The sequence below is a fragment of the bacterium genome (genome assembly GCA_021372615.1).
In the GTDB taxonomy this organism is placed as follows: domain Bacteria; phylum Armatimonadota; class Zipacnadia; order Zipacnadales; family UBA11051; genus JAJFUB01.
In genome coordinates this window covers 1-45,238 of record JAJFUB010000069.1, presented here as the reverse complement: position 1 = coordinate 45,238, position 45,238 = coordinate 1, and the positions used below count along the sequence as shown (strand labels likewise).

General features: G+C 67.3%; 36 protein-coding genes and 1 pseudogene. 18 read left to right on the top strand and 19 right to left on the bottom strand.

Translation table 11 applies throughout. The features are described from left to right. Nucleotides 1-361 precede the first annotated feature (361 nt). On the top strand, nt 362-1,759 hold the full coding sequence (locus LLH23_10335; GenBank protein ID MCE5238875.1) for a TldD/PmbA family protein: 1,398 nt from the start codon (nt 362-364) through the stop codon (nt 1,757-1,759). A gap of 7 nt (nt 1,760-1,766) precedes the next feature. Beyond that, the gene (locus LLH23_10330) at nt 1,767-3,131 is read left to right on the top strand and encodes a TldD/PmbA family protein (GenBank protein ID MCE5238874.1); all 1,365 of its coding nucleotides are present in this window, start codon (nt 1,767-1,769) and stop codon (nt 3,129-3,131) included. Between the two features lie 180 nt (nt 3,132-3,311). On the opposite strand, the gene LLH23_10325 is transcribed toward LLH23_10330, so the two are convergent. Next, nucleotides 3,312-4,628 (bottom strand): pilus assembly protein TadG-related protein, encoded by a 1,317-nt coding sequence (locus tag LLH23_10325; GenBank protein MCE5238873.1) that lies wholly within the window; start codon nt 4,626-4,628, stop codon nt 3,312-3,314. A gap of 208 nt (nt 4,629-4,836) precedes the next feature. On the opposite strand from LLH23_10325, the gene LLH23_10320 reads away from it, so the two are divergent. Both LLH23_10320 and LLH23_10315 read left to right on the top strand, forming a co-directional pair. Then, nucleotides 4,837-6,873, top strand: a complete 2,037-nt coding sequence (locus LLH23_10320) for a hypothetical protein (GenBank protein MCE5238872.1) — start codon at nt 4,837-4,839, stop codon at nt 6,871-6,873. A gap of 62 nt (nt 6,874-6,935) precedes the next feature. Continuing rightward, nucleotides 6,936-7,472, top strand: a complete 537-nt coding sequence (locus LLH23_10315; protein ID MCE5238871.1) for a CDP-alcohol phosphatidyltransferase family protein — start codon at nt 6,936-6,938, stop codon at nt 7,470-7,472. Nucleotides 7,473-7,659: 187 nt separating this feature from the next. Here LLH23_10315 and LLH23_10310 read toward each other — a convergent pair whose 3' ends face one another. From LLH23_10310 to LLH23_10295, 4 genes are all read right to left on the bottom strand, one after another. Beyond that, on the bottom strand, nt 7,660-10,551 hold the full coding sequence (locus LLH23_10310; GenBank protein MCE5238870.1) for a hypothetical protein: 2,892 nt from the start codon (nt 10,549-10,551) through the stop codon (nt 7,660-7,662). A gap of 243 nt (nt 10,552-10,794) precedes the next feature. Next, entirely contained in the window at nt 10,795-11,886 is a 1,092-nt protein-coding gene (locus LLH23_10305; protein MCE5238869.1) for a DUF2961 domain-containing protein, read from the bottom strand. Between the two features lie 132 nt (nt 11,887-12,018). Continuing rightward, a complete protein-coding gene (locus LLH23_10300) occupies nt 12,019-13,038 on the bottom strand; it encodes an alpha/beta fold hydrolase (protein ID MCE5238868.1) in 1,020 nt (339 codons plus the stop codon). A 127-nt stretch (nt 13,039-13,165) separates the two neighbouring features. Further along, nucleotides 13,166-13,408, bottom strand: coding sequence for a DUF2442 domain-containing protein (locus tag LLH23_10295; protein ID MCE5238867.1), 243 nt, complete (start codon nt 13,406-13,408; stop codon nt 13,166-13,168). A gap of 369 nt (nt 13,409-13,777) precedes the next feature. Here LLH23_10295 and LLH23_10290 point away from each other — a divergent pair, with 369 nt between their 5' ends. Then, on the top strand, nt 13,778-14,995 hold the full coding sequence (locus tag LLH23_10290) for a hypothetical protein (protein ID MCE5238866.1): 1,218 nt from the start codon (nt 13,778-13,780) through the stop codon (nt 14,993-14,995). 86 nt (nt 14,996-15,081) lie between these two features. Here the strand turns inward: LLH23_10290 and LLH23_10285 are convergent, their stop codons facing one another. The 3 genes from LLH23_10285 to LLH23_10275 form a co-directional block, all read right to left on the bottom strand. Continuing rightward, nucleotides 15,082-16,329 carry a DegT/DnrJ/EryC1/StrS family aminotransferase gene (locus LLH23_10285; GenBank protein MCE5238865.1) on the bottom strand — a complete coding sequence of 416 codons (1,248 nt, stop codon included), beginning with the start codon at nt 16,327-16,329 and terminating at the stop codon, nt 15,082-15,084. Nucleotides 16,330-16,472: 143 nt separating this feature from the next. Beyond that, complete coding sequence (locus tag LLH23_10280) at nt 16,473-17,159, bottom strand: DUF1559 domain-containing protein (protein ID MCE5238864.1); 687 nt, start codon at nt 17,157-17,159, stop codon at nt 16,473-16,475. 207 nt (nt 17,160-17,366) lie between these two features. After that, nucleotides 17,367-18,059 (bottom strand): DUF1559 domain-containing protein, encoded by a 693-nt coding sequence (locus tag LLH23_10275; GenBank protein ID MCE5238863.1) that lies wholly within the window; start codon nt 18,057-18,059, stop codon nt 17,367-17,369. 127 nt (nt 18,060-18,186) lie between these two features. Here LLH23_10275 and LLH23_10270 point away from each other — a divergent pair, with 127 nt between their 5' ends. From LLH23_10270 to LLH23_10255, 4 genes and pseudogenes are all read left to right on the top strand, one after another. Beyond that, on the top strand, nt 18,187-19,206 hold the full coding sequence (locus tag LLH23_10270) for a glycoside hydrolase (GenBank protein MCE5238862.1): 1,020 nt from the start codon (nt 18,187-18,189) through the stop codon (nt 19,204-19,206). 242 nt (nt 19,207-19,448) lie between these two features. Continuing rightward, nucleotides 19,449-19,760 (top strand): hypothetical protein, encoded by a 312-nt coding sequence (locus LLH23_10265; GenBank protein ID MCE5238861.1) that lies wholly within the window; start codon nt 19,449-19,451, stop codon nt 19,758-19,760. Further along, a pseudogene (locus LLH23_10260) lies at nt 19,741-20,283 on the top strand (site-specific DNA-methyltransferase). The gene LLH23_10265 and the pseudogene LLH23_10260 overlap by 20 nt, the downstream one beginning before the upstream one ends. 153 nt (nt 20,284-20,436) lie before the next feature. Further along, the gene (locus LLH23_10255) at nt 20,437-21,465 is read left to right on the top strand and encodes a hypothetical protein (GenBank protein ID MCE5238860.1); all 1,029 of its coding nucleotides are present in this window, start codon (nt 20,437-20,439) and stop codon (nt 21,463-21,465) included. On the opposite strand, the gene LLH23_10250 is transcribed toward LLH23_10255, so the two are convergent. Continuing rightward, entirely contained in the window at nt 21,455-22,366 is a 912-nt protein-coding gene (locus LLH23_10250) for a hypothetical protein (protein ID MCE5238859.1), read from the bottom strand. The genes LLH23_10255 and LLH23_10250 overlap by 11 nt on opposite strands. Nucleotides 22,367-22,615: 249 nt before the next feature. Between LLH23_10250 and LLH23_10245 the strand changes: the two genes are divergently transcribed. Genes LLH23_10245 through LLH23_10220 form a run of 6 tightly spaced genes read left to right on the top strand, consistent with a single transcriptional unit; the run spans nt 22,616 to nt 30,795 of the window. Beyond that, nucleotides 22,616-24,748: an Ig-like domain-containing protein gene (locus LLH23_10245; GenBank protein ID MCE5238858.1), complete on the top strand. Its 2,133-nt coding sequence runs from the start codon at nt 22,616-22,618 to the stop codon at nt 24,746-24,748. An 11-nt stretch (nt 24,749-24,759) separates the two neighbouring features. Next, on the top strand, nt 24,760-27,567 hold the full coding sequence (locus tag LLH23_10240) for a hypothetical protein (GenBank protein MCE5238857.1): 2,808 nt from the start codon (nt 24,760-24,762) through the stop codon (nt 27,565-27,567). Further along, nucleotides 27,548-28,006, top strand: a complete 459-nt coding sequence (locus LLH23_10235) for a hypothetical protein (protein MCE5238856.1) — start codon at nt 27,548-27,550, stop codon at nt 28,004-28,006. The genes LLH23_10240 and LLH23_10235 overlap by 20 nt, the downstream gene beginning before the upstream one ends. A gap of 30 nt (nt 28,007-28,036) precedes the next feature. After that, a complete protein-coding gene (locus LLH23_10230; GenBank protein ID MCE5238855.1) occupies nt 28,037-28,882 on the top strand; it encodes a sugar phosphate isomerase/epimerase in 846 nt (281 codons plus the stop codon). A gap of 4 nt (nt 28,883-28,886) precedes the next feature. Then, the gene (locus LLH23_10225) at nt 28,887-30,023 is read left to right on the top strand and encodes a uroporphyrinogen decarboxylase family protein (protein MCE5238854.1); all 1,137 of its coding nucleotides are present in this window, start codon (nt 28,887-28,889) and stop codon (nt 30,021-30,023) included. Continuing rightward, the gene (locus LLH23_10220) at nt 30,010-30,795 is read left to right on the top strand and encodes a class I SAM-dependent methyltransferase (GenBank protein ID MCE5238853.1); all 786 of its coding nucleotides are present in this window, start codon (nt 30,010-30,012) and stop codon (nt 30,793-30,795) included. Before LLH23_10225 ends, LLH23_10220 begins: the two co-directional genes overlap by 14 nt. A gap of 2 nt (nt 30,796-30,797) precedes the next feature. Here LLH23_10220 and LLH23_10215 read toward each other — a convergent pair whose 3' ends face one another. Continuing rightward, on the bottom strand, nt 30,798-32,591 hold the full coding sequence (locus tag LLH23_10215; protein MCE5238852.1) for a hypothetical protein: 1,794 nt from the start codon (nt 32,589-32,591) through the stop codon (nt 30,798-30,800). A gap of 110 nt (nt 32,592-32,701) precedes the next feature. On the opposite strand from LLH23_10215, the gene LLH23_10210 reads away from it, so the two are divergent. Next, on the top strand, nt 32,702-33,568 hold the full coding sequence (locus tag LLH23_10210; protein MCE5238851.1) for a hypothetical protein: 867 nt from the start codon (nt 32,702-32,704) through the stop codon (nt 33,566-33,568). Nucleotides 33,569-33,697: 129 nt separating this feature from the next. On the opposite strand, the gene LLH23_10205 is transcribed toward LLH23_10210, so the two are convergent. The 6 genes from LLH23_10205 to LLH23_10180 form a co-directional block, all read right to left on the bottom strand. Continuing rightward, the gene (locus LLH23_10205; GenBank protein MCE5238850.1) at nt 33,698-34,516 is read right to left on the bottom strand and encodes a sugar phosphate isomerase/epimerase; all 819 of its coding nucleotides are present in this window, start codon (nt 34,514-34,516) and stop codon (nt 33,698-33,700) included. A gap of 111 nt (nt 34,517-34,627) precedes the next feature. Continuing rightward, complete coding sequence (locus LLH23_10200) at nt 34,628-36,544, bottom strand: VCBS repeat-containing protein (GenBank protein ID MCE5238849.1); 1,917 nt, start codon at nt 36,542-36,544, stop codon at nt 34,628-34,630. A gap of 93 nt (nt 36,545-36,637) precedes the next feature. Then, complete coding sequence (locus LLH23_10195; protein MCE5238848.1) at nt 36,638-37,714, bottom strand: Gfo/Idh/MocA family oxidoreductase; 1,077 nt, start codon at nt 37,712-37,714, stop codon at nt 36,638-36,640. Between the two features lie 56 nt (nt 37,715-37,770). Then, nucleotides 37,771-38,316: a GrpB family protein gene (locus LLH23_10190; GenBank protein ID MCE5238847.1), complete on the bottom strand. Its 546-nt coding sequence runs from the start codon at nt 38,314-38,316 to the stop codon at nt 37,771-37,773. Further along, nucleotides 38,316-38,795 carry an NUDIX domain-containing protein gene (locus tag LLH23_10185; GenBank protein MCE5238846.1) on the bottom strand — a complete coding sequence of 160 codons (480 nt, stop codon included), beginning with the start codon at nt 38,793-38,795 and terminating at the stop codon, nt 38,316-38,318. Before LLH23_10185 ends, LLH23_10190 begins: the two co-directional genes overlap by 1 nt. Beyond that, entirely contained in the window at nt 38,795-39,595 is an 801-nt protein-coding gene (locus LLH23_10180; GenBank protein MCE5238845.1) for a M55 family metallopeptidase, read from the bottom strand. The genes LLH23_10185 and LLH23_10180 overlap by 1 nt, the downstream gene beginning before the upstream one ends. A 97-nt stretch (nt 39,596-39,692) precedes the next feature. On the opposite strand from LLH23_10180, the gene LLH23_10175 reads away from it, so the two are divergent. After that, nucleotides 39,693-40,064: a DUF6504 family protein gene (locus LLH23_10175; GenBank protein ID MCE5238844.1), complete on the top strand. Its 372-nt coding sequence runs from the start codon at nt 39,693-39,695 to the stop codon at nt 40,062-40,064. Nucleotides 40,065-40,176: 112 nt separating this feature from the next. Here the strand turns inward: LLH23_10175 and LLH23_10170 are convergent, their stop codons facing one another. From LLH23_10170 to LLH23_10160, 3 genes are all read right to left on the bottom strand, one after another. Next, the gene (locus tag LLH23_10170) at nt 40,177-40,845 is read right to left on the bottom strand and encodes a DUF1559 domain-containing protein (protein MCE5238843.1); all 669 of its coding nucleotides are present in this window, start codon (nt 40,843-40,845) and stop codon (nt 40,177-40,179) included. A 162-nt stretch (nt 40,846-41,007) separates the two neighbouring features. After that, nucleotides 41,008-41,730, bottom strand: coding sequence for a DUF1559 domain-containing protein (locus tag LLH23_10165; protein MCE5238842.1), 723 nt, complete (start codon nt 41,728-41,730; stop codon nt 41,008-41,010). Nucleotides 41,731-42,011: 281 nt separating this feature from the next. Continuing rightward, nucleotides 42,012-43,694: a hypothetical protein gene (locus tag LLH23_10160; protein ID MCE5238841.1), complete on the bottom strand. Its 1,683-nt coding sequence runs from the start codon at nt 43,692-43,694 to the stop codon at nt 42,012-42,014. 146 nt (nt 43,695-43,840) lie between these two features. On the opposite strand from LLH23_10160, the gene LLH23_10155 reads away from it, so the two are divergent. Next, nucleotides 43,841-45,238 (top strand): hypothetical protein (locus LLH23_10155; protein ID MCE5238840.1); only part of this gene is annotated, 1,398 nt, incomplete at its 3' end.

Genomic DNA, 45,238 nt, shown 5'->3' with positions numbered 1-45,238 from the left:
GCCGCTGCGCCGGCTGTCCCGACCGAGGCGGCTCCCGCCGCCCCGCCGCAGCGGCTGGTGGCCGCACCCCGGCGCCTCGATACGCCTCTGGACACCGCGGTCAATGCCCTGGTCAACGCTGCGGTGAAGTCGGCCGTGACGGCGCTGACGAAGCGGTTGCAGGGGTAGGGGCAGGTCGCGGTCGGTGACCGCTCCCACAGACGTTGGTGGGAGCCGGGGTCGCGGTCGGTGACCGCTCGTACATTCGCATTTGCACAGATGGTAGTGTGTGGGAGGAAATGGTGGTGTGTGGGAGCGGTCACCGACCGCGACCTCCGTTCCGTTGCCCATCCACGGTGGATGCTTTTCTCTGGAGTGCCTGATGCGCGAAGTGATTGAGGAAGCCCTGGCCGCCGCAAGGCGGGCAGGGGCGATGTTTGCCGACCTGCGCTATAGCGAGGGCGCCGGCACGACCGTCCTGGTCCAGGATGGGCGGGCCGACAAGATTGGCGCCGGCCGGGCGCGCGGCGCGGGCGTGCGTGTGCTCGTGGACGGTGCGTGGGGCTTCGCGCCCACCAACAACCCCACGCGCGACGAGCTGCAGCGCTGCGCGGAGGATGCGGTGCGGATGGCGCGAGCCGCTGCCCCGGCCGTGACCGACCCGGGCATGGTGGCCGAAGTGGAGCCGGTGCAGGCCCGCGTGGTGGGGGAGATGGCGACCGACCCGCGCGGTGTGCCGCTGGGAGAGCGCGTCAAGCGCCTCCACGCCCTGGAGCGCGTGGCCGCCTCGCGCGACGGCATCGTCAACTCCGTCGTCCAGTATGCCGACGCCGTGGGTCGCAGCATCGTGGCCAACAGCTTCGGGACGTACCTGGAGAGCGAGGGGGCGCGCTGCCAGGTCGGAGTGCGCGTCACCGCCTCCGACGGGGCGGAGCGCCAGAGCACCGGCAAGGGCCGGGCCTCGCGCGGCGGCTTTGAGCTGATCGAGCGGCTCGACCCGGAGGCCTTCGCCGGCGCGACAGCCGACCGTGCCGTGGCGCTGCTCAGCGCCCAACAGGCGCCGGCCGGCAAGTTCAACGTCATCATTGACCCGCTGATCTGCGGCCTGCTGGTCCATGAGGCCTTCGGTCACAACTCCGAGGCCGACGCCGTCTGGACCGGCAACTCGATCCTGGCCGGCAAGCTGGGGCAGCCGGTCGCGGCCGACGGCGTCACGATCGTTGACGACCCGACGCTCCCGGGGCTGAACGGCTCGTTCGAGTACGACCACGAGGGCGTGCCCGCCCGGCGGCATGTCATCGTGGACAGAGGCGTGCTGGTCGGCTATCTGCACAGCCTCGAGACCGCCGCGCGGATGGGCATGGAGCCCAACGGCGCCGCGCGCGCCCAGGGCCACCAGGATGTGCCGATCGTGCGCATGAGCAACACGGCCATCGAGCCCGGCGACTGCGGCTTTGACGAGATGCTGGCCCAGGTGGGGGACGGGCTCTACCTGTCCGGCGGGGCGTGGGGCTATGTCTACACCGCCGCCGGGCAGTTCACCTGCAATGTCGAGCAGGCGTTCCGCATCGAGCGGGGCGAGCTGACGACGCGCTACCGCAATGTGTGCATCTCCGGCATGACGCTGGAGACGCTGGGGAACGTCATCGCCGTCGGGCGCGACGTGAAGTTCGAGCTGGGCGGCACGTGCGGCAAGGAAGGCCAGGCCGCGCCGGTGGACAGCGGCGGCCCACACGTGGCGATTGCCGGGGTCGTCGTCGGGGGACAGGGGGAGTTGTGAGTCAATAGTGAAGAGTGAAGAGGAGATCGTGAGTAGCCCGACCATCCTGGAACTTGCCCAACATGCCGTCGCCGCCGCCATGCAGGCAGGGGCGGACTTCGCCGACGCCTACTGCGGGGCGGTGCGTCACGCCGATGTCGCCGTGGACAACTCCAGTGTACTGGATTGCCATATCGTGCGCGACTACGGCATCGGCGTGCGCGCCTTCGTGAAGGGGGGCATGGGCCTGTGCACCGTGCAGAGCCTCGAGCCGGACGAAGTCGCCCGCTGCGGAGCGGACGCAGCGGCCATGGCCCGGGTCGCCCATCCGGATCCCGACTTCGTGGCCCTGCCCGAGCCCTCCACCGCGCCCCAGATTGATGGGCTATTCGATGAGCAGGTGGCCGGCCTGCCCGCTGAAGCGGTCGTGCAGTGGTGCAAGGAGGCCATTGCCGAGGCGTTGGAGGTCGAGCCGGAGGCGCGCATCAGCGGCGGGGCGGGCTTCTCGGTGGGCGAAGGCGCCATTGCCAGCTCCACCGGCATCGCTCTCACGCGCCCGGGCACGAATGTTGAACTCTCTGTCGAGGCCATCATCCAGCGCGGCGACGAGGTGGGGTTCTACTTCGACTATGACGTGGCACGTCGGATGAGCGAGTTCGCCCCTGCCGGGGTCGGCGCCAAGGCCTGCCGGGAGGCACTGCGGTTCCTGGGGGCGCGGCCGGTGGAGACGAAGCGCACTTCGCTGGTGCTGGGGCCGCTGGCCGTGGCTGAGATGCTCGGAGCGGTGATCGAGGCGGCCAATGCCGACCATGTGCAGCGGCAGCGCTCGTTCCTGATGGGCCGCGAGGGGACGCCGATCGCGGCCGACTGCCTGACGGTCCGCGAAGTGCCCTTCTGGCCCGCCGGGATCGCCTCCTCATCGCACGACGCCGAGGGGGTGGCGAAGCAGGAGATGCTGCTGCTGGACCGGGGCGTGCTCACGAGCTACCTGCACAACTCGTACACGGCGCACAAGGCGGGCGTGCCGAACAACGCGCACGCCGTCCGGGGCGGCTACGGCGGCAGCGTCGGTATCGGGCCGTCGAACCTGCAGGTGGCGCTCGGCAGCCGGCCCGAGGCCGAGTTGATCGCCGACCTCGACGACGGCCTGTACATCAACTTCGCCGGCCTGGCGCCCAATCCCGCCTCGGGCGAGGTCTCGGCGACCGTGGACTTCGGCTTCCGCATCATCAAGGGGGAGTTGGCCTATCCGGTGAAGATGGCGATGGTGGGGAGCGACGCCTTCACGATGCTGGGGGCCATTGATGCCGTCTCCAGCGACTACCGCGAAGAGCCGGGAACGATTGTGCCCAGCCTGCGGCTGCACGACATCCAGGTGGCCGGAGCGGAGTAGGGGAGAGGCAAGAGAGAAGACGGAAGAGAGAAGAGGGAAGACAGGCGAACGGGGACGTGAGCGCCGGAGGCGCGGCTCAGCCTAGGCGGGGGCGGCAGCCCCCGTCACACGGCCGTCCCTTCCTCCTCCCGCCCCTTGGTGTTGCCCCGGTGCACGTCTGCCCCTCCCCGCTGCTGCGCCTCAGTAGATCAGCGATAGACTCACGCCGCCGCCGGTTACGGTGGTGCCGTTGGCGGTGAAGCCGCTGCCGTTGATCACGATCGTCTCCGCGAGCAAGCTCCCATCACGCAGACACTGGTCCGAGCCGTTATACGTGATCTGGCCCGTCGGGGCATAGATCATCCCCTCGCTCTTCTCCCCCGAGCCGTTGGCGATGATGGAGCCCCCGGTGGAGAAGAAGAGCGTGTCGTCTGTGTACGGTGTGGCGAAGTCCAGGCAGGTGCCATTGGCGGTGATGCTGCCCTGGGCGACGAACGTGCAGTTGGTCAACTGGTGGCCGCTGCCGTTGATGGTGATGCTGCCATCCACCACGTAGATGGAGTCATGGGCGGTCATCTTCGACCCGTTGAACACCACGTTGCCGGTGATGTGGATGAAGCCAACCGGGGCCGTTTGCCCCGACCCGTTGAGCGTGATGCTGGACACGGTCTGGGTGCAGTAGGCCAGGAAGTGGTCGTACGTGAGGTCTACCGGATAATCCTCGATCTCGCCCTCTTCGTCGTGGGCGATGTAGTTGCCCGAACCGTTCACCGTCAGGCGGTTGCGCCACTCCACGGTGCCGTTGACCGTCTGGCTGGAGCCGTTGATGACCACCCGCGTGTTGGAGTGGATGTCCCCGTCCACGGTCATGCCCGAGCCGTTGATGGTGACGCCCGTCTGCGATGTGCCACTGGCATGGGCGAAGATGAAGGGCAGGACGAGGTCGCTGGTGGTCTGCCGCGCCACGGCCCGGCAGGTCAGGTTCTCGGTATCCAGGCCCATGACGCGCAGGAACAGGTACGGCGTGGGGGCGTGGCAGCGCACCTCCACCGCCTCAGCGTCGGCCTCCAGCACTCCGTAGCCCTCGATCGTGTCGCCGCTGTGGTAGAGCGTGACATCGGTCGCCGTGTCCACCGCGATCTGGTAGGTCTGGCTCTCATTGATGGCCGCGATCATGCGGGTGACCTGTGTGCGCGCCGCGTCGGCATCGGGCAGGTCGGCGGCGGCAGCCAGAGCGGCGGAGTCGGCAGCATCCTGCACGCGCTGTGACGTTGTCCACATCACTCCCATGTCTATGGTCATGCCCGCGAACAGCAGCAGGACCACCAGACAGAGGGCCACAATGATGATGATCGCGCCGCGCCGCCTCGAGTGTCGGCCCGGCCCATGGATAATGCCCCAGCGCGCGGGACAGGCGCCCCCCCGCAGCTGTGGTGTCCCTCCGAGTGACCGGAGGAGGGTGCGTCTCCCGTAGGTCACTTCACTTCGCCTCGGTCCCAGGCTGAATCGGCTGTTCATGCATTGCCAATAGTCGTACTTTTACTTCAAGGCGCGTTCTATTACAAGGCAAAATCGTGACAATGACGTGCATTCCGGCAACTGGCGGCACCCGCGCAAAGTCACATTGCGGGAGACGGGGCGGAAACGTTATACTGTATGCGCTTTCGTGCGGGGCGGCACGGCCAGGCCGAGCGTGCCTCGCAGCTTCCCAGATCAGGACAGGCCCATGGCACTCGAGCAGCAGCAGACCCCCGCCTCTCACATCATCCCCCCCGCCGGCACCGTGGCCGGGGTGACCGTGCGCGCTGTTGTGTTGGCGATCATCTTCACCCTCATTGCCAGCTACTGGATTGACATGGCGGAAGTCGTCACGTTCTTCTGCCAGATCACCGAGGCCGTACCGGCCGTGCCGGCTGTGGCCTTCCTCATCGCCCTGGTCGTCATCACCCCCCTGGTCCGGCGGCTGTCGAAGCGGTGGGCGCTCAAGCGTGTGGAGATCCTGAGCATCTACGTCTTCCTGACCGTGGCCACCAGCATGGCCGGGCCGGGCATCGCGCGCTTCTTCATCAACACGATCCCGGTCTTGTTCTACTTCGATACGCCCGAGAACGACTTCGCCTCCTACCAGCGGTACATGCCCGACTGGATGGTGCCGCACGACCGCGAGACCATCCGCCAGCTCTATGAGGGTGCGCCCGAGCCGGAGGGCGGCGCCAACTTCCTGACGCGGCAGTTCGGCCTGATCCCCTGGCACGCCTGGGCCAAGCCCATCGCCATGTGGGGGCTCCTGTTCGTAGCCCTGTGGATCCTGCTCATGTGCATGACCGTCGTCTTCCGGCGGCAGTGGTCGGAGAAAGAGAAGCTCATCTATCCCCTGCTGTACCTGCCGATGGAGGTCACCGACGACATCGATGGGTCGTCCCTGGTCGGAGCCTTCTTCCGCAACCGCATCATGTGGATCGGCTTCGGCATCGCCTTTCTTTGCAATGTCGGCAACATTGCCAACGCCTACAACCCGCAGATTCTGGCGCTGGGCAAGTACTACGACATCGGGCGGCTGTTCACCGAGCGCCCGCTGTCGGCGCTGCGCCCCATGCAGATTCACTATCGCCCCGAGATGATCGGCTTCGGCTACCTGATGAGCACCGAGGTCGCCATGAGCGTGTGGGTGTTCTACCTGGTGCTCAAGCTCGAAAGCCTGGTCACGGCCGTCATGGGCGTCCAGCTCGCCGGTTTCCCCTACGCCCAGGAGCAGTCCATGGGGGCGTATGTGGCGATGGCCTTCACACTCCTGTTTGTGGCCCGGCACCATCTGTGGGACGTAGTCCGCAAGGCCTTCAGCAGCGCCCCGGATGTGGACGACACCGGTGAGCCGATGAGCTACCGTACGGCGGTGATCGGGGGCCTGATCGCTCTGGCGGTCACTGTGGGGTGGATGCTGCTTGCGGGGATGTCCCTGTGGCTTACGGTGGTGTACCTGGGGCTCATCTTGATGACCGCCCTGGTCTACACCCGCATCCGCGCCGAGATCGGCGTGCCGCTGGTGTGGATGTTCCCGTACTACCAGCAGTACCGGGTCATCAAGTACTTCACGAACTCGCGCGTGCTGATGGATGGCGGGCAGTGGCGCAGCGCCACGATCTTCACCACGCTGGTCTTCCTGTCGCGCGGCTACTTCCCGTCGCTCATGGGCTACCAGGCGGAGGGCTTCCGGCTCTCGCACGAAGCGGGCATGAAGTCGCGGCCCATGGCCTGGAACCTCCTGCTCGCCCTGATCGTGGGGCTGTTCGTGGCGATCTGGCTGCACCTGCGGTCATACTACGCCTACGGCGCCGGCGGTGTCGGGGCGCTCGAGGGCTGGGGCGCGGGCATCTCGAAGGCCGAATACACCGCCCTGACCGGCTACGCCAAGGCCGCCACACCCGCGGATGTCCCGCGCATCATCGCCACCCTCGCTGGGTTCGTCGTGGCGGCAGGCCTCATGGGCGCGCGCATGGTGTTCCTGAAGTTCCCGCTGCACCCGCTGGCCTTCTGCATGACCACCTCGTATGGCGAGCTGATCTGGGGCACGTTCTTCCTGGTGTGGCTCATCAAGACGCTCGTGTTCCGCCTCGGCGGCATGAAGGCCTACCGCCAACTCATCCCGGGCTTCATCGGGCTGGCGCTGGGGCACTACTTCACGGCGGGCATCGTCTACAGCCTCATCGGCAGCTCCGGCAGCGCGCCGGACTGGGTGCGACGGTACGGGGTGTGGTTCGGCTAGAGCGAGGGGCGCACAGAGGCACGACACTGCCGTCCAGACCACGGACGTCGGGGAGCTTGCCCATGCACCTGAGAGACCTGCCCAATGCCCTGACAAGCCTGCGGATCGGTCTGGTGGGGGTGCTGTGGGTGCTGGCCCTGGTGCACTCGCCCGTGGCGTTCGTCATCGTGCTCGCCGTGGCCTGGCTCACCGACGCCATTGACGGCGCCATCGCCCGCACGTACCACCTGGAGAGCAAGCAGGGGGCGATGCTCGACAGCATCGCCGACAACGCGATCCAGATCTCCCAGCCGTTCTGGCTGTGGCTGCTGCGCCCCGGGATCTACACCCACTACTGGGGCCTGGTCGTCATTCTGCTGGTGCTGTTCATCACGGGGATGGTCCTGCAGTGGCTGCGCCACGCGCCGCTGCACACGTGGGCCAACAAGATCACCGCGTGGCTCGTGGCGCTCTTCCTGCTCGTGACGTACGCCTTCGGTCTGTGCGTGCCCTTCATGTGGGTGACGTTCCTGGGGCTGGCGTACGCGATGGGCGAGGGGATTCTCATCCTGTTGTTCAAGGACGAGGTCAGCGAGAACACGCGGTCGTGGTGGACGTAGAAGGGGACGCCCGACAGGAGTGTCGGGCGTACACCCGCTCCGACAGCTAACGGAGGACAGGTCGTGGGTGTCGCGGTGAGGTCGCGTAGCGACCTCCGTGCGACGGGCCCCACGACCGGCAGCGGGGCCCGTCGCACACGACGCGACACCCGCTGCCTGTTCGCACGCGAGTTCCCGCAAGTGAGTACTACAACGGGCGCAGGGGCAGGTCGCAGCTCCGTCCCTCGCGGCATGTTACCTCGACCACCGTCTGTCCCCCCGACTGCCCGACGACGCGGCAGTCCGGCCCCGGCGTGTCAAGGCCGAACGCCCCCGCCAGCGTCACGCGCACCGGCCGGGGTTGGCTGAGGCCATCCTGCAGGTTCAGGTCGGGGTCGGCCACGCTCAGGTGTGCTAGGCCGTCGGCACCCGCCGGCTCGAACATCGCCAGGAGGGGGCGGTCCACGGCGCGCAGCGGCAGCCCCGGCTTCAGCTCCCCCGCCGCAAACAGCACGAACCCCCACAGCCCCGTGGCGCGGTCGCGGACGATGTGAGCCTGCACGTCCTTCTGCAGGACCTCGTACGGCCGCTCAAGCGTCTGCATGGCCGCGGCGAACTGCGCCATGCGCTCGGGCGTGGCGCGCACCACGACGGCGTACTCGTACGTGCCCGCCGCCGGCGCGGCGCCATGGCCGATCCACGCCACCGCGAAGTCCCCCTCGTTGTCCTGCTTGTTCGCCTGATCGCGCGAGCGCTGGTGCTGCCGAACGACGTGAACCTGCTGGCCGGCGGGCAGGAAGTAGCCGGTGCCCTGCGGGTCAATCAGCCAGTTGGCCCGGTCCTCGGGCAGGGCTTGGTCGGCGGGGACGGCGGTCAGTGACTGCCCGTTGACCCATACGGGAGCGGCCGTGTCGGGCAGGTGCTTCTGGAACAGCGTGGTCTCCGTCTCGTGCGCCGCGTCGGCATTGACGATGTCCGAGCCCAGGCAGAGGATGCGGTCCTCGCAGAGGAAGTACGTCTTGCGGCCGCGGAAGGTGGGCTCGTGGCGTTGGCCGCCCTGCAGTTGCATGACGAACAGGCCCTGTCGCCCCCGGTGTGACAGGCCACCCACGAAGGCCTGGTCCGAGCCGATGCCCTCGGTCCCGCTGCTGACGGCCACGAGCTTGTCCAGCGGCAGGTGGATGGTCGTCGTGCCGTCGAGGCGGTTCCAGTCCCAGCCCTCCGGCGTGCAACCGCTCCCGGCGCGGCTGATCGGCTGGCCGCTGCCGAGGATGTCCAGATAGCCGTTGCTCAGGTAGCGCCCGAAGCGGTTGTCCGTCGCGTAGATCTCCCCAAAGGCCACGTACTTCCCATAGCCCTTGACCGTCGCCAGCCAGTCGCCGCGCCGATGGGCCATGAGCCCGGCATAGGGCATCGTCATGTTCCCCTGCGGCGGAGGTTCGGGCTTGAGGCCCTGGGCCTTGAAGGGCTCCGTATCTGCCTTCGCCGGGTCGAAGCGCAAGTAGGCCGCGGCCAACCCGGGGTCGAGCTTGCCCTCCGTCCCCGCCGCGCGGGCGAGGGTCAGCAGCGTGCCCGGGCCCAGGCTCTGGCTGAACGGGTGGCGCCCCGACAGCGACAGCGGCAGGTCACGCTCATTGCAGTAGAAGCGCATCGCGAGCACGACTTGCTTCAGGCGCGCCGTGGCCGCGGGAGAGAGGCGGAAGGGCGTGTCGTTCAGCGCCGCTACCGTGTTGACCAGCGTGTTGACGCAGTACGAGGCATACGCGAAGTAGTGCATCCCGTGGTGGAAGGCCGAGCCGTCGGGCTTGAAGCCATTGCCCTTCTCGTTGAGGATGTCGAGGTTCAGTCGGCGGGTGAAGGCGCGGAGCCAGCGGACCTGCTCGGCCGGGGTGGATTGCATGAGCGCCCCGCACAGCTTCGGCCGCAGGTCGTTGCCGAAGTAGTCCATGTTCGGCGCGATGGTCGCGTCACTGAAGATGTCGCTGGAGCCGTAGTTGTAGTCCAGGTAGGCGCCGGCCCAATCGAGCAGGCCCCGCTCGCGCAGCGGCTCCCGCATCAGGTAGTTGGCGTCGGCCAACTCGCGTCCCTCGTACCAACTCCACGAGAAGCCGCTGCCCGCGGTCATGCCCTGGTCGCGCAGGTGTTCGGCCAGCAGGGCATAGGCATCGCCTAGCCGCCGGCGCAGCGCGGGGTCAGTGGTCCCGTGGTACGCGCGGGCCAGGCGCAGCATGAACGTGGCGAGCTTGCCGCAGGGCACGACGCCCGGCACACCGGCGTAGAACTCCAGTTGGCGGCTGTGGACGACGGGCACGCCCCGTATGCCCTGTGCCTCCCGCACGATCTGCCACTGCGCCATCTCCTTCTCCAGCGCGGCCACGGTCGCTTCCGTGACCGTGCCGCCGCCTTTGACCATGGTGTCCACGTTCTTGCCGAGCGTGGCGATGCCGGCCAACTCCTCGGGCGTGACGGTGGCGGGCAGGGGGAACCTCGCGGGGTCCGGCGTGTCGGGCTGCCAGGGCTTGGCAGACGGCACGTATTGCTGCCGGTAGTCCAGCACGCCGTTGTAGACGACGAGGTCAATGAAGACGGTCCCGCGCGGGACGGTCGCCGGAGCGGTGAGCAGGAGGTTGTCGGTCTCGGGCGCTACACGGCCCTGGAAGTCGTTGCCGAAGCTGTACTTGAGGTGTGCGCGCCGCCAGCCAGCGAAGCTCAGCGGGAACTCGAACCAGCCCCCGACCTTCTCCCCGGTGCGGAACTGCACGCGCAGCTTGTCCGCCACCGGCTGCTCGCAGTACACCCACAGGCCGAAGGTGGCCTTCGAGTAGCTCCCGCCGTAGCCGCCAGTGCGGCCGATGTTGCCGAGGGTCTGGCCGACGCGGATCGTGTCCCCAGCCTGCCAGTCCCAGCGCAGGCAGTGCGTCCCGTGCTTGGCATGGCGGTCGCTGACCTGCAGCGTCCCGGACCGGGCGGGCGCCCAACTGGCCGGCACGCCGTCCTCGAAGGAGTCATACAGCGCCGGAGCCTGACCCCAGGCCAGGCCCATGGCCGTTGCGAGCACAGCCAGGATGGAAGCGACCCACGCGCGCTGCTGTCTGGCCATACCGTCACCTCACGCGACCCGTCTGGGTGTCGTGTCTCCGGAGTGCTCCTCCCGCACCCGTAACGCGGGCATCCAGCACCGCCTCGACCGTGCCGACGCCGACGTGCCCTCCCCGCATCCGTAGCGCGGGCGGCCTCGCCCGCGCGTGGAAGGATGGGCGGCCTCGCCCGCGCGTCGCGCCCGGCGGGCAGGCGAGGCCGCCTGCCCTACGGGGGGACGGTCCATCCCGTCTGGCGGCTGTCTTCAGATGATCTCCAGGCCGTCATTGTCCGGAAGCTGCGGGAACGGGGCCGTGGGCAGCGTCTGGTACCAGTAGGCCACCGACGAGATGTCATCCTGCAGGGGCAGGTAGCGACCCCCGTTGCGCCAGCCGAGCGCCTGGATCGTCACCCGCAGGTCCTGCTCGAAGCGGATCGGATCCATCACATGCCAGCGGTACATCGCGAAGCGCTGCTGGGACTGGTAGAGGCCGTCCGGCCGGGGCATCGGCGTCATGCCCAGGAACGGGGTCGTGTACGCGACGTACTGGCCGTTGACATCCCAGTCATAGGCGCCGCCGAAGTAGTCCTCGGTGCCGGTGCCGCAGATGGTGGGGAAGTCGGTGTCGCCGTCCATGTAGAACTTGATCTCCCCCTCGCCCCACCAGCCGCAGTTGTTCACGCCCCAGCCCATCGAGGTGCCCACATAGTGCCCCCAGCCGCGCACGCCGTCGAGGATCGTGTGGACGTCCATGTACGGCAGGGGGTTCGCGCGGCGGCACTGGGCGTGGAAGTAGGCGGCGTCCTCGGGCACGTCGGTCAGCGTGTAGTTGACCTGGTAGTAGTGGACCAGGGGGTCGGCGTCGCGGTTCTCGAGCGTGATCCGGCAGTGCTGCCGGAAGGGCATCTCCCAGAAGCAGTTGAAGGCGCGGTTGGGGTTCACCGCGACTGGGAGCGAGTTGATCTGAAAGAACGGCCCCCACGGCGAGGCGAAGAAGTCGCCGATGGGGCACTCGACCGAGGGCTGGGCCTGGCCATCCCAGTAGATGCGCAGGATGTAGCGCCGGCTGCCGGGGCCCTTGAGCGAGACCTGCCCGGACAGCCACATGGACTGAATGGCGCCGGGGCCGTCGAGGTCGGCCAGCGTGTAGGTGTCACCGGGCGCGATGCGCACGCTGGGCGAGACCTTCCAGCCCTGCCCCAGGTCGCGCGCACAGCCCGCGCCGGTGCCCTCCGTGGCCATCCCGCCCCGACCCTTCTCGCCGGCGGGGTTCTCGGCCGACAGCGAGCGCGTCTGCGCCCGCGACAGCCGCGACAGGTTCCCCAGGTTCATGCCAAGTCCGCTGAAGCTGCTCACGATGGATGCCCTCCCGTGTTGGTCGTGCGGTCCTCTTCTCTCCGCGCCCGGCCATCCCTCCGTGCCGCAGCCAGACGGCCCGCCTCGGGGGAGGCGGGCCGTTCGTGGGTCTGGGATGCCCCATGGCCCGGCCTACTGCACCGTCATGTCGGTGACGGGTGTCCCGTCCGGCCAGGCGCCCATGTAGCGCTGTGCGTCGGTGTCGCCGAGGGCATACTCCCGGTTCGTCCCCCGGAAGGCGGCGTCCAGCAGGGCGTCGCCGATCTTCCACAGCGCATAGTAGTCCAGCGCGTCCACGTTGGCGCCGTCCACGGAGGCCAACGGGAAGAGGTGGTTGGCCGTCAGGGCCGGAGTGCCGTGGCTGTCGGAGTGCACGGTCAGGAGGTTCTTGTTGGCCGCCGGGACCGTGGTGCTTTCTTGGTATATCTGCCGGGCCAGCGTGTCGCCGACGAGGAGGTCATCTTCGCCCAGCAGGGAGATCAGGAGTGTCGCGGCGGCGATCTGCGAGAAGTCGGAGATGGTCACATCATTGGCGACCGTCACGCCGGTGGCCGAACTGACCGTCCCGGGCTCGACGGAGAAGCAGGCCAGCGGTTGGGGGATCGAGAGCGTGGCCCAGGCGGCCGCCATGTCCGCCGCGAGCACGCCCCCGATGGAGTGGCCGAACACGGCGACCTGCGTGCGGTCGGGCGTGACGGGGCCGCTGGTCTCCAGCCGCGTGAGCGCCGCGCGGACGGCTGTGGCGGCGTTGGGCAGGAACGATGAGCCGTTCAGGTCGCCGACATACGACTGCCAGCGGGGGAAGATGACGATGTTGCCCTTGCGGACGAGATGGATGATCCACGCCTCGTAGTACGAGGGCGTCAGGGCGCTCCAGCCGTGGTTGAAGATGACGACCGGCGCCGTCGCGGGGACGGGGCCGGTGGGTGTGTAGAGCCAGTAGTCGGTCGCGGTGCTGCCGGACTGGTACACAGCAACGCCTGTGTGGTCATAGACGGCGCTGCCGGGGCCGGTGGCGGGCTGCGTCCAGCCGTCGCCGTCGTCGTCGTCGTCATCTCCCCCCGTACTCCCGCCCCCGCCGCCGCAGCCGCCGAGCATCAGCCCGACAGCGATCGCCAGCAGCGCCATGCCAAGAGCCGTGGTTCCGCGCATCGTGTCCTCCCATGCGGCACTGATCGCGTCTGTCATGCGACTCAGGCACGGCGCCAGAGGTTCCCTACCCCAACGCAGCGGCCCGCCTCATGGGAGGCGGGCCGTCAGGTCGTCCAGCGCGCGCGGCCTAGTGGCGCAGGAGTCCGGCCACAGATATGTCCTCGTCCACGTCTTCCCAGTGAATGCCGACGCCGCGCCCGATGAGCCGCCAGTTGCTGCGCTGCTCGTCGGTGGCGTCGCGCAGACGCGGGTACCACTCAGTCGGTGCGGCCACGACGCGGCCATCAGCGAGCAGGACATGGAGCATGTCATCCGCAAACCAGACTCGCACGGCCACTGCGGGTGTGGCCTCAACTGCCGAAGTACTCATTCCACTTGTCCTCGATCAGCTGGCGGTGCTGCTCAACCAGCTTCCGCAATTGCCCAAGTTCATGGGCAGTATACCCGACTGATGCCGCGAGAGCAACGGGACGGAGCCGTCGTTGTGGGCTACACCTACTGGGCCGACGCCGGGTTGGCGCACCCGCGACAGGGGCTCCCCTAGGTAGGCGAACACGTGGTACTACGCATGGCGATCACGTAGGCATGCGTATTTCCCCTGCGGAGGGCTGGTGGTACTGTGGTGTCGCTTACGACAGGCAATCCCCTGTCGGTCATACCACCGACGGCCAGGGGCGCTGGCCGACGCCCGATCGCCGGCCCTGAACGCGTACGTCGGGAAGTAAGGATGGGTGCCGCCATGAAGAGGATAGGAAGCGCAGTCCTTTTCGTCTGCTGTCTCTTGTGTCTGGCCTGTACGCGTTGTCCCGTATCTGCCGATGGTGCCAAGGGGCAGGTTGCAGCCGGCATGTATCAGAGTTCCGAGAAGACCGCGGCCGTCGTGCCTGGAGATGGCTATATCAGCATCCGTCTCGCCTACGCCCAGTTCACCGGATCAGGTAGCAACTGGCTGAGGCAGCTTGTCGGTGACTCTGGTGACAAGGAGATCGCGGTCAACGTTACATATGACTACTTGGGAAGGAAAGGGGGCGGCCCTGTTGCGTGGGGTCTGGTGACGGGGCGCGACCGCGCGATGCAGCTCGTAGGGGAAGGTATATCGTGTCTACCGTGGGCACCCGTGCAGACGAACCTGGGTCCCCCCCCCGAGCTGCTGCTTGCCGTAGACATCATTGTGGATGACGTGCGACAGGGCGGCATCGTGGACATACTGGGGAGTCTGGCGGGAATCGTCCCCGCGGCCCAAGGCGTCTTTGGCAACGTCACGTCTGGTCGTCTTCAGACGTTTCAGACGACTGCCAATACCCTGTCTTCCACGCTATGGCCAGCCAAGAGACGCAACCTAGCGCAACGCAAGTCCCTGGTACCGAAGGAGGACGGGAAGGGGGCGTATCTGTATCCCCACTACATCGTCATCTACGACCAGAATAACGTCACCAAGTACCCCGCCACCGACGCGAACGGCAAGACATACACCTATGCGGCCAGTTGGAGCAACCTGGAGAACTTTGCTCGGTTCCCCAGCGCGAACGATCCCAACTCATACTTGTGCTGGAACTACGGCCCGACCGCCGCTGGTGACGCGGCCGCCCGGCCAGATCCCACAGGGGGGCAGGGCGACAAGATGGAGCAGGGGAGCTACATCCTACTGGCTATCGAGACCCACCCGGCCTTCCTGAAGGATGCCGCGGCCGTCCGTCACGACAGCGCATTTGCCGGTGCGGTTGGTCTCTCGCTCGTCCAGCCCACTGCGGAGGCACTTCGAGATGTAGCCTCCGATGCCGCGAAGGTCAAGTCCATACGGAGCTCCCACTGCACGCGGGCTGCGGAGTGGGTGAAGCAGAACTACGGCGAGATCCTGAACGTCGCTGACAGGGAGAAGATGGTCACAGCGTCCTGGACCATGGCGTGCGAAGCTGCCGGGGTGGCTGATCCCACAGCTCCCGCCAAACCCAAATAGACGGGGGCATGACGGCCCCAGCAGCGCGAGGAACACGCCAGATGTCGTGCTCCTCGCGCTACCTCTGTCGGGGCCCCTACACGCCTCTACCCCAACTCCCCCACATTCTCCCGTACCTTCCGGATCGCCGCCAGCATCAGGTCCATGTCGTCCTTGCCGCCCAGGAACATGGAATGGCCCATGCTAATGCCCTCTTCGGCCAGGATGCGCTCGGCGACCGGCGTGGCGAGCTGCTCATAGTCCGGGGCGTCCACACCCGACGGCCAGCAGACCGGGCCGAAGTGGCGGTTCGTGAACAGCGGGTTCTTCTGGATCGGGTGCAGGTGGCCTGAGCCGGTGCCCAGGCCCTCGGCCGCCAGGGCCTCCTGGAAGCGCGCCTTGGTGATCCCACCGAACTGCGCCGACTGGAACTTGAAGTGGTAGAAGTAGAAGCCCCAGCGCGTAACCTCCGGGCGGCGCTCCATCGGGGCGACGCCGTCAATCTCGCGTAGCCCGGCCTCGAAGTACTTCGCGTTGCTCTCGCGCCGGAAGGTCTGCTCCAGCAGACGCTGGGCCTGGGTGTAGGCGATGGCGCCCTGCCACTCGGTCATGCGCAGGTTGCTGGCCACGAGGTGGTGCTCGTAGAACGGGCGGCCGGGGAAGCGGCCGATGTGGTGGTACGCGAAGGCCTTGCCCGCCAGGTCGGCGTCGTTGGTGGTGACGATCCCGCCCTCGCCGCTCGTGAGCGTCTTGCCCATCTGCAGCGAGAAGCTGCCCATGTTGCCCAGCGAGCCGCAGCCCTTGCCCTTCCACTGTGAGCCGTGGGCGTGGGCACAGTCCTCGATCACGAACAGGCCGTGCTGGGCCGCGATGGCGTTGATGCGGTCCATGTCCGCCGGGTAGCCGCCGTAGTGGACCGGGATGATCCCGACGGTGCGCGGGGTGATGGCTGCCTCGATGGCCGCGGGGTCAATCTGGTAGTAGTCCGGCTCGATGTCCACGATGATGGGGATGGCGTTGACGAGAATGACCGCGGTGGCGGTGGCGACGAACGTGCTGGCCGGACAGATGACCTCATCGCCAGGCTTGATGCCGATGGCCTTGAGGGCCAGTTCGATGGCCTGGGTGCCATTGGTGCAGGACACGCCATAGTCGCAGTCCTGGAACCGAGCGAAGAAGTTCTCGAACTTGCCGACCCAGGAGTCCTCGGGCTGCTTGTAGCCGCCGCGCCACCAGATACGCGACTCCAGCACGGCATTGAGCGCCTCGCGCTCGGCCGTGCCGAACTCGGGCCAGGGCCGGCCGAGCGGCCGATCTATCGTCTTGGGTCCGCCATTGATTGCCAGGTTTGCCATGGGTTGCTCCTCCGGGGCTTCGTGGCGGCCGGGTGCCGCCCGCTTGGGCAAAGGTTCGCAGTCTCCGCCGAGGGACCTCCCGCGGGGCGAGACAAACAGGGCACTCCCGAAGGAGTGCCCTGAGGGTGAGACCGCACGAACGTCTACCAGACGTTCGAGATGTTCTCCAGCGGGGGGTGGTACTGTGGATAGCCGGCGTCCGGCGCGGTCCATCCGGGGATTGGGCCCCAGCCAAACCGTGCCCACTTGGCGTGGCCGTCCATGAGCGCCATGTTGGCGCCCCCGTTGTGTGGCGCGGCGCAGCAGTAGTACTGCCACGACAGCACGTAGCAGTCACCGCCGCCGCCGCCGGACTCGGTGATCATCAGGCTCTCGGACGGGCGCTGTAGCTGACCGAGCTTGATGGCGTTGTTGCTGAAGTAGCTTACCATGGTGCCCGAGGAGTTCAGCGCGGCGTCCGGCACGCCGTAGTTGAGGCCGCAGTTGTCGAAGGTGTTGCTAGGGCACTTGTAGATCTGCGTGTTCTTGACGTACGGCAGGATGCAGGTACCCCAACCGTGCCAGTGCACATTGAGCGTGGTGTGGTAGTTGAACGTGCCCAGCGACGCGTCGTAGAAGCCGACGCCGCTGCGGCGGGGGAACGTCTCGTCGTAGTCCTGGGCATACTGCAGCATCCCGAGCGCGAGTTGCTTCAGGTTGCTCAGACACGACGTCTGCCTTGCCTTCTCACGGGCTTTGGCGAAAACGGGGAAGAGGATCGCCGCCAGGATGGCGATGATCGCAATGACGACCAGCAGTTCAATGAGCGTGAAGCCACGACGTGTAGGCATTACGACCTCCTTGAGATGATGGTAAGGCCAGCATGGCTGATGACACTTCGCTGGCGTGCTGCGACATCCCTCCGCCGAGCACGAGCCCCGTCCGAGGCGTCCGGTGCCCGCTCGTGCGACGCGACTCGCGCCCTGCGGCGCGTTCTCACAGCGGACAGGGCACTCCCGGGGGAGTGCCCTGTCCGCCGCGTTGGCTTGTCGCCACGGTCACGGCTCGAAACAGATGTCAGCGGGGTCCGAGGGGGTGACGTAGTTCGTGCCCGCCGGGAACTGGTTGTAGGGGTATACGCCGTACCCGGCGTTCGGCGGCAGCCCCGTGATCACGCCCTGGGTGGTCTTGCACCACTTGGCATGTCCGTCGGCAAACACCACATTGGCGCCCCCATTGTGTCGGTCACTGCACATGTAGTAGCCCCCGGACATGACGTACGGCCCGCCGCCGCTGCCCTTGTCCGTCAGGAACATCAGCCCTGCCGGGTTCTGGATCGAGCCCATGGACTTGCCGCCCCCGCCGAAGACGTTGTGGTTCCAGCCGTAGTCATTGCCGTAGGAGATGGGGCTGCTAGTGCTCGGGCAGCGCCAGATCTGCATGTTCTTGATGTAGGGAACCATCGGGGCGTCCCACCAGTGGTAGTTCAGGCCGTCGGCCGAGTCGTACCCGAGGGGGTTGATGGCCGGGTCGGCCCACTTACCGAGGTAGTAGAGGGGGTACTTCTCGTCGTAGTCCTGGACGTAGGCCATGGCGGCGATGCCCAGCTGCTTACAGTTGTTCAGACACGACGTCTGCCGGGCTTTCTCGCGGGCCTTGGCGAAAACCGGGAACAGGATCGCCGCCAGAATGGCGATGATCGCGATCACAACTAACAGCTCGATGAGCGTAAAGCCGCGTTGCGTGCGCATGGTGTCATCCCTCATGTATTGGTCTGTTGTCACCACTGAGAATAGATTCACCGGCAGGTCTGTCGCCTCCTGCTCGCGAAGGCTACCTTCCCAAAGATGTGCTCCCGCGAGGCTGGAGGTGCCGACCATGTGCCACCGCCTGCTGACGTTCGGTGTGTTGCTGGTATCCTGCCTGCCCCTCGCCCGGGCGCAAACGGAGGCCCAGGCCATGCCCTACCATTGGGAGTTGGTCACAATGACAGCCCCCTTCGCCCCGCGCGACGGGGCCGGGGCCCTGACGCTGGACGGCAAGATGTGGCTGCTCGGGGGCTGGAACCCGGGGGACAAGGTCAACTTCCCACGGATCTGCAACAGTGAAGTGTGGTCCTCGCCCGATGGCCTGCATTGGACCGAAGTGAATGAGCAGGCCCCATGGGAGGGACGGCACACCGCCGGGTGGGTCGTGCACCAGGGGAAGCTGTGGGTCGTGGGCGGGGACTGCAACCAGCACCACTACCAGAACGACGTCTGGAACAGCAGCGACGGCGTAACCTGGACGAGGGTGTGCGACAACGTGCCCTGGGGCAGCCGGGCGCTGCAGTTCGCGTACTCGTTTCGCGGGAAGATCTGGGTGATGGGCGGGCAGACCATGCCGGCCTTCGCCCCGGGCCCGCCCGAGACGTTCTACAACGACGTGTGGTGCTCGGAGGACGGCGCCAACTGGACGCTGGTGCTGGAGCACGCTCCGTGGAGCCCGCGCGGCATGAGCTCGGGCCAGGTCATCTTCGAAGACCGCATGTGGATCCTGGGCGGCGGGACCTACGACACGCCGACGACACCGACGCGACAGTTCTACAACGATGTCTGGAGCACACCCGACGGCGTCACCTGGACCTGCCACACCGAGCACGCCCCCTTCCCGCCGCGCCAGTACCACGAGGTCGCGGCGTGGGATGGCAAGATGTGGGTGATGGAGGGCTACCACAAGGACGGCGGCAACCGCAAGGACGTGTGGTACTCCGGCGACGGGGTGACCTGGACGGAGTTGCCGAACACCCCCTGGAAACCCCGCCACGCCGCCAGCCTGTTCGCATTCGACGACGCGCTGTGGATGGTGGTGGGGAACAACATGCAGCCGGATGTGTGGAAGCTGGTGCGGGGGGAGTAACGGCAAGTGGCGAGTGGCAAGTGGCAAGTGAACGGCGGGGCCGTGGCCGTTGTCGTTTCCCCCCTCCCTTCAGGGAGGGGGTACGGGGTGGGACGCCGTTGACCCTCACCCCGCCCTTCGGGCACCCCTCTCCCAGAGGGAGAGGGGGCGGCAGCCGCAGCCGTGTGCCTCCTCCGCTGCTTGATACCCGCCCCTCTCTCAGCCTATAGAGCTTGCGCCAGATGCGAAGGAGGCGCAACAGGATGGTTGAGATCGAGTTGACCGTGACGGAAGAGCAGGCCGAGGAGCTGCGCCAGTCTGCGTGGGGAAGGGGGCTGTCGGTGGCGGCGTATGTCGTCGCCATACATAGGGCCGTGCTTGAGGCGGGGGCCATGGCGCGGCAGGGACGGCAGACCATGCTCGGGACTGTGTTGGGGCACACCGACTTCACGGCCCGGGACGTAGCAGTGAACCACGACGAGTACTGGGCCATGGCGATCCTGGAGGACATGACCGGATCACAGCCAGTGTCATTGAGCGATGACCAGGAGAATGATGGGCAACCGACGGAGTGACAATACCGATGGTCGCATCATCGCCGCCGACTGCATCCCCACGATGCACTCCCTCCCGGCCGGCTGTGCGGACATGATCTTCGCCGATCCGCCCTACAACCTCCAGCTCGAGAACGACCTGTACCGCCCGAACATGACCAAGGTGGATGCGGTGGATGACCACTGGGACCAGTTCGGCGGATTCGCGGAGTATGACGCCTTCACCGAGGCGTGGCTGACCGCGTGCCGGCGTGTGCTATCCGACACCGGGACGATCTGGGTCATCGGCTCGTACCACAACATCTACCGCGTCGGGCGGATCATGATGGACCTGGGGTACTGGCTGCTCAATGACATCGTGTGGGTCAAGACCAACCCCATGCCCAACTTCCGCGGCGTGCGCTTCACCAATGCCCATGAGACGCTGCTGTGGGCCAAGAAGAGCAAAGACCAGAAGCGCTACACCTTCAACCACCACACCATGAAGCGCTACAACGACGGCAAGCAGATGCGCAGCGACTGGATGCTGCCGCTGTGCACCGGGCACCCTCGCGCAGGTGTGCAGGTGTCTGTGTGTGGCCTGGGGAATATGGCCTCGACGTAGAACAACCCTCACCTACCGGAGCATCCACACGTGCGAGCCGACCCCTCGGGACTACCACTTGACCAGGTCATCCTGGGAGACTGCGTAACGGAAATGTACCGCCTTCCGTCGAAGTGCGTCGACATGGTCTTCGCTGACCCTCCGTACAACCTGCAACTCCGCGGCGAGTTGTACCGGCCGAACATGACAAGGGTGCAGGGCGTCCATGACGTCTGGGACCAGTTCCTGGACTTCAAGCATTACGACCTCTTCACCCTCGAGTGGCTACACGCCTGTCAGCATGTGCTCAAAGACACGGGCACGATCTGGGTCATAGGGTCATACCACAGTATCTACCGTGTCGGCTCGCTTATGATGGACCTCGGGTTCTGGATGCTGAATGACTTCGTGTGGATCAAGGCGAACCCGACGCCAAACTTCCGCGGGGTACGCTTCACGAACGCTCACGAGACGCTGATCTGGGCCAAGAAGTCGAAGGATCAGACGAAATACACCTTCAACCACCACGCGATGAAGTACCTTAACCAGAACAAGCAGGCCCGGAGTGACTGGACTCTACCCATCTGCTCCGGTGGAGAGCGACTCACCGCTCCTGATGGGACGAAGCTCCACTCGACGCAGAAACCAGAGAGGCTTCTGGAGCGAGTGCTGCTCGCCTCCACGCGCCCCGGCGATGTCGTGCTCGACCCGTTCTTTGGCACGGGTACGACCGGGGTGGTCGCGAAGCAGCTACACCGGCGATGGATCGGCATAGAGAGGGACAAGAGCTACCACCAAGCAGCGAAGAGACGGATGGCGACAACAACGCCGCGTCTTCTGGCGGACATCACAGCGCTTGCGGATCTGGACAGAGCTAAGCCTCGGGTTTCCTTCGCGGTGCTCGTTTCTGACGGGGCCGTCCCAGTTGGGGCTGTCCTGCGGCACGCCAAGACCGGTGCCGAGGCAGTGGTCCTCGCCGACGGGAGCATCGCACTTGGCGATGCCGTGGGATCCATCCACAAGATGGGCGGTGCAGCAGTGGGTGCACCGGCCAGCAACGGCTGGGTGACCTGGTTGGTCGAGGGCGACGACGGAGAGTGGCACCCCCTTGACGAAGCTCGACAGGCCTACCTCAAGCAGTAGGGTCGTCGGCTTCGGCGTCCGGTGACCGCCGTTTCCACACCCAGAGACGCATGTGAGGCCCCTGCTCAAGCAGCCAGATCTCCTCTTCGTAGTTGACGGTCATGACGACTGACTCGGCGAACACCTGACGGAACAGCCACTGTGTCCGCTTCCTTTCCTGCTCCACCGCCGCCTGAGCTTGAGCCTCCATATCGGGGTCGTCCTCAAGGTCGAGGTCAAGTTGGTCACTCTCCGGTGGCTGCTTACAAGCAGTCGCGGAACACCGCATGATGAACCTGACCACGGCAGTCGTCTCGTCAGCCAGGTAGCCCTGCTCATTGTGCGCGATCGCGGCCGCGGCCTTCGCGTCCATGGGCTCGTGCATGCGGAATCGACCGTTCACGTGCGATATGGAGTAGCCGACGAAGGCCTCCCCCGCGAGCCTGGCTACGCGACCAACCAGTTCATCGTCGGTCTCGTGCTCCTGAGCGAGGAACCTACGCCGGATTCTCTCCGGCCCGATCTCCCGCAGCCGCTGGGCGATCCTGTCAGTATAGAAGAGCCGGTCCAGGCTCTCCCGAAGACGGTCCTCCCGGGTTAGGGGCATCAGGAAGTCGTATATGACGAGGTCGGGATAGAGCCAGAGGTCATAGACACCGAACAGCAAGTTCTTCTGTGAGAAGAGCCTTGCGTAGTCTGCCTTCCGGACGCGGTTGATGATCGGGAGAGCACGGTACGTTCCCGGACGCAGCCTCTCCACAAACTCGCTCATTCTCTTGCTCAGGTTAGTCCGACAGTTGTCCCGCGACCAACCCGTTGCCTTCATGAGATCGGGAACGGTGAACGCTCTTCCTGACTTGGCCTGCTCGATCAGGAAGTCATAGGACAGCCAGACCTGGGTGTAGTCCGGTCTGCGGAGCATGGGGTTCCTCCCTTGGGGCAGAACTGCGCGCAAGCCCATGCATTCGCCACCGGTTCTGCATCTCCTTCCGCCCTCGGTTCCTGCCTTGGCTGGCGGGGGCCGAGGTCCCTCGCCGGCACCGTCGCCTGCAACGGTTGGACCCACTGGACTTTCCTCGCCCCCGACACAGGACACCCCCGCCTGCTTGACGAACTCCGTGAGCAGCTACGCCGCGCCAGCACACACAACTCGTAGCCTCGGAGAGTGCCCATGCTCTTGCGGATGCCGGCCATGGCCCTGGCCATGTGCCTCGTCGTCTCACTGGTTCATGCTGCTGCCTTCCAGGCGGACTTCGAGCAGGGCGCCGGGGCTGCGCCGACGGGCTGGAAGATCGCCTACAACGAGGGCCATGGCATCGCCACGTGGGAGAGCGAGGGCTACCGCGGCGCCCGCTGCGTGTCGGTGGAGGGCACGGCCGAGAACGAGTTCACCGCCTGGGTCGGCGAGCGGTTCGCGGTGCAGCCCAACACCCCCTATGTCATCACGGTGATGCTCAAGTCGCGACAGGGCGCCGGGCCGCCGGGGCTGTCGGTGGGCGGCAAGCATCACTACCTCCCCTCATCGCTGGACTGGACGCGCTGGCAGATGCGCTTCACCACCCCGGCGGACATGACCAGCACGCAGGTCCAGCTCTACCTTTACCACCGGCCGGGGCAGAAGGTGTGGTTCGATGACGTGTCCGTCGTCCCCGCGGCCGATGTGGTCGTGCCGCTGGAGCCGGCCGACAGCGCCATCGCCCCGACCGCACCGACACGGCTGGCCTGGCAGGGCGGCAGCGGCGCTGGCTACACGGTGCTGATCGGCCGCCAGGAGACGCTGGACCAGCCGGAGCACCGTCTGACCGTGACCGGCACGGAGACGCGGCCGCCGGCCCTGGCGCCTGGGCTGTGGTACTGGGCGGCCGTGCCGACCGCGCCATCGGCTGAGGCGGAACGGCAGGCCCTGCAGACCGCCGAAGTGCGCTGCTTCCTCATCACCGGCGAGGTCGCGCAGGAACACCGCGACACCACCCCGCCGGTCATCAGCGCTCTGCAGCCCCGTCCGGACGCCACGGTGGGCGGGAATGTGACCCTGAGCGCAAGCCTGACCGACGCCGGGGGCATCGCCGGGGCGGAGCTGTTCCTGGACGGCAAGCGCCTCAAGCAGGCGCGGGTGACGACTGGCCGCCAGGCCGCCATCTCCGCCGAGGTGGCGCTGTTCTTCGGCGACTACCAGGTCGCCGTGACCGCCACCGATAAGGCCGGGCATGTCACGCGGCGGGCCTGGCAGTTCTCGGTGAACCAGACCGCCCGGCCGGGCTACCACATCGGCCGCGACCTGAACCTGGCGCGCGATGGGGGCGAGGCCTTCTTCCCGCTGGGCCTCTACGACTACGACGACAGCAAGCACCTGGACGAGCTGTTCAACGCCGGGTTTACGTACATCCTGACCGGCGGCCCGTCGGGGAAAGCGGAGATGGACGCGACCCACGCGGCGGGACTGAAGATCATCATCGGCGTGTCGGCCGCTCGCACCGCCAAGACGCCGCTTGAGGCGCGGAACCTGCTGCTGACGGGCCCGCTACGCAACATGCTGCACCCGGCGCTGCTCGGCTACTGGACCGACGAGATCGAGGGGGAGACCTTTGACCCCGCCCTCGTGACCGGCGTGCAGGCGATGACGAGGATGCTGGATCCACACCACCCCTTCACGGCCTGCATCGCCGGGCCGTCGCAGTACGCGGCCTTCGCGGCGAATGCCGATGTGCTGGGACCCGATGTGTACCCCGTGCCGCGCGACCCCATGACCGCCATCTCCACTGTGCTGGACCAGGCCGCGGCCAACCAGCAGGGCCGCAAGCCGGTCTGGTTCATCGCCCAGGGCTTCGACTGGTCGGTGGCTGCCACCGGGCAGCCCGAAGATGGGAAGACATACCGGCCCACGGGTCAGGAGTTGCGGTGCATGAGCTACCTGGCCCTCAACCACGGGGTCAAGGGGCTGTGCTATTGGGCGGCGGGCAACGCCAAGTGCGCCATCTCGCGCTGGCCCGAGCGCTTCGGGGAGCTGCTCTCGCTGGCCTCAGAGCTGCGGCGGCTGGAGCCCGTGTTTCTGTCCGCGCCACAGAAGGCCAAGCCAGCCGTATCCCCGACCGGGGCGCTGGACGCCTGCCTGTGGCGAGTGGGGGGCAAGACCACGTGCATCATCGTGAACACGACCCGGCGCCCCCAGCTCATGCAGGGCGCGCTGCCGAAGCTGAAGGCCGGGACGAAGGTGCAGGTGCTGTTTGAGGACCGCGTGCTGACTGCAGGCAAGGACCTCGTAGATGTCTTTGCCCCGCTCGACGTGCATGTCTACCAATGGTGAGGATGACACCCATGCGACACACCGTACTGCCCATCGTTCTCTTGCTGGCGGCGCTGCCCGTGGCGGCGCAGCAGACTGTCGCCGCGCCGCCGTGGCAAATGACCGTTGGCCCGACGGGAGCGGACGCCATCCAGTATGCCGGCGCCGCGCTGGCCCAGGGCCTGCACCTGGCGGGCTATACGCCGGAATGGAAGGGCGGGCGCTTCGACATGAACGGCGCCACGGTAGCGACGACCGCCACCGGGGCCTCGTGGAAGAAGCAGGTGGCCGGCAACCAGGAGGTCGCCATGGCAGCGGCCCTGGAGGGCCAGACCTGCCGCATCACGGTGGACACCACGGTGACCGCCGCCGGACCGACGGAGCTGTCCCTGAACCTGCAGCCCGGGGCCCTGGCCATGGACGGCAACACGGCGCACCTCGTCCGCGACGGCAAGCCCCAGACGCTCGACCTGGGCGGCAAGTTCAGCCACCTGAACTTCTCCCGGGAGGTCCGCTTCGAGCAGCCTGAGCGCAGCATCATCGTACGGTGCGAGGGCTTCCACATCCAGGACCGCCGCGCGGGCGGGCAGGGGCTCTTCCTGGTGGCCGTGCTCGGCTCCGACGGCAAGCAGCCCCAACGCTACCAGAAGACCATCGAGATCACCGTTGAGCCGGCCGCCCCGGCTACCGTCGCGGCCCGGCGGGCTTTCCTGAGCCAGCGGGAGTACGACCGCCAGGACCTGACCGTGCCCAATGGGGGCTTTGAGGAGGGCCTCGGCAAGTGGTCGAGCAATCCCCGGGCCGCGGTGGACACGGAGGTCAAGCACGGCGGTAAGCAGAGCGCGCGTGTCACGATCCCGGCCACGCAGACCGACACGACGGGCATCTACCTGGTGCAGAACATCCCGGCGGTGGAGGGGAAGCTGTACCAGGTGTCGGCGTGGGTGAAGTCGGACGACGTGAAGGGCGTCACGCTGGGCGACAAGTCCCCCACGGGCGTGACGGTCATCATTGAGTTCGCCGACAAGGAGGGCAAGTGGCTGGCCTCCGGCGACTACGCGGACGGGCTGTATGGGACCAAGGACTGGAAGCAGATCAGCACCGACGCCTGCCGCGCGCCGGCCAACGCGGGCTTCGCCATCATCTTCCTGTCGCTGCGCGGCACGGGCATCGGCTGGTTCGATGACATCGCGCTCACCGAGATCACCCAGCATGTCGTGCTGCGGGAGCCGGGCCATGAGACCGAGTTGGCCGACAATACCCCGCGCTTCGCGTGGGCCATCAAGACGCCGGGCACGATGACGCTGGAGCTGGCGCCCAGCCCGGACTTCCCCGCCGACAAGACTCTGCGCTTCCCGGGCCTCAAGGAGAACACGCTGTCGCCTGAGAAGCCCCTTGCGCCGGGGCAGTGGTACTGGCGGGTGCTGGCGCCGGCCTCGCTGGCCACTTCGGCGGTCTGGTCGTTCAAGCAGACCGCGCCCGTCACGGCCGACTGCAACGACCCGGCCATCGCGCCCGACCACGCCTTCCTCGCTCAGGCCGAACAGCGCGTCACCATCGGCGTGACGGACAACGTCGGTGTCACGAAGTTCAAGCTGACGCTGGACGGACATGACGCGACCAAGCGGGGCGAGTTGGTCGGCAAGCAGATCGCGTTCCGGCCGGCCGTGGCCTGGAAGCCGGGGCTGCACCGGCTCAAGGTGGAGGCCTGGGACGCTGCCGGCAACCGCGGCGAGCGCGTGATCTACCTGACGCACGCCAAGGGCCTCGTGCAGAAGCAGTGGCTGCCGCAGGGCGGCATCGCCTTCGACGGCAAGCCCCGGTTCCTGCTGGGGATGTATGGGGTGCGGATCGAGGACATGCCCGAGGTGGCGAAGGGCGGGTATGACTATGTCCACTGCTACAACTGGGACGGCGCCGGCGACAATGCGAGCGCCCTGCAGTACCTCGACGCGTGCCGGAAGAACGGGCTGGAGGCGTTCATCGGCTTCAACCGGGCGGCACTGCAGGCCAACGACTTCGACTTCGTGGCCGAGCGCATCGGCGCACTGATGAACCACCCGGCGCTACTGGCCTGGTATCTTTTCGATGAACCGGACCTCCCGCATCAGTACGTGTCGCCCGACCAACTGCGCGGGCTGTACCAGCTCATCCACCGGCTCGACCCGAGCCGCCCGGTCATCGTCACCGTGGCCCAGATGCACATGATGCCGGATTACCACGACAGCTACGACGTGTACTGGAGCATGGACTACGGCACTCCGGCGGCCAATCTGAAGAACTTCGAGAAGCATCGGGAGTACCTCAAGCCCGGTGTGCCCATCATGTCCATCGTGCACTGCTACGACGGCAAGCAGCGCGGGGCGGAGGCCGACCCGGCCAAGTTCTGGCCTGACCCGGCGACGATGCACGCGGCGGCCTTCATGGCCATCGCCCACGAGAGCAGCGGCCTGTGCTGGTGGTGGTGGGGGCAGGGCGGCACCGCCTTCCTGACGGTGGCGAACGTGCCGGCCGCGTGGGACGCGCTGAAGCGGACCGTTTCCCAGATCAACACGCTCAGGCCCGTGCTGGCCGCACAGGCGCCGGTGCGGATGTGGATCGAGCAGCCGGCGGAGGGTCAGGAAGTCCATTGCTGGGAGAAGAAGCTGGCCGACCGCACGGTCATCATCGCCGTCAACCGCGACCCGAAGCCCTGCCAGGCGAAGGTCGCGTCGCCCTTGCTGAAGGCGGGGAAGGTGACGGTGCTGTTCGAGAACCGGACGGTCACGGCCGAGGCGGGGAGCCTGACCGACGACTTCGCGCCGCTGGGCGTGCATGTGTATGAGAGTCGGACTCAGTGACTGCCTGACACTGATGGGACTGGGGCTGTCGGCGCTTGCCGCCGCCCTGCTGGGTGGCCAGCGTTTTGGCTGGCCCGGAGCGGCCGCCGGGCTCATCCTGGGGCCTGTGGCCTACGCGGTTGTGGTCGTCGTGTTGCTGGGAGCGCAGGATCTGCTGGAACGCAAGTGGCCGCCGCCGTGCCATGAAGGCCGGTGCCGCGGGAGCTTCTGGCATGGGCCCGGCACCTATGAGATCGTGGTCGTGCAAGACGTCGCCGACCGCGCCTTCCACATCCTGCACCGCTGCCGGTGCGGGCATGCGTACGAGGAGGTCGGCCGGCGCTTCATGGAGCGTCTGCCGAATGGGACGCTACGGCCGTACATGATCTACAGACCCTACCGAGGGTGGTTCCCTGACCCCGGCCAGGTACCAACGGACGATGGTCCGGACCGACCGTGAGCCGGCGTCTCGGTCTGCGGGAGTGTGATGATGGCACGCACCATGGATCTCGCGCAGTATGTGTACTCCGCCGACATGACCGACTTTCAGACCTCGTATGCCGAGGTCGCGGAGGCCGGCTTCCATGCGGTTGTGCTCGGGTCCGAGCGCGCGCAGTTCGACCTGCGGGTGCCCGCGCAGGCGCAGCAGGCGGGGCGCATCTTGGAGAGTCTGGGCCTGCGCGGCTCGGCCTGCCATGGACTCGATATCGGGCCCGGCGGGATGAACGATCCCGATGACGCGGCCCGCGAGGCCCTGATGCAGGCCCATGCAGGCCTGATGGAGAGCACCGCCGCGATCGGGGCGCGGACGTACGTGCTGCACATCGGACCGCTGCGTGCCGACGAGCCGAAGCCCGCCTCGTGGGATCGAGCGCGGCAGTGCGTGGATAGGCTAGTCCCGCGCGCCGAGGCCCTCGGGGTTCTCCTGGCCCTCGAGAACGGCCTGCCCGGCTACGTGATGACCAACGAGGAGTTGCTGGCCTTCGTGGCTGAGTATGACCACCCGGCCGTGGGCATCTGCTATGACTCGGGTCACGCCCACGTCACAGGCAACGCGGCGGCGGTGCTGGCGGCCTTCGCGCCCTATGTCGTGACTGTCCACCTGCACGACAACGACGGGCAATCCGACCAACACCTGATCCCCGGACAGGGGACGATGGACTGGCCGGCGGTGGTGGCGGCGCTGGCGCAGTGCCCGCGTCTGGTACATGCCGAGACCGAGGCCGTCAACTCCGCGCAGTGGCCGCCCACACCCGAGGCATGGCCGCAGCAGCGGGTGTACGAGCGGTACATGGAGACGCTGAACGTGCCCGGCGGCGACGTCACATACCGGTGAGGCCATGACCCCCAAGCAGCGGATGCTGAACGCCTATCGCGGTCTGCCGGTGGACACCGTGCCGGTGGCGCCGGAGTTCTGGGTCTACTATCCGGCCAGGCTGCTCGGCGTGGACATGATCCAGTTCGCGCGCGAAGTGCCGTTCCACATGGCGCTGAAGCAGACCTTCGAGGCCTTCTCGTGCGAAGGCTGGGGCATCGCCTCCCCGGCTCTGCCCAACCCGGAGGTCGAGGTGTCCGGGCAGGAGCGCTGGCTGGACGAGCGACGCCTGGAGACGCGGAGCACGATCAAGACCCCGGCCGGGACGGTGACCAGTGCCAGCCTGGCCGACCGTGACGAACCCGGCTGGCCGCTGGAACGCCCCATCAAGGACTTCACCCACGACCTGCCCGTGTTCGAGGTCCTTGGCTTCCCCGACCTGGACCTCATGGACCCGACGCCGCTGGTACGGGCCTGGGAGGAGGTGGGGGAGAGTTACCTGCTCGAAGGCTTCCTCGGGGTGCCGTTCACCGACTTCTGGGGCGGATCGCGCGAAGGCGGCCTGGAGCAGACCATCTACGACTTCGTTGAGCACGAGGCCGAGCTTGCCCGGCTGCACGGCCGCTACGTCGAGTACATGGTCGAGAAGACGCGGCGTCTGTGCGAGCAGACGCCGGTGGAGAGCCTCTTCATCGGCTGCTCGTGGAGCTGCAATTCGCTCATCAGCCCGCGGATGTGGCGGCGCTGGGACAAGCCCGTCATCGCCGCCGTTGCCGCCGAGGCCCACCGGCACGGCCGGCTGCTGCACGTGCACTTCCACGGCCGGTGTCTGGAGAGCGTAGCGGACTTCGCGGAGATCGGGATGGATTGCGTCTGCCCCTTTGAGCGCCCCCCGGGCGGGGATGTCGAGGGGCTGGCGGGCCTGCGCGAGGTGGCGCGGCTGCTGGACGGCAGGGTCACCATGAATGGGAACATTCACACGGTCGAGACGTTGATACGTGGTACGCCCGCGGACGTGCGACGGGAAGTGCGCGAGGTGTGGGAGGCGTTCGGCGCGACGCACCGTGTCATCGTCGGGACGGGCGACCAGGTCGGGCGCGAGACCCCCGAGGAGAACCTGTGGGCGATGGTGGAGGAGGCGAGAGCCTGTGGATCACCGTGAAGTGGGCAAATGCTGGGACGCCAACGCCGACGCGTGGACGCATCTGGCGCGCGCCGGGTATGACGTGTGCCGCGACTACCTGAACACCCCTCAGTTTCTGGCGATGCTGCCGGATGTGACGGGCCTGGACGGCCTGGACATCGGCTGCGGGGAGGGCCACAACACGCGGCTGATCGCCCGGCGCTGCGGCTCCCTGACGGCCTTCGACATTGCCACGAAGTTCGTCGGCCATGCAGTCGCCGCCGAGCGCGCGAAGCCTCTGGGCATTCGCTATCTCATCGCCAGCGCCGTGGAGATGCCCTTCGCCCCCGAGAGCTTCGACTTCGCCGTGGCCTTCATGAGCTTCCAGGACATGCCCGAGCAGGACCGCGTCCTGGCCGATGTGTTCCGCCTCCTGCGCCCCGGCGGCTTCCTGCAGTTCTCCGTCACGCACCCGTGCTACGACACGAAGACGCGGCGCAAGATCCGCGACGAGGCGGGGCGGCACTACGCCTACGAGATCGGGGGCTACTGGGACACAGCGCCCTGGGCGCCCGAGTGGATCTTCAGCGATGCGCCACCCGAGGAGAAGGAGCGCTGGCCGAGGTTCGTGACGCCCTACTTCCGGCGCACGATGAGCGAGTGGCTCAACGCGATTGTGCGCACCGGCTTCGTGTTTGAGGAGATGGGGGAGCCGTACCCCGATGAGGCGGTTCTGCAGGAGCGACCCGACCTGGACGACATGACGATCGTGCCCTTCTTCCTGCACGTGCGGTGCCGCAAGCCCGTCTAGGCCTACCTCATCGCCATTCCCTTGACCAGCAGCACCCCATTCTCCGACGGGCGGAAGCGCTGCTCGAGGTTCTCGATCTCCAGCCGGTTCTCCGCGTCGCGCCACAGGTCGCCCGGCCGGAACCGGAAGGTGGGGCTGTAGTCGGGCGTATAGTACTTGTCGCCCGCCTCGGTGCTGATGGTCCAGTTGTTGTCATACTTGACGCGCCAGGCGCCCAGCCCCGCCTCGAACGCCGGGAGAGAGGTGTAGCCGCCGTGCTGCGGCGTCGCGATCGTTGTGGGTCGGTCGAGCGCCCACGACGGGTCCAGCCGCGTCCCATTGAACGTCAGGCGCATGACTGGCAGCAGGCCATTCTCCACCGAGTAGTTCACCCGCACGGTCAGCTCCAGCGTCCCCTCCGCCGGGCGGGGGAGCACCAACGTCGTCTTCGTCTCCTGCGGCACAGCGAAGCCGTCGCGCATCAGGGCCGTCACTTGCGCCGGGTCGGTGACGACCCGGTCGCCGCCCTCCACCTCGGCCAGCCGTGCCTGCACGAAGGCCGCCAGCTCCTGCCACGTCTGCCGAGCCTTGTCGGTCGGCGCCGCCGCCGCGCCCTGTCTGGTGGTGGCCAGCGTGGCCGCCAGGTTCTGGCGCGTGAGGCCCTGCCGTTCGAGGCCGAGCAGAAGTGGCGTCACCTTCTGCGCCTCGTCGGCCGAGCCGAACCACTGCGACAGCCGGTCCCGCGTGAAGTCCGCCACCTGCCGGTCGGGGTGTTCGAGGAAGTAGCTCCAGGCCTCGTAGAACAGGCGCATGCTGATCAGCGAGGCGGGGTCCTCCCCGTACGTGACGAGACCCTCGAAGCCGGCCTGTGCGGCACTGTGGCAGACGCCGCGAACACGGTCGAGGTAGAACTGGTGGACCGTGTGGGTGGACTTGTTGCCCCAGTGCAGGTAGCCCAGGTTGCGCGGGGTCGGCGGGCGCAGGCCCGCAGGCCAGTGGCCGCCCTCCATGCCGGTCACGGTCCACTGGCACAGCATGGACGGGGGGATCAGCTTCACCCACGAGGGCGGCGTCTGCTGCATCTCCGGCGTGAAGCCCGTGTAGGTGGCATAGCTCAGCCAGGCATCCGGGGCGATCTCGAGCGCGGTCCTCGCCACCGGGGCGGTGGAGAGCGCCATGTCCTTGTAGTAGTCCGGCGCGTCGCCGGGGATCGCAGCCCGGGCGGCCTTGCACCGGTCGCAGTAGCAGACGAAGAAGTCGCCGATCTCGAAGTTGATGCCGCCGATCTTGAAGGTGGAGAACAGCCAGCGGCAGCCGTCGTCGAGCCACTTGATGTTGTCGGGCTGCGTGGGGCAGAGGGCGTTGAGCGGCTTGCCGGCCTTGCTGATCGCACGCAGCTCGGGGTGCCGGCGCAGCCAGGTGGTGATGTTGTACGGGTGGTTGCCGCTATAGTAGTAGCCCTCGTAGCCGCTCGTGCCCACGCCGGGGATGATGCGGATGCCGCGGGCAGCCGCGTACTCGCACAGCTCCTGCGAGGCCGCTACGCCGCCATGCTCATCGCGCAGGAAGCCCCAGATGATGACCGCGTTGAAGCTCGTGTGGTCGTGCGCGTAGTCCACGAGCGCCTTGTAGTCGGTCAGGAACGCCCCCGGGGCCTTCGTGTACCGCCCTCCGCCCATGACGCTGACGGCCTGGCCCTCACCGCCCCAGTCCATGCGGTTGTCCCAGGTCCACAGCACGCGTTGGGCCAGGGGGCCGGCGGCGAGGGCTCCGGTGCAGAGGAGCGCACAGAGAAGCGGCAGGAGCATGAGTCTCATGGTGACGGTCGCTTCGCCGCTCGGGACGACGGCTCCTGCATGAGGCAGGAGCGTGCCGACGTCCCGCGGAACACACTGCTGACGTGCCTCAGTATCACCGGGAGGCCCCCATGAACAACGCCCGTCTTGCCCTGATCCTGCTTGCGGTCCTCGTCGCCGCGGGTCTCGTCACTGCCGCCCCGCTGACGTGCGACGAGGTGGAGAAGCTGCTCACGAGCGCGCCGGTCAAGGGCACTCCCGAGCCGCTCTACGGGGGCATGATGACCAAGTACAAGCTGCGGCTGGAGGATGGGACTCCGAAGGGCTTCAAGTGCGCCTTCAAGCCGCACCAGTACAGCTCGCAGAGCTATGCGTATGAGATCGCCGCGTACGAGATTGACCGCCTGTGCGGCATGGGGCATGTGCCGGTGACCGTCAAGCGCCGCCTGCCGCTATCTGTGCTCCGGCAAGCGGGCGGGCCGCTGGGGCGCGTCATCGTACATGACGACTTGGTCAGCGGGTCACTGCAGCAGTGGGTCAACGAGGCGCGCGACCCGGTTGGGTCCGGCGCGCGCGGGTGGGCGCTGACCTGGCTGGCGCGGCTGGACGATGTGGAGACGAGCCTCCCCGACCTCGACAAGGCGTGCCAGGTCTGCGACATGCTCATCCTCGACTACCTGCAGACCAACATGGACCGGTTCTCGGGCGGCAACATCCTGGCCGACCGCACCGGCAGGCTGTGGTTCATTGACAACGCCGAGGGCTTTGGCTCCTCGTCTCAGCCCGCGCAGGACTTCGAGCGCCTCCGCCGCTTCTCGCGCCGGACGATCGAGGCCCTGCGGAGGAGCACGGAGGCCGACTTCACGCAACAGGTTGGTCCGTGGGTATCCGGCGACGAGCTGCGGGGCCTGCTGCAGCGGCGCAAGCACGTGCTGGAGCGCGTAGACGCATCGCTGGCGAAGTACGGCGAGAAGCGGGTGTACCTGGAGGGGAGGTGAGGGGCGGGCAGTGAGGTTCCGGCGTCAGACTGCACAGCAGTCTGGGCCGACGGCGCCCCACGAGGCGTCGGCAGAGGTCGCGGGGCCCCGCCCGCTATGCGGGCACCCCGCGACTCTCTCGCTCAAGCTCTACGCCTCGTCCCACACCTTGCGGCAGTAGTCCATGGACTTGCTCACGCACTCGGCGAAGTCGCCGGGAATGCCGCACTCAAAGCCCAGATAGTGGCTATAGCCGATCTCCTTGAGGGCCTTGAAGCCGGGGTGGAAGTCCGTGTGGCCCCAGCCGGGCAGCAGGCGCTGGCTGTCGGCCAGGTGCACGTTCTTGATGAGCGCGCCGCCCGCCTTGATGCTGTCGTAGTAGCTGGCGTCCTCGATGTTCATGTGGAAGAAGTCCGCCATGATGCAGACGCCCTGGTTGCCGGCATCGGCGCAGATGTCAATCCCATGCTGCAGGCTGCACGGCCACCACTGCTCGTAGCGGTTCAGCGGCTCGATGACGACGTCCGCGCCGGCTTCGAGGGCCACGGGCGCCAGGTCCCGCTTCATGATCTCGGCCAGGAGCTTCCGCTCCGCCTCGGCGGTGCTCATCAGCGGCGACAGGTCATTGATGCGCGGCAGGTTGCGCATCTTGCACATGATGAGCGGGGGCAGAATGAAGCCGACCGCGCCGACCTGCCCGGCCATCTTCAGGGCTTCCTGGCAGGACGCGATGGCCTCGCGGCGCGCCCCGGCATCGGCCTGCAGCACGGCAAGGTCCTTCGCCGACCAGATGTTGGGCTGTACCCCTGTGGCCGCCGCGGCGGCCTTGACCGCCTCGACGTCCTCCCAACTGGTGCTATTGGTGATCTCGCAGCCGGCGACGCCGACCTGCGCCAGCAGCTCGAAGCGCTCCATGACATTGCGCCCCGGGACCATGCCTTCACGGATTGAGAACTTGATGTCAGCCATGACTGCCTCCGACTGATTGCGGTTAGGTACGCACGCGACCCTCGGTGCTTCGCTATCCTCGCGCCAATCCCTGCTTGCGTGTCGTGGGGCCGAGCGTTGGCCCGTCGCCACCTACGGCTGCAGGCTCAGAGTGGCGTAGACGGTGTATGAGGCGCCCGCGGCATGGGAGTCTATGGAGCCGCCGTCGAAGTCCAGGTTGCCGGCCATGCCCTGCACGTAGCGCGTATCCTTCAGCACCCCGAAGTGCACGTTGCGCGGCAGGCTCGTGGGCGCTTGCAGGTACCGCTCGGTCTCGGGGTCGGCGGCCAGCCACAGGAAGGCGTGGTAGTCCACGAAGTCGTCCGCGTCGAACCCCGCGTTGAACAGGAAGCCGATCAGATCCCAGGCGCTCAGGTTCATGGAGCCCATGAGCTGCGGGCCGAGGTTCTGAGCGTCGTTGATGAGCTGCTGCGTCGCCTCCGGCGTCATGGGAATCGGCCGGGTCTCGACCAGGTTCCGGAGCGCCGGGGCCACCGCGCCGTTGATGGCGCGGCTGACCAGGTTGGTGATGTCCGACCAGGGGCTGAAGTCATGCTCCAGGCCCAGGACGATGGCGCCGAGGACCTCCGGCCGCTGCAGCCGGCAGCCGTCGGCGATGGTGAAGCTCGCCACGTTGGGGAAGTCGCACTGGCCCATGGCGGCCGGGATGTTGACATCCGTGTGCGCCTTCTGGTTGCTCACGAACTCGGAGGGCGTGTTCCCCTGCCACGCGCGCGTGGAGCCCGCCGTGTTGAAGCGCGAGCGGAACTGTACGACCACGAAGTACGGCTCATCGCCGCTCGGGCCGATGAGCGGGTCCTCGGAGATGCCGTTGAGGTGCATGCTATCCAGCTTGAGCCGCCAGGTGCGCTGCTGCCCGAAGCTCGACAGGGCCACATAGGCGTTGCCGCGCATGCCCGAGCTCTGCGTGTCGCCCACGAGCGCGCAGATGTCCGTCTTCCGGTCGCCGTTGAAGTCGCCGACCAGCGGCGTCTCGTTGCCCACGCAGAAGTACTCGTGGCGCTGCACCGAGGCCCCGAAGTGTTGCGGCGCCGGCAGGAACTGGTTGAGTGCGGTGAAGACCCAGCCGACGTTGCGGTCGTAGACGCCCTGTGGGGGCGTGCGGCCGAAGGCGATCAGGTCCGCCAGATTGTCCCCGTTGACGTCACCCACCTCGGGGATCTCGCCCTGGTGGCACCAGTCGGTGGCCCACACTCGCGACTGGCCAAAGCGTGAGCCGTCCGACAGGGCCACATAGACCTCGCCGCGGTCCGGCACGAAGGTGAGGATGTCGGCCTTCCCATTCCCGTCGCAGTCGGCCACCTTCGGCACCTCGTTGCCGATGCAGAAGAAGTTGTGCCAGACGACGGGACGCTCAAAGCCACTGGTCGTTCGCGCCAGGGCCACGAGTACATTCCCGGCCTGCTGCGGGATGGAGTCCGGTCCCGGATTGGGGTCGGGCGAGTCCTTGACGAAGACGATGATGTCATCGCGGCCATCGCCGTTGACGTCGCCCGCCAGCGGAACCTGTTGCCCCACGCACAGGTGCTTGTGCCACTTGGCGAGTTCCTGGAAGTAGCTGCCCCGTGAGAGCGCCACGCCCACCGCCCCGCGCTCCGGCTCGGGCTTGGTGTCGCGCACGAACACGGCCACATCATCCTGGTGGTTGCCATCGAAGTCGCCGATGACGGGGATCTCGTTCCCCACGCACAGCATGTCGTGGAACTTCTGGATCTCCCGGGTGAAGCGCGTCAGCCCCGAGAAGGCCACGCCGCAGTCGCCGCGCCCCGGCTCCGGCTTGGTGTCGCGCACGAAGATCGCGATGTCGTCGCGACCGTCGCCGTCGAAGTCACCGACGCGAGGCAACTCCTGGCCAACGCACAGCAGTTCGTGCCACAGGGCAGCCCGCGGGTTCGGGCGGAACCCGTTGGGCAGGTCCGCGTGCCCGGCGGAGATCACCATCAGCAGAACGACCGGCACCACGGCGGCGAGCGTCAGCGGCCTGGACATCGGAAGCGCTCCCTTCACCTGCGATGTAACCGTCGCCTACCCTTTCGTCGCTGATTGGGCCATTCCTGCCGGGCGCGACCCACCCCGCTGCGTCTACGCCCCCTGCTTCACCTGGACGACCTTCCCGCCGTTCATCGCGCTCTCGTAGATCGCCTCGCCGATCTGCAGCGACTTCACGCTGTCCATCAGATCGCCCGAGATGCCCTTGTCGGCCTCGCCCAGGCACCGGAGCGCGAAGTGCTGCACCTCACCCACGTAGCCGTTGGCCGCATGCGAGCTACGGACGCTCATGCCCCGGGAGTCGTAGTCATACGAGTACCAACCGGAGTTGGTCGGCGTCTCGTCCCACTCGTCGCCGCGGCGCCAGTTGACGTGCGACACGCGATGGACGGTCACGACGTTGTCCATGCTGATGAGTTCGAGTTTCTCCTCCAGGTCGCGGAAGCTCCCGGTCTCCATGTTACTGAGGTTGAGTGAGCCGATCACGCCGCTTGCGAAGGTGACATTGGTCAGATAGGCGCAACGGGTGGACTCGTGCGGGTCGGCCGGGTTCTGCGGCGGCTCCCGGAAAATGGTCTGCACGGTCGCCACGTCGCCGCCGAAGTAGCGGATCAGGTCCATCAGGTGGCAGCACTGGCCGATCAGGAACGCGCGCTGGGCCGAGTCAATGCCCCAGATCCGCGGGTACGCGCCCTGGCCCCACTTGCAGTTGAGCATGTTGAGCGGGCCGAACTCCGGCTTGCGCAGGATGTTCTGGGCCATCTGATAGGCGGGTGCGAAGCGCTTCATGAACCCGACCTGCCCCCACACGCCGTTGTCTTCGGCGATCTTCACCATCTCCAGCGCCTCTTTCGAGGTGTTGGCCGAGGGCTTCTCGACATAGACGGGAAGGCCGCGCTTCATGATCTGCGGGGCGACGGCGTACTGCGTCGGCGCGGGGCCGATGGCGAACACGCCATCCACCTCAATCTCATCCAGCATCTTGTGCATGTCGGTGTAGACGGGGCAGGCGTTGAAGAGCCGCGAGGCGGCCCGCGCCTTCTCCTCGAGCAGGTCGCACACGGCGACGATCTCGATGCGCGGGGACAGCGGCAGGCACGGGAAGATCGAGGCAGTGGTGAAGCCTCCGCAACCGACGAAGGCCAGACGAGCTTTGCGAGGTTCGGACACAACGATCATCTCCTTGGGTTAGGGCTTGGGCATTGGGTACTGGGTGTTGGCGACGGCTAGGCATCCGACGGGCCGGGCGTCCAGCCGGTGGCCTGGGCCCAGGGGTCCGCCTTCTGCATGATCTCCCACAGGTACGGCGCCTTGGCGTTGGTGTAGCCCTGGCGGTCGTCACGGTACTGCTCCGCCAGTTGGCGCTTGATCGCTTCGTACCACCGGCAGTCCGCGTCGTGGGCGCGCATGTAGTCGCGGAAGAGCAGTGCGAACTGCTCCGACCAACTGCCGGCGCGGCGCACGTGGATATGTGTGCGGCGTTCCCCGGGCGCCTCGCGGAAGTAGCGCTTGGTCAGGTCCGGGTTGCTCGCCCGATGCACGAAGCCGAGGCCCTCAAGCGGCGCCCCGATGGTCGCCAGCGGCTCGAAGCTGGCGACCGACACCACCACGTCAATGACCGGCTTGGCCGCCATGCCCGGGATGGAGGTGGAGCCGATGTGGTCAATGCGCAGCGCCACAGGCCCCAACGCCCGACGTAGGCGTGCACCCAACTCCGCGAACAGGCGCGGCCACTCGGGGTCATACGGGACGATGATGATGGAGTCGGGCATCAGTTCACATCCCCCAAGTACCGCCGCTCCGGCTCCGGCAGGGCCGGCAGCCACTCCTTCAGCACCGACGGGTAGATGCGGCGATCCTGCAGTTCCGTCAGCGGCACCCACGCCACTCCCGTCTGCGCCCAGTCGCCCTCGTCGTCGGCGAGGTCGCCAGTGCGCGGCTCGCAGCCGGGCGCCAACTCGCAGCGGAACATCACCTCGACCTGGTGCACGTCGCTGTCGTGGGCCGCGAACTCGTGGTGGGCGCCGATATACTCGCGGATGCCCAGGAGGTCGCCGACGATGACCGCGCACCCCAGCTCCTCACGGCATTCGCGCTGCAGTGCCTCAGCCATAGTCTCGCCGAAGCGCTGGCCGCCGCCGGGGAGGAGGAGGAACTCCCCCCACGGGTCCTGGTTCACCGTGAGGAGCACGCGGGCGTCACGGATGATGACGGCCTTGATGGAGTTGCGGAACTTCTCCTCGTCGAGCATCACGCCCGCCCTGACAGGAAGTTGAGGGCGTTGAAGACATGGAAGGTCTGGGCCAGGTCCGGCTGGACGAAGCGGATCTCGCGCCCGGACGTGCGTTCCACGAAGGGCAACGGCTCAACCATGTCGGCGCACTCGGGCTTGGTGAACTCGACCTCGCACGTGACCGGCCCGGGGATGACGAAGGGCTGGAAGCGGCTGGCGCTGGACACGGCGCGCGCGGCGGCCTCCGTGATCTGCTGCCGCGCCACCGCCGGGGGCAGGCAACTCGCCACATAGCGCCCCCGCCCGTCCTTGACCGCCACGGTCTCGATGTCGCCCAGCAACGCGCGGCCCTCGTCGCACGCAGCGCGGTCGCCTGCCACCAGGCCGATGGGCACGCCCAGGTGCCCGGCCAACGCCGCGTCGGTGCCCAGCTCGCCGACCTCGATCCCGTTGAACGCCAGCCGGTGGATGTGCAGGTCGTACGTGTGGCACATGACGGCATTCCGGGCGCCGGCGCGGGCGTGGTAGCCGATCAGCAGCGCCAGGCCGAAGCTCTCGTCGAGACCGCCCATGTGGTTGAGCGGCTTGGGCTCGCCGGAGAAGAAGCGGGCACGCTCGTCCACCGCCTCGGGCATGAGGTTGCGCATGTTGGCATGGGCCTCGCCCACGAGCACTTCGGTCGCTCCACCCGCGAACGCCCCGGCGATGGCGGCGTTGGCCTCGGCGGTCATCAGCTCCCGCTCGCGCTGGCGGTCGTTGGCATCCCAGCGCACCAGCCCCGATATGCCTTCCATGTCTACCGTGATGAAGACTTTCATGTGGCGCCCTCCCTGTTGAACCGCAGGCATTTCTGCGCCGGGAAGGTGAGACCTGCCCGGAGCAGGAGGCGCCCCAAGCAAGCGCGAAGGGAAGCGCGTGCCGACATCGCTCCGCGATGTCAGCGAATCGCATCGCGGAGCGATGCGGGCACACGGGCACGCGCAGAGGAGAGGAGGGCGGCGTACGGAGCTGATCAGCGAGCGCATTGAGGTGGAACTGAGCGACGACGAGCGCGCGCTGCGTGTGCCCGTGGCCTTCACGTGGCGCGGGCAGCGGTACGTCATCCGGCAGATCGTCAGCGTATGGGTGGATGCGGGCTTCGGGGCGGGCGAGGTGACACGCACCTGGTACCGGCGACGGCACCGCAACGCCTATCGCGTCGAGACGGAGGGGGGAGAGGTCTTCGAGGTGTACCTGGACCGCGGCGGGTCGCGCCGGGACTGGGTGTTGGCGAAGAAGCTGGAGTGAAGGAAGAGTGCGCGGGCCATGTGAGTTGCCGGACACGACGAGACGCCGATGGCCTCTGCCGTCCTTCGTTCTTCTCTCTTCTGTTTTCCCTCTTCTCTCTTTCCCCCTGTCCCTACGCCGGCCAGTCTCCCGTGGGATGCTCGCCCACGGCCTCGCAGTCGCCGGCCTCGCCGCCAGGGCCTCCGTTCTCGGCGAACGGGCCTGACGACGCCGTGTACCACTTCACGTGCCCGTCAATGAACAGGAAGTCCTTGCCGCCGAAGTGGAAGTACTGCGGCGTAGGGTTCATGCTCGTGGACTGGTGGAAGTTCTCCCCGGCCGCATCTTCCCACGCGCCCGGCGGGTAGTGCCCCTTCTCAAAGAGCGTCACGGTCGCGGTGACGTTGGGGAAGACGCCCAGCGCCTGGCCGCTGACATAGCGCGGCATGGCGTACGAACGATACGTGCGGCCGTAGGGGTTGTCCCCGCAGATGAGGATCTGGGTGTTCTTCATGTACGGCAGGATCTGCGTGTCCCAGGTGCAGTCGGGCGGCGCCCCACGACCGGAGCCATCCGGAGCGCCCCCGGCGAGTGACCACAGCGGCAGCATCTCGTCGAAGTCGTCGGCGTACATGGCGATGGCCGTGCCGAGTTGCCGCAGGTTCGACAGGCAGGCCGACTGCCGGGCCTTGGCGCGGGCACGGGCGAACACGGGGAAGAGGATCGAGGCCAGGATGGCGATGATGGCGATGACGACCAACAGCTCGATGAGCGTGAAGCCGCGGGGCTGACGGCGGGTCATGCGCGATTGACCTCCTCAGGCAACCTACGCCTCACAAGGTAGACGCCTGCTACACGCTGCTCATTCCCCCGCCCCTAACGAAAGCGGCCTCGCCCACCGCAGCAGGCGAGGCCGCCTGCCTGATTGGTCAGGAGACCCGTCGGAACGACCGGAGCGATGTCGCTAGTCCGTCCCCGCCGGCCAGTCCTCCGGGTACTCCATGTGGCCCGGAATGTGCGAGCCGTTCATCGGCTCCCAGTCGGAGGCCGTGGCGCACGTGCCGTCGCCATTGCTGGTGAACGGGCCCGAGCCGTTGTTCTGCCACTTGACGTGGCCGTCGAGGAAGGCGAAGTTCAGGCCGCCATTGTGGCGGAAGGCCTCACTCGGGTACAAGAGCCCCTTGCCCGACTGGCGCGGATGCTCCACCGCCGCGTCACTGAGGGTCCCCGGCGTATAGGCGCCCTTCTCGGTCAGCAGGACTGTCGCGACGACGTTGGGTGGATCGTCCTGGTTGATGCCGCTGACATAGCGAGGCAGCGCATAGCCCCGCTTGGGGCCGGAGGACTGATTGGGCACCGTGCCGCTCTCACCGTTGTACTTGTTGTCCGGGCAGGTCAGGATCTGCGCGTTCTTCATGTACGGCATGATCTGCTGGTCCCACGTCGGGTTGTTGGGGACGGCCCCGAGCGGGTCCAAGCTCCAGTAGCACGTCTGGCCGTCATAGTCAGTCGTGTAGCTGATGATGGCCAGTGCGAGCTGCTTCATGTTCGAGGAGCAGGCCGACTGGCGGGCCTTGCCTCGCGCCCGGGCAAACACCGGGAAGAGGATGGCGGCCAGAATGGCGATGATGGCAATGACGACCAGCAGCTCAATCAGTGTGAACCCGGCGCGTCTGGAACGTATCATCTGCGATTGCCCTCCAATCATTGTCGCCGCACAACAACAGGCATCTCGCCGAACGGGACTTACAGCAATCATACCCCGGCGGGCGCTTGCGGAAACACCGCGCCTTGTTGTGCGTTACCCTAACTGTTGCCTGCCTACGGCAGACGGTTCCCGGCCGCCGCCGAACCCGGCCATTGTACTTGGTTCAGACCGGCGTGGGAACCCTTTGTTCCTCGGAAAGACGCCCCAACAGGCCCGAAGCGTCCACTTTTCTTGGGTTCCGCCGGATCTGGCGAGGCGCGTCAGGGCAGCTTGACGCAGGTCACGTCGTCGAACCAGGCCACATCCTCCGCCGAGGGCTGCCCGCCCATGCCCAGCAGGATGACGAGCTTCCCGACGCCTTCGGGGACTTCCGCCACGCCCAGCAGCTCCTGCCACTCGTCGCGGACGCCGGTGCCGTAGACCAGCCGGTCGAGGTGCTCGTGGATCCAGCGTCCTTCGGCCGTCTGCCAGCGCAGGCGCATCGAGACATTGCCCCGGCCGTGCGCGCGGGCCCAGGCCTGCACGGCGTAGCGCTCTCCGGGCTGGACTGGCCCGATCTCCTGGGTGAAGCAGCCGCCGGTGACCTGCGAGGCCCGCCCGGCGCCCGGCGCCGCGTGTCCCATGGTGCGGTCCCAGCCGGCCGTGCCGGTGGTGTTCTCCTGCCAGAAGCCCCAGCCGGCCGGGAAGCCCCCCTCCTTGTACACGATCTCCGCACCGGTGTATCCCTTGGCCTTGTCCGCGCCGAAGTCGGGGTTGCGGGCCAGGTTGGGCAGGTTCGCCTGGGCCATCGCCTGCCGCCCGGCCCCCGCCGGGTCCGCGGCGAAGCGCAGCGCGGCGTCCGTCCCGGGCATGACCTGCTCCCAGGACTCCGGCTTCACGCCGCCATTGGGGGTCGGCCACCAGCGGTACTTCTCGCCGTAGACCCACACGTACTCATCCGCGGCGTCCAGCGCGTTGCCCACGTTTGCGCACAGTTGGTTCAGGCGCGAGCCGTTTTTGGGGCCGAGGTAGTAGGTGCTGCCCTCGGGGTTCACGTAGGCGTCCAGGTAGATGCCGAAGCTCACCTGCACCTGGGCGCGGTACTTGGCGCGGTTGGCCGGGGACACCAGCGACTGGCAGGCCCCCTTGATCTTCAGCGCCGCCTCGACATACTGCATCCGGCTGCTGAACAGGTAGGCATTTTCGCAGCCGTCCACGACGGTCATCGTCGGCGGGATCACGTCCAGCCAGCCATCCACGAAGGGCGCGTAGAGCCCGTAGCCGGCCCCGGCGAGGGCCTGCACGGGGTCGGGCTGGCCGGCCGCCGGGTAGTTGGCGATGTTCATGAAGTAGCAGTAGAGCGTCATGTCCGGGTACTCGCTCTTGACGGCCTCCATGACCTGGCGGCCGCGCTCGCGGGCCTTGGCGTAGTACTCGGCGAACGTGTGCTGCGCGTTGCCGGCCTGCATGGAGTACTTGAACTGGGAGAAGCCCTTGGTGTACGGCTCGGGGTCGAAGAGCAGGCCCTTCATGCCGCCCTGCTTGGCCAGTCGGGCGGCGATCCGCCAGTGCTCGACCACGTTCTTCCAGCCCGCGTCATCGAACCAGTCCACATTGCCCGGGTTGGCGCCGAGAGCGATGAAGTTGTCCTTCAGGTGCGTCGGCTTCGTGGCCTGGAGGTCTTCCAGGCAGGTCTGGAACCAGGCCTCCTGCCAGGCGTCGGGGCAGAAGGCGCCTCGCAGGCCAATGCCCTTGCCCTCGGCGGTCTTGCCCGTACAGACCACAACCACGCCGTCGAAGGGGGTCTTGTCCATCTCGGCCAGATTCTGCCGGAACCGCGCCGTGTCGGGCTGGTCCCAGCCGGTCTCGATGAACTTCTTGCGGGGCCAGTTTTCAGCCGGCTGGGCCAGGACGGCGGCGGTGGCGAGCAGGAGCGAGGTGACGACGAGTAGGCGGGTGGGCATGGCGGGTCTCTCCGGACGGACAGTGAGTTGGCTCGAAGCGAACGGTCATTTCGCCCCGGGGGCCAGCACGGCCTGCCCGCTCGCCGGCGCAGGTTCCTCCCGACAGGGCGCGGAAGATAACGTGACGACCCCGGATGAGGTGCCCCATGCGCGCCATCTCCCTCTGTACGCTGCTGCTGACCGCCACTGCCTGCTACGCCCAGCAGGCCGATCTCACCGCCTTCGAGTGGGGCGCCATGCCTACGGCGGTCGCGGCCGTGCCCGACATGGCCTACCGGCCCACCTTCGTGCTCGACGGCAAGCCCGAGACAGGCTGGGTGACGCCCCTGCCGCCGGTGGCGCCGAGGGCCTCCGACCTGGACACGACGCAGGTCTGGTTGCGGCTGGAGTGGCGCTTCCCGGTGACGATCAGCCAGGTGGAGTTCCGCCAGTTCACGGGTGGGGCGTTCAGCGATCTCAAGCCCATCACGAGCTACGCCCTGCAGGTGGAGCGGGCCTTCCCGCCCGACTGGCGCGGGCAGTGGAACGACGTCGAGGGTGCGATGGGCCCGGTCGGGCCGTCCGACCAGCCGACCACGATCGCGCCGGCAAAACCGGTGCGGACGCGGGCGATCCGATTGCTGCTGCGCGGTCCGGCGCAGGCGAAGATCGGCTTGAGCGAAGTCAAGGTCCTGGGCGAGAAGCCCGTGCTGCCCATGTCCTTCGCCCCAACCTGGAAGGCGATGTGGATCTGGGTCGAGCCCTCGCTGGTGCTGCCCCATCGCGAGCCCGAGCGCCGGTACATGCGCCGCAGCTTCGAGGTCGCCGACCCGGCGCAGGTCAAGGAAGCCTGGCTGATGGCGGTCGCCGCCGACCGGGGCGTGATGTACCTGAACGCCCGGGAGGTCTGGCGGGACGCCAGCTACAACGGCGGCATTCAGCGCCCGGCGCGGCTGGTGAAGGTGCCGACGGACTTGCTGCGGGCCGGCGAGAACGTCCTGGCGGCACAGGTCGAGGACATCTACGAGGTGGGCAGTCGCGGGCTGCTGGCGGAACTGGTGCTGATCGGTCGGGACGGCAGCCGGACGATCATCCCCACGGACGACCAGTGGACCGGCCAGAGTGACGCCGGAGTGCACCCGGACTGGATGAAGCCCGGCACGAAGGACACGCGCTTCGTCCCAGCACGGCCCTTCGCCTCGGGGAACGGCCTGTGGCACTGGTTCTGGTCGGTGCGCTATCCGGTCGTGGCGCCTGCCCAGACGGCCACGGTGACTGACCTGCGCACCGACCCGTCACCCCTCGTCCCTGGCGCGCCGGCGAAGCTGACCGTGACGCTGGATGTGCCCCAGAAGCCGGCGGCCGACTATGCGCTCATCCTGCGCCTGGGTGAGGATAGCCAGGTACGGGACCATGACTTCGACCTCTTCGGGGCGGTTGCACCGCCCGAGGAGCTGAAGACGAGCGCCTGGCAGCCGGGGCGGCATACCGTCACGCTGAATGTGGACATCCCCCGGGAGGCTCCCGCGCGCACCCCGGCCACAGTCCTGCTCTCCCGGCCGGAC

What these genes read in the sequence shown, in the direction of transcription:
- LLH23_10280 (MCE5238864.1), bottom strand. Translation starts at nt 17,159, where the DNA reads ATGCCTACACGTCGTGGCTTCACGCTCATTGAACTGCTGGTCGTCATT.
- LLH23_10215 (MCE5238852.1), bottom strand. Translation starts at nt 32,591, where the DNA reads ATGAGACTCATGCTCCTGCCGCTTCTCTGTGCGCTCCTCTGCACCGGA.
- LLH23_10300 (MCE5238868.1), bottom strand. Translation starts at nt 13,038, where the DNA reads ATGCGCGGAACCACGGCTCTTGGCATGGCGCTGCTGGCGATCGCTGTC.
- LLH23_10250 (MCE5238859.1), bottom strand. Translation starts at nt 22,366, where the DNA reads ATGCTCCGCAGACCGGACTACACCCAGGTCTGGCTGTCCTATGACTTC.
- LLH23_10230 (MCE5238855.1), top strand. Translation starts at nt 28,037, where the DNA reads ATGGCACGCACCATGGATCTCGCGCAGTATGTGTACTCCGCCGACATG.
- LLH23_10180 (MCE5238845.1), bottom strand. Translation starts at nt 39,595, where the DNA reads ATGAAAGTCTTCATCACGGTAGACATGGAAGGCATATCGGGGCTGGTG.
- LLH23_10245 (MCE5238858.1), top strand. Translation starts at nt 22,616, where the DNA reads ATGCTCTTGCGGATGCCGGCCATGGCCCTGGCCATGTGCCTCGTCGTC.
- LLH23_10255 (MCE5238860.1), top strand. Translation starts at nt 20,437, where the DNA reads ATGTACCGCCTTCCGTCGAAGTGCGTCGACATGGTCTTCGCTGACCCT.
- LLH23_10190 (MCE5238847.1), bottom strand. Translation starts at nt 38,316, where the DNA reads ATGCCCGACTCCATCATCATCGTCCCGTATGACCCCGAGTGGCCGCGC.
- LLH23_10185 (MCE5238846.1), bottom strand. Translation starts at nt 38,795, where the DNA reads ATGCTCGACGAGGAGAAGTTCCGCAACTCCATCAAGGCCGTCATCATC.
- LLH23_10160 (MCE5238841.1), bottom strand. Translation starts at nt 43,694, where the DNA reads ATGCCCACCCGCCTACTCGTCGTCACCTCGCTCCTGCTCGCCACCGCC.
- LLH23_10200 (MCE5238849.1), bottom strand. Translation starts at nt 36,544, where the DNA reads ATGTCCAGGCCGCTGACGCTCGCCGCCGTGGTGCCGGTCGTTCTGCTG.
- LLH23_10275 (MCE5238863.1), bottom strand. Translation starts at nt 18,059, where the DNA reads ATGCGCACGCAACGCGGCTTTACGCTCATCGAGCTGTTAGTTGTGATC.
- LLH23_10225 (MCE5238854.1), top strand. Translation starts at nt 28,887, where the DNA reads ATGACCCCCAAGCAGCGGATGCTGAACGCCTATCGCGGTCTGCCGGTG.
- LLH23_10310 (MCE5238870.1), bottom strand. Translation starts at nt 10,551, where the DNA reads ATGGCCAGACAGCAGCGCGCGTGGGTCGCTTCCATCCTGGCTGTGCTC.
- LLH23_10295 (MCE5238867.1), bottom strand. Translation starts at nt 13,408, where the DNA reads ATGAGTACTTCGGCAGTTGAGGCCACACCCGCAGTGGCCGTGCGAGTC.
- LLH23_10235 (MCE5238856.1), top strand. Translation starts at nt 27,548, where the DNA reads ATGAGAGTCGGACTCAGTGACTGCCTGACACTGATGGGACTGGGGCTG.
- LLH23_10165 (MCE5238842.1), bottom strand. Translation starts at nt 41,730, where the DNA reads ATGATACGTTCCAGACGCGCCGGGTTCACACTGATTGAGCTGCTGGTC.
- LLH23_10315 (MCE5238871.1), top strand. Translation starts at nt 6,936, where the DNA reads ATGCACCTGAGAGACCTGCCCAATGCCCTGACAAGCCTGCGGATCGGT.
- LLH23_10290 (MCE5238866.1), top strand. Translation starts at nt 13,778, where the DNA reads ATGAAGAGGATAGGAAGCGCAGTCCTTTTCGTCTGCTGTCTCTTGTGT.
- LLH23_10335 (MCE5238875.1), top strand. Translation starts at nt 362, where the DNA reads ATGCGCGAAGTGATTGAGGAAGCCCTGGCCGCCGCAAGGCGGGCAGGG.
- LLH23_10325 (MCE5238873.1), bottom strand. Translation starts at nt 4,628, where the DNA reads ATGAACAGCCGATTCAGCCTGGGACCGAGGCGAAGTGAAGTGACCTAC.
- LLH23_10320 (MCE5238872.1), top strand. Translation starts at nt 4,837, where the DNA reads ATGGCACTCGAGCAGCAGCAGACCCCCGCCTCTCACATCATCCCCCCC.
- LLH23_10240 (MCE5238857.1), top strand. Translation starts at nt 24,760, where the DNA reads ATGCGACACACCGTACTGCCCATCGTTCTCTTGCTGGCGGCGCTGCCC.
- LLH23_10270 (MCE5238862.1), top strand. Translation starts at nt 18,187, where the DNA reads ATGTGCCACCGCCTGCTGACGTTCGGTGTGTTGCTGGTATCCTGCCTG.
- LLH23_10265 (MCE5238861.1), top strand. Translation starts at nt 19,449, where the DNA reads ATGGTTGAGATCGAGTTGACCGTGACGGAAGAGCAGGCCGAGGAGCTG.
- LLH23_10170 (MCE5238843.1), bottom strand. Translation starts at nt 40,845, where the DNA reads ATGACCCGCCGTCAGCCCCGCGGCTTCACGCTCATCGAGCTGTTGGTC.
- LLH23_10210 (MCE5238851.1), top strand. Translation starts at nt 32,702, where the DNA reads ATGAACAACGCCCGTCTTGCCCTGATCCTGCTTGCGGTCCTCGTCGCC.
- LLH23_10205 (MCE5238850.1), bottom strand. Translation starts at nt 34,516, where the DNA reads ATGGCTGACATCAAGTTCTCAATCCGTGAAGGCATGGTCCCGGGGCGC.
- LLH23_10285 (MCE5238865.1), bottom strand. Translation starts at nt 16,329, where the DNA reads ATGGCAAACCTGGCAATCAATGGCGGACCCAAGACGATAGATCGGCCG.